The 56,265-nt window shown below is 60.4% G+C and carries 58 protein-coding genes and 1 pseudogene (2 of these 59 running past the window's edge); 48 read left to right on the top strand and 11 right to left on the bottom strand.

The features are described 5' to 3' along the window. The 9 genes from H5P29_RS02500 to H5P29_RS32895 form a co-directional block, all read left to right on the top strand. On the top strand, nt 1–728 hold the 3' portion of the coding sequence (locus H5P29_RS02500; protein ID WP_246340898.1) for a transporter substrate-binding domain-containing protein. The gene continues 64 nt to the left of window position 1, outside the view; 728 of the gene's 792 nt are visible here — the last part of the coding sequence; the start codon falls outside the window, past its left edge; it ends in the stop codon at nt 726–728. Nucleotides 729–787: 59 nt separating this feature from the next. Then, complete coding sequence (locus H5P29_RS02495) at nt 788–1,519, top strand: amino acid ABC transporter ATP-binding protein (RefSeq protein WP_154385771.1); 732 nt, start codon at nt 788–790, stop codon at nt 1,517–1,519. Between the two features lie 69 nt (nt 1,520–1,588). Next, nucleotides 1,589–2,536, top strand: coding sequence for a 2-hydroxyacid dehydrogenase (locus tag H5P29_RS02490; RefSeq protein ID WP_154385772.1), 948 nt, complete (start codon nt 1,589–1,591; stop codon nt 2,534–2,536). 10 nt (nt 2,537–2,546) lie between these two features. Next, nucleotides 2,547–3,578 carry an L-idonate 5-dehydrogenase gene (locus H5P29_RS02485; RefSeq protein WP_154385773.1) on the top strand — a complete coding sequence of 344 codons (1,032 nt, stop codon included), beginning with the start codon at nt 2,547–2,549 and terminating at the stop codon, nt 3,576–3,578. A 10-nt stretch (nt 3,579–3,588) separates the two neighbouring features. Further along, the gene (locus tag H5P29_RS02480) at nt 3,589–4,344 is read left to right on the top strand and encodes an SDR family oxidoreductase (protein ID WP_154385774.1); all 756 of its coding nucleotides are present in this window, start codon (nt 3,589–3,591) and stop codon (nt 4,342–4,344) included. Nucleotides 4,345–4,366: 22 nt separating this feature from the next. Further along, on the top strand, nt 4,367–4,849 hold the full coding sequence (locus H5P29_RS02475; RefSeq protein ID WP_154385775.1) for a gluconokinase: 483 nt from the start codon (nt 4,367–4,369) through the stop codon (nt 4,847–4,849). After that, entirely contained in the window at nt 4,846–5,733 is an 888-nt protein-coding gene (locus tag H5P29_RS02470; protein WP_154385776.1) for an NAD(P)-dependent oxidoreductase, read from the top strand. The genes H5P29_RS02475 and H5P29_RS02470 overlap by 4 nt, the downstream gene beginning before the upstream one ends. Continuing rightward, nucleotides 5,730–6,062 carry a hypothetical protein gene (locus H5P29_RS02465; protein WP_154385777.1) on the top strand — a complete coding sequence of 111 codons (333 nt, stop codon included), beginning with the start codon at nt 5,730–5,732 and terminating at the stop codon, nt 6,060–6,062. Before H5P29_RS02470 ends, H5P29_RS02465 begins: the two co-directional genes overlap by 4 nt. Nucleotides 6,063–6,326: 264 nt before the next feature. Further along, nucleotides 6,327–6,428, top strand: a complete 102-nt coding sequence (locus H5P29_RS32895) for a LysR family transcriptional regulator (protein ID WP_182575118.1) — start codon at nt 6,327–6,329, stop codon at nt 6,426–6,428. A 303-nt stretch (nt 6,429–6,731) separates the two neighbouring features. Here H5P29_RS32895 and H5P29_RS02455 read toward each other — a convergent pair whose 3' ends face one another. The 4 genes from H5P29_RS02455 to H5P29_RS02440 all read right to left on the bottom strand — a co-directional run bounded on the left by H5P29_RS02455 (nt 6,732) and on the right by H5P29_RS02440 (nt 11,853). Continuing rightward, nucleotides 6,732–7,313 (bottom strand): response regulator transcription factor, encoded by a 582-nt coding sequence (locus tag H5P29_RS02455; RefSeq protein ID WP_246787014.1) that lies wholly within the window; start codon nt 7,311–7,313, stop codon nt 6,732–6,734. A gap of 84 nt (nt 7,314–7,397) precedes the next feature. After that, nucleotides 7,398–8,303: a bifunctional methylenetetrahydrofolate dehydrogenase/methenyltetrahydrofolate cyclohydrolase FolD gene (folD, locus tag H5P29_RS02450; RefSeq protein ID WP_182575119.1), complete on the bottom strand. Its 906-nt coding sequence runs from the start codon at nt 8,301–8,303 to the stop codon at nt 7,398–7,400. A gap of 34 nt (nt 8,304–8,337) precedes the next feature. After that, nucleotides 8,338–10,017, bottom strand: a complete 1,680-nt coding sequence (locus tag H5P29_RS02445; protein ID WP_154385778.1) for a formate--tetrahydrofolate ligase — start codon at nt 10,015–10,017, stop codon at nt 8,338–8,340. 51 nt (nt 10,018–10,068) lie between these two features. Further along, nucleotides 10,069–11,853: a SulP family inorganic anion transporter gene (locus H5P29_RS02440; protein WP_182575120.1), complete on the bottom strand. Its 1,785-nt coding sequence runs from the start codon at nt 11,851–11,853 to the stop codon at nt 10,069–10,071. 426 nt (nt 11,854–12,279) lie between these two features. Here H5P29_RS02440 and H5P29_RS02435 point away from each other — a divergent pair, with 426 nt between their 5' ends. The 13 genes from H5P29_RS02435 (at nt 12,280) to H5P29_RS02380 (ending at nt 25,724) form a co-directional block, all read left to right on the top strand. After that, nucleotides 12,280–13,167, top strand: coding sequence for a 3-methyl-2-oxobutanoate hydroxymethyltransferase (locus H5P29_RS02435; protein ID WP_154385780.1), 888 nt, complete (start codon nt 12,280–12,282; stop codon nt 13,165–13,167). Nucleotides 13,168–13,190: 23 nt separating this feature from the next. Continuing rightward, on the top strand, nt 13,191–14,369 hold the full coding sequence (locus tag H5P29_RS02430) for an ABC transporter substrate-binding protein (protein WP_154385781.1): 1,179 nt from the start codon (nt 13,191–13,193) through the stop codon (nt 14,367–14,369). Between the two features lie 68 nt (nt 14,370–14,437). Then, the gene (locus H5P29_RS02425; RefSeq protein ID WP_154385782.1) at nt 14,438–15,388 is read left to right on the top strand and encodes an ABC transporter permease; all 951 of its coding nucleotides are present in this window, start codon (nt 14,438–14,440) and stop codon (nt 15,386–15,388) included. After that, on the top strand, nt 15,385–16,182 hold the full coding sequence (locus tag H5P29_RS02420) for an ABC transporter permease (RefSeq protein ID WP_154385783.1): 798 nt from the start codon (nt 15,385–15,387) through the stop codon (nt 16,180–16,182). The genes H5P29_RS02425 and H5P29_RS02420 overlap by 4 nt, the downstream gene beginning before the upstream one ends. 12 nt (nt 16,183–16,194) lie before the next feature. Beyond that, nucleotides 16,195–17,460, top strand: coding sequence for an ATP-binding cassette domain-containing protein (locus H5P29_RS02415; protein ID WP_154385784.1), 1,266 nt, complete (start codon nt 16,195–16,197; stop codon nt 17,458–17,460). Next, complete coding sequence (locus H5P29_RS02410; protein WP_154385785.1) at nt 17,460–18,278, top strand: ABC transporter ATP-binding protein; 819 nt, start codon at nt 17,460–17,462, stop codon at nt 18,276–18,278. Before H5P29_RS02415 ends, H5P29_RS02410 begins: the two co-directional genes overlap by 1 nt. A gap of 11 nt (nt 18,279–18,289) precedes the next feature. Further along, nucleotides 18,290–19,219: a methylenetetrahydrofolate reductase gene (locus H5P29_RS02405; protein ID WP_154385786.1), complete on the top strand. Its 930-nt coding sequence runs from the start codon at nt 18,290–18,292 to the stop codon at nt 19,217–19,219. Between the two features lie 86 nt (nt 19,220–19,305). Continuing rightward, nucleotides 19,306–20,040 (top strand): sulfite exporter TauE/SafE family protein, encoded by a 735-nt coding sequence (locus H5P29_RS02400; RefSeq protein WP_154385787.1) that lies wholly within the window; start codon nt 19,306–19,308, stop codon nt 20,038–20,040. 108 nt (nt 20,041–20,148) lie between these two features. After that, entirely contained in the window at nt 20,149–20,895 is a 747-nt protein-coding gene (locus tag H5P29_RS02395; protein ID WP_182575121.1) for a Crp/Fnr family transcriptional regulator, read from the top strand. A 472-nt stretch (nt 20,896–21,367) separates the two neighbouring features. Then, nucleotides 21,368–22,570, top strand: a complete 1,203-nt coding sequence (locus H5P29_RS02390; RefSeq protein WP_154385789.1) for an SIR2 family protein — start codon at nt 21,368–21,370, stop codon at nt 22,568–22,570. Continuing rightward, nucleotides 22,557–24,461: an ATP-binding protein gene (locus tag H5P29_RS02385; protein ID WP_246670801.1), complete on the top strand. Its 1,905-nt coding sequence runs from the start codon at nt 22,557–22,559 to the stop codon at nt 24,459–24,461. Before H5P29_RS02390 ends, H5P29_RS02385 begins: the two co-directional genes overlap by 14 nt. 5 nt (nt 24,462–24,466) lie before the next feature. Then, nucleotides 24,467–24,685, top strand: coding sequence for a KTSC domain-containing protein (locus tag H5P29_RS32405; protein WP_246340899.1), 219 nt, complete (start codon nt 24,467–24,469; stop codon nt 24,683–24,685). Between the two features lies 1 nt (nt 24,686). After that, complete coding sequence (locus H5P29_RS02380) at nt 24,687–25,724, top strand: hypothetical protein (RefSeq protein ID WP_154385790.1); 1,038 nt, start codon at nt 24,687–24,689, stop codon at nt 25,722–25,724. 153 nt (nt 25,725–25,877) lie between these two features. Here H5P29_RS02380 and H5P29_RS02375 read toward each other — a convergent pair whose 3' ends face one another. Continuing rightward, a complete protein-coding gene (locus tag H5P29_RS02375; protein ID WP_154385791.1) occupies nt 25,878–29,225 on the bottom strand; it encodes a DEAD/DEAH box helicase in 3,348 nt (1,115 codons plus the stop codon). Between the two features lie 567 nt (nt 29,226–29,792). Here H5P29_RS02375 and H5P29_RS02370 point away from each other — a divergent pair. Then, nucleotides 29,793–29,954: a hypothetical protein gene (locus tag H5P29_RS02370; protein ID WP_154385792.1), complete on the top strand. Its 162-nt coding sequence runs from the start codon at nt 29,793–29,795 to the stop codon at nt 29,952–29,954. A 226-nt stretch (nt 29,955–30,180) separates the two neighbouring features. On the opposite strand, the gene H5P29_RS02365 is transcribed toward H5P29_RS02370, so the two are convergent. Further along, the gene (locus H5P29_RS02365) at nt 30,181–30,525 is read right to left on the bottom strand and encodes an HU family DNA-binding protein (protein ID WP_348640620.1); all 345 of its coding nucleotides are present in this window, start codon (nt 30,523–30,525) and stop codon (nt 30,181–30,183) included. 807 nt (nt 30,526–31,332) lie between these two features. On the opposite strand from H5P29_RS02365, the pseudogene H5P29_RS02360 reads away from it, so the two are divergent. After that, nucleotides 31,333–31,643 (top strand): annotated as a pseudogene (locus H5P29_RS02360) (DUF736 domain-containing protein). An 84-nt stretch (nt 31,644–31,727) separates the two neighbouring features. On the opposite strand, the gene H5P29_RS02355 reads toward H5P29_RS02360, so the two are convergent. Beyond that, a complete protein-coding gene (locus H5P29_RS02355) occupies nt 31,728–32,261 on the bottom strand; it encodes a MucR family transcriptional regulator (protein WP_154385794.1) in 534 nt (177 codons plus the stop codon). Nucleotides 32,262–32,678: 417 nt separating this feature from the next. Between H5P29_RS02355 and H5P29_RS02350 the strand changes: the two genes are divergently transcribed. Beyond that, on the top strand, nt 32,679–33,890 hold the full coding sequence (locus tag H5P29_RS02350) for a DUF932 domain-containing protein (RefSeq protein WP_371818600.1): 1,212 nt from the start codon (nt 32,679–32,681) through the stop codon (nt 33,888–33,890). A 196-nt stretch (nt 33,891–34,086) separates the two neighbouring features. On the opposite strand, the gene H5P29_RS02345 is transcribed toward H5P29_RS02350, so the two are convergent. Then, nucleotides 34,087–34,347 (bottom strand): helix-turn-helix transcriptional regulator, encoded by a 261-nt coding sequence (locus H5P29_RS02345; RefSeq protein WP_154385795.1) that lies wholly within the window; start codon nt 34,345–34,347, stop codon nt 34,087–34,089. Nucleotides 34,348–34,462: 115 nt separating this feature from the next. On the opposite strand from H5P29_RS02345, the gene H5P29_RS02340 reads away from it, so the two are divergent. The 23 genes from H5P29_RS02340 (at nt 34,463) to H5P29_RS02230 (ending at nt 54,418) form a co-directional block, all read left to right on the top strand. Continuing rightward, a complete protein-coding gene (locus H5P29_RS02340) occupies nt 34,463–34,741 on the top strand; it encodes a DNA -binding domain-containing protein (RefSeq protein ID WP_182575122.1) in 279 nt (92 codons plus the stop codon). Between the two features lie 122 nt (nt 34,742–34,863). Continuing rightward, complete coding sequence (locus H5P29_RS02335) at nt 34,864–35,070, top strand: transcriptional regulator domain-containing protein (RefSeq protein WP_154385796.1); 207 nt, start codon at nt 34,864–34,866, stop codon at nt 35,068–35,070. 82 nt (nt 35,071–35,152) lie between these two features. Continuing rightward, entirely contained in the window at nt 35,153–35,659 is a 507-nt protein-coding gene (locus H5P29_RS02330) for a DUF2285 domain-containing protein (protein WP_185910230.1), read from the top strand. A gap of 135 nt (nt 35,660–35,794) precedes the next feature. Beyond that, entirely contained in the window at nt 35,795–36,085 is a 291-nt protein-coding gene (locus H5P29_RS02325; RefSeq protein ID WP_108605716.1) for an AlpA family transcriptional regulator, read from the top strand. Between the two features lie 18 nt (nt 36,086–36,103). Further along, complete coding sequence (locus H5P29_RS02320; protein ID WP_154385798.1) at nt 36,104–36,988, top strand: replication initiator protein A; 885 nt, start codon at nt 36,104–36,106, stop codon at nt 36,986–36,988. Nucleotides 36,989–37,304: 316 nt separating this feature from the next. Beyond that, complete coding sequence (locus H5P29_RS02315) at nt 37,305–37,769, top strand: DUF2840 domain-containing protein (RefSeq protein ID WP_154385799.1); 465 nt, start codon at nt 37,305–37,307, stop codon at nt 37,767–37,769. Continuing rightward, nucleotides 37,766–38,326, top strand: a complete 561-nt coding sequence (locus tag H5P29_RS02310; RefSeq protein WP_154385800.1) for a S26 family signal peptidase — start codon at nt 37,766–37,768, stop codon at nt 38,324–38,326. Before H5P29_RS02315 ends, H5P29_RS02310 begins: the two co-directional genes overlap by 4 nt. A 44-nt stretch (nt 38,327–38,370) precedes the next feature. Further along, nucleotides 38,371–38,697, top strand: coding sequence for a DUF736 domain-containing protein (locus tag H5P29_RS02305; protein ID WP_154385801.1), 327 nt, complete (start codon nt 38,371–38,373; stop codon nt 38,695–38,697). 280 nt (nt 38,698–38,977) lie between these two features. Further along, entirely contained in the window at nt 38,978–39,790 is an 813-nt protein-coding gene (locus H5P29_RS02300) for a lytic transglycosylase domain-containing protein (RefSeq protein ID WP_154385802.1), read from the top strand. A gap of 247 nt (nt 39,791–40,037) precedes the next feature. After that, nucleotides 40,038–41,777: a VirD2 family relaxase/mobilization nuclease gene (locus H5P29_RS02295; RefSeq protein WP_154385803.1), complete on the top strand. Its 1,740-nt coding sequence runs from the start codon at nt 40,038–40,040 to the stop codon at nt 41,775–41,777. Between the two features lie 171 nt (nt 41,778–41,948). Next, the gene (locus H5P29_RS02290; protein ID WP_154385804.1) at nt 41,949–43,946 is read left to right on the top strand and encodes a conjugal transfer protein TraG; all 1,998 of its coding nucleotides are present in this window, start codon (nt 41,949–41,951) and stop codon (nt 43,944–43,946) included. A 4-nt stretch (nt 43,947–43,950) separates the two neighbouring features. Then, a complete protein-coding gene (locus H5P29_RS02285) occupies nt 43,951–44,403 on the top strand; it encodes a CopG family transcriptional regulator (protein WP_154385805.1) in 453 nt (150 codons plus the stop codon). A 209-nt stretch (nt 44,404–44,612) separates the two neighbouring features. Continuing rightward, on the top strand, nt 44,613–45,569 hold the full coding sequence (gene trbB / locus H5P29_RS02280; protein WP_182575132.1) for a P-type conjugative transfer ATPase TrbB: 957 nt from the start codon (nt 44,613–44,615) through the stop codon (nt 45,567–45,569). 31 nt (nt 45,570–45,600) lie between these two features. Beyond that, nucleotides 45,601–45,921 (top strand): TrbC/VirB2 family protein, encoded by a 321-nt coding sequence (locus H5P29_RS02275; RefSeq protein ID WP_108605707.1) that lies wholly within the window; start codon nt 45,601–45,603, stop codon nt 45,919–45,921. Then, the gene (locus tag H5P29_RS02270) at nt 45,921–46,196 is read left to right on the top strand and encodes a VirB3 family type IV secretion system protein (protein WP_154385807.1); all 276 of its coding nucleotides are present in this window, start codon (nt 45,921–45,923) and stop codon (nt 46,194–46,196) included. The genes H5P29_RS02275 and H5P29_RS02270 overlap by 1 nt, the downstream gene beginning before the upstream one ends. 9 nt (nt 46,197–46,205) lie before the next feature. Next, nucleotides 46,206–48,755 (top strand): conjugal transfer protein TrbE, encoded by a 2,550-nt coding sequence (gene trbE / locus H5P29_RS02265; RefSeq protein ID WP_154385808.1) that lies wholly within the window; start codon nt 46,206–46,208, stop codon nt 48,753–48,755. After that, nucleotides 48,752–49,501: a P-type conjugative transfer protein TrbJ gene (gene trbJ / locus H5P29_RS02260; protein ID WP_154385809.1), complete on the top strand. Its 750-nt coding sequence runs from the start codon at nt 48,752–48,754 to the stop codon at nt 49,499–49,501. Before trbE ends, trbJ begins: the two co-directional genes overlap by 4 nt. Before the next feature lie 11 nt (nt 49,502–49,512). Further along, nucleotides 49,513–49,884, top strand: a complete 372-nt coding sequence (gene trbK-alt / locus H5P29_RS02255; RefSeq protein ID WP_154385810.1) for a putative entry exclusion protein TrbK-alt — start codon at nt 49,513–49,515, stop codon at nt 49,882–49,884. Beyond that, nucleotides 49,881–51,251 (top strand): P-type conjugative transfer protein TrbL, encoded by a 1,371-nt coding sequence (gene trbL, locus H5P29_RS02250; RefSeq protein WP_154385811.1) that lies wholly within the window; start codon nt 49,881–49,883, stop codon nt 51,249–51,251. The genes trbK-alt and trbL overlap by 4 nt, the downstream gene beginning before the upstream one ends. Continuing rightward, on the top strand, nt 51,248–51,934 hold the full coding sequence (gene trbF / locus H5P29_RS02245; protein ID WP_154385812.1) for a conjugal transfer protein TrbF: 687 nt from the start codon (nt 51,248–51,250) through the stop codon (nt 51,932–51,934). Before trbL ends, trbF begins: the two co-directional genes overlap by 4 nt. Nucleotides 51,935–51,981: 47 nt before the next feature. Further along, a complete protein-coding gene (gene trbG / locus H5P29_RS02240) occupies nt 51,982–52,992 on the top strand; it encodes a P-type conjugative transfer protein TrbG (protein WP_154385844.1) in 1,011 nt (336 codons plus the stop codon). Continuing rightward, nucleotides 52,989–54,194 carry a TrbI/VirB10 family protein gene (locus H5P29_RS02235; protein ID WP_182575123.1) on the top strand — a complete coding sequence of 402 codons (1,206 nt, stop codon included), beginning with the start codon at nt 52,989–52,991 and terminating at the stop codon, nt 54,192–54,194. The genes trbG and H5P29_RS02235 overlap by 4 nt, the downstream gene beginning before the upstream one ends. Further along, complete coding sequence (locus tag H5P29_RS02230) at nt 54,191–54,418, top strand: DUF2274 domain-containing protein (protein WP_154385813.1); 228 nt, start codon at nt 54,191–54,193, stop codon at nt 54,416–54,418. Before H5P29_RS02235 ends, H5P29_RS02230 begins: the two co-directional genes overlap by 4 nt. Here H5P29_RS02230 and H5P29_RS02225 read toward each other — a convergent pair. The 3 genes from H5P29_RS02225 to H5P29_RS02215 all read right to left on the bottom strand — a co-directional run. Beyond that, a complete protein-coding gene (locus tag H5P29_RS02225; protein ID WP_182575124.1) occupies nt 54,410–54,829 on the bottom strand; it encodes a LysR family transcriptional regulator in 420 nt (139 codons plus the stop codon). The two genes, H5P29_RS02230 and H5P29_RS02225, sit on opposite strands and share 9 nt — an antisense overlap. Before the next feature lie 112 nt (nt 54,830–54,941). Beyond that, the gene (locus H5P29_RS02220) at nt 54,942–55,550 is read right to left on the bottom strand and encodes an acyl-homoserine-lactone synthase (protein WP_154385815.1); all 609 of its coding nucleotides are present in this window, start codon (nt 55,548–55,550) and stop codon (nt 54,942–54,944) included. Between the two features lie 80 nt (nt 55,551–55,630). After that, nucleotides 55,631–56,265, bottom strand: partial view of a LuxR family transcriptional regulator gene (locus H5P29_RS02215; protein ID WP_154385816.1) — the 3' portion only. The gene runs 67 nt beyond the window's last position; only the last 635 of its 702 coding nucleotides appear in the window; its start codon lies beyond the right edge, outside the window; the stop codon is at nt 55,631–55,633.

Genomic DNA, 56,265 nt, shown 5'->3' with positions numbered 1-56,265 from the left:
CGGCGTCGGCTTCCTCCCTCGACGACATCATCGCCCGCAAGAAGGTCCTGATCGGTGTCGACCTGTCCGTCCCGCCCTTCGGCATCACCAATGAGGAGATGCAGCCGGACGGGCTGGATGTCGACGTCGCCGAGCTTCTGGCGAAGGACCTAGGCGTCGAGCTGGAACTGGTGCCCGTCACCGGCCAGAGCCGCATCCCGTCGCTTCAGACGGGCAAGGTCGATTTCGTCGTCGCGAGCTTCGGCATTTATGCCGAGCGCGCGCTGTCGGTCGCCTTCTCCAATCCCTATGGCGGCCACAAGTCGGTGATCATCGCGCCGAAGGGAACAGTGATCAAAAGCCTCGCCGACCTTGCAGGCAAGCGCGTCGGCGTCCCGCGAGGCACGGCACACGAAAAGATCCTTTCCGCTGCCAAGATCGAGGGCATGGAACTGGTGCGCTTCGACGACGACAGCACGACGTTGAACGCGCTCGTCTCCGGCCAGGTCGATGCCATCGGCACGGTGAACTACATCGCGGCGCAGCTTCAGGAACGCTATCCCGATAGCGGCTTCGAGGAGAAGACGACCTATCTCCAGAGCTTCTACGGGGTTGGCCTGCGCCGCAACGATCCCGACCTTCTGCACTGGGTGAACACAGTGCTCTTCGTCCACAAGCAGAGCGGCGAACTCTCCGCGATCTACGAGAAGTGGATGAAGACCCCGATCCCGGAACTGCCGTCGTTCTGATCCCAAAACAGCCAAGGGGCGCCCCTTTGGCGCCCCGACCACTGATCGAGAGGTCTATCATGTCCGTTGTCGTCGCAAAGAATATCCGCAAGAGTTTTGGCGCGCTGGAAGTGCTGAAGGGCGTGTCGCTGACCGTCGAAGGCGGCGAAGTCGTCGCCCTGATCGGCCGCAGCGGTTCCGGCAAGAGCACCTTCCTGCGCTGCCTGAACGGCCTCGAAAGCGTCGATTCAGGCGAGATCGAGGTGGCCGGCCACGGCATGTCGCGTAAGCCCGCCGAACTTCGCCAGCTCCGGCGCGACGTCGGCATCGTCTTCCAGAGCTACAACCTCTTCCCGCACTTGACTGCCGGCGAGAACATCATGCTCGCCCCGGTCCAGGTGAAGTGCATGGGCAAGGACGCCGCGCGCGCGGAGGCCAAGCGCTGCCTCGCGCTCGTCGGGCTCGGCGACCGCTTCGAGGCCTATCCGGACATGCTCTCGGGCGGCCAGCAGCAGCGCGTCGCCATCGCCCGCTCGCTGGCCATGCAGCCGAAGGTGATGCTGTTCGATGAAGTCACGTCGGCGCTTGACCCGGAACTCACCGGGGAGGTGCTCGCCGTCATCGAAAACCTCGCGCGTGACGGCATGACTATGCTCCTCGTGACGCACGAAATGGGCTTCGCCCGGCGCGTCGCCAACCGGACGATCTTCATGAAGGACGGCGTCATCCACGAGGAAGGTCCCTCCGCCGAATTCTTCTCCGCGCCGAAGACGCCGGAACTTCAGGCCTTTCTGCGTTCGGAAGTAGGCTGAGCCCGCGCAGCCGTTCGTCCACCCATTGTCTTACATAATCGGCAGAAACGCTCTGCCGGAGGAGTCCCCATGCCTAAGATCGAGGTATTACAGGTTGGCCCGTACCCTGAGTGGGACGAGGAGCGCCTGAACGCAGCCTTCACCATGCACCGCTATTTCGAGGCGGCCGACAAGGAGGCCTTCCTCGCGACGCACGGCCAAAACATCCGCGGCATCGCCACGCGTGGTGAGCTCGGTGCCAACCGTGCGATGATCGAAGCGCTGCCGAAGCTGGAAGTGATCTCCGTCTACGGCGTCGGCTATGACGCGGTGGACCTTGCCGCGGCGCGCGAGCGCGGCATCCGCGTCACCAACACGCCTGATGTGCTTACCAAGGACGTCGCCGACCTCGGGATTGCGATGATGCTCGCGCAGGCGCGCGGCGTAATAGGCGGCGAGACATGGGTCAAGAGCGGCGACTGGGCGAAGAAGGGTCTCTATCCGCTGAAGAGCCGTGTGCATGGCAAGCGCGCCGGCGTACTCGGCCTCGGCCGAATTGGCTACGAGGTGGCCAAGCGCCTCGCCGGCTTCGACATGGACATCGCCTACAGCGATATGGGGCCGAAGGATTTTGCCAGGGACTGGACCTTTGTCGCCGATCCGGTCGAACTTGCCGCACGCTCCGACTTCCTGTTCGTCACGCTCGCAGCGTCGGCCGAGACCCGTCATATCGTCGGCAGGAAGGTTATCGAAGCGCTCGGCCAAGAGGGCATGCTGATCAATATTTCCCGGGCCTCCAACATCGACGAGGAAGCGCTGCTCGACGCACTGGAGACGAAGGCGCTCGGTTCCGCCGCGCTCGATGTCTTCGACGGCGAGCCGAACCTCAACCCACGTTTTCTCGCCCTCGACAACGTGCTGCTCCAGCCGCACATGGCGTCGGGCACGATGGAGACCCGCAAAGCGATGGGCCAGCTCGTCTTCGACAACTTATCGGCCAATTTCGACGGCCGGCCGCTGCCGACCCCGGTTCTGTGAGGGCGACCCGATGAAAGCCATCGTCATCCACGCAGCAAAAGACCTGCGCCTCGAGGACAGCGCCGTCGAGGCGCCCGGTCCCGGCCAGGTGGAGATCCGCCTTGCGACGGGCGGCATCTGCGGTTCGGACCTGCATTACTACAACCACGGCGGTTTCGGTGCGGTGCGGCTGAAGGAGCCGATGATCCTCGGCCACGAGGTCTCCGGCCACGTCGCATCCCTGGGTGAAGGCGTGTCCGGGCTGGCCGTCGGCGATCTCGTCGCCGTCTCGCCCTCGCGGCCCTGCGGCGCCTGTGACTACTGCCTGAAGGGCCTGCCGAACCATTGCTTCAACATGCGCTTCTACGGATCGGCCATGCCATTCCCGCACATCCAGGGCGCCTTCCGTGAACGCCTTGTCGCCAAGGCCGCCCAGTGCGTGAAGGCGGACGGGCTTTCGGCCTGCGAAGCCGCCATGGCCGAACCGCTCGCCGTGACGCTGCACGCCACGCGCCGGGCCGGCGAGATGCTTGGCAAGCGCGTGCTCGTCACCGGCTGCGGGCCGATCGGCACGCTGTCGATCCTCGCCGCACGGCGGGCCGGCGCAGCCGAGATCGTCGCCGCCGACCTGTCCGAACGGGCGCTCGGCTTTGCTCGCGCCGTCGGCGCGGACCGCACGATCAACCTCTCGGAAGACCGCGACGGCCTCGTTCCGTTCAGCGCGAATAAGGGATACTTCGATGTCCTCTACGAATGCTCAGGCGCCCAGCCCGCACTCGTCGCCGGGATCCAGGCGTTGCGCCCGCGCGGCGACATCGTCCAGCTCGGGCTTGGCGGCGAGATGAGCCTTCCCATGATGGCGATCACTGCCAAGGAACTGGACCTGCGCGGTTCCTTCCGCTTCCATGAGGAATTCGCGATTGCGGTGAAACTGATGCAGGGCGGCTTCATCGACGTGAAGCCGCTGATCACCCATACGCTGCCGCTCGCCGATGCGCTCCAGGCCTTCGAGATCGCCTCGGACAAGAGCCAGTCGATGAAGACGCAGATCGCATTCTCTTGAGGACAAGCCCATGAGCACGCAACTTTTCGACCTGACGGGCAAGCGCGCCCTTGTTACTGGCTCCTCGCAGGGCATCGGCTATGCGCTGGCTAAGGGCCTTGCCGAGGCCGGCGCCGAGATCGTCCTCAACGGCCGCGACACAGCCAAGCTGAAGGCGGCCGCCGATAGTCTCGGCGCAAAGCACACGCTCGCCTTCGACGCCACCGACCATGAGGCCGTGCGCAAGACGATCGACGCCTTCGAGGCGGAAGTCGGGGCCATCGACATCCTCGTCAACAATGCCGGCATGCAGCACCGCACGCCGCTGGAGGATTTTCCGGCCGACGCGTTCGAGCGCCTGCTGAAGACCAATATCTCGACGGTCTTCAATGTTGGCCAGGCCGTCGCGCGCCACATGATCGCGCGCGGTGCAGGCAAGATCATCAACATGGCCAGCGTCCAGACCGCACTCGCCCGCCCGGGCATCGCGCCCTATACCGCCACCAAGGGCGCCGTCGGCAACCTCACCAAGGGCATGGCGACGGACTGGGCCAAGCATGGCCTGCAATGCAACGCGATTGCGCCCGGTTATTTCGACACGCCGCTCAACGCCGCGCTCGTCGCCGACGCCAACTTCTCCGAATGGCTGGAGAAGCGCACGCCAGCCGGCCGCTGGGGCAAGGTGGAGGAACTGGTCGGCGCCTGTATCTTCCTCTCTTGCGATGCTTCCTCCTTTGTGAACGGACACACGCTCTATGTCGACGGCGGCATCACGTCCTCGCTCTGAGGCAACCAGGCGTATCGTCCTGATGGGCGTCGCCGGCTGCGGCAAGTCCGCCGTTGGCTCGGCACTGGCCTCCCGCATCGGCGCGACCTATCTCGACGGCGACGATCTGCATCCGCCGGCAAACATCGCCAAGATGAGCCGCGGCGAACCGCTCGCCGACGACGACCGCTGGCCATGGCTGACGCTGGTCGGGCAAAAGCTCGCCGACCCGGACGGCATCATCATCCTCGGCTGCTCGGCGCTGAAACGCCGCTACCGCGACCATATCCGACAAGAGGCCAGCGCGCCCGTCGCCTTCGTGCACCTCGCCGGCAGCCGGGAGCTGATCACCTCGCGCATGGCCGCGCGGGCCGGACACTTCATGCCGACAAGCCTCATCGACAGCCAGTTCGCGGCACTGGAGCCGCCGGCGGCAGACGAAAACGCCATAACCGTCGATATCGACAAGCCGCTGGAGGCGATCGTCGCCGCCATCGCGGCCAGACTGGAGGAGATCCGGACATGACCAAAAGGGTAGCGCTGATCGGCGCAGGCGCCATGGGGGGCGCCATCGGCACGCGGCTGGCCGAGACCGGCAATCGCATCACCGTCTTCGACCCCGGGCCGGACAAGATGCAGGCACTGGTCGACAAGGGCGCCTTCGCCGCCGCGTCGGCCGCTGAGGCCGCCGCCGCCAGCGACTACGTGATCCTCAGCCTCAACGCCCCCGCCATCGTGCGCCGCGCGGTCTTCGGCGAGGCAGGCGTAGCGGCCGGCGCCAGGCCCGGCACGCTGATCATTGACATGTCCTCGATCGATCCGGACGCGACGAAAGAGCTGGCGGTGGCGGCGGCCGAAAAGGGTCTGCGCTGGGTTGACAGCCCGCTTTCCGGCGGCGCGCCGAAGGCGCTCGTCGGCGAGCTGACGCTGATGGCAGGCGGCGCGGCCAAGGATGTAGAGGACGCGTATGCGGTCCTCCAGCACGTCGCTAGCAACTATACCCATATGGGACCGGTCGGCGCGGGCCAGACGACCAAGCTGATCAACCAGGTGCTCTGCGGCCTCGGCTTCCTTGCCGTTGCGGAAGCCACCCAATTGGCGCTCGACGCCGACGTCGATGCAGCAAAGATCCCACAGGCCCTGAAGGGTGGGCGCGCCGACAGTGCCATCCTGCAGGAATACATGCCGCGCTTCGTGGCGAGGGATTACCGCCGCACTGGGCGCATCGACAACATGGTGAAAGACCTTTCCGGCGCGCAGGATCTTGCGCGGCGCACCAACACGGCCATGCCGCTGACGGCGGCCTGCGCCGAAATCCACCGTATGCTGACGGCCGCAGGCCTCGGCGGCGAGGACCAAGCCGCGCTGATGGAATTTTTCCGGGGACCGAACAAGGAGAATTTTGAATGATCACCCGTTACGCACTGTTTGAGGGCAAGGTGAAGCACGGCCAAACCGAAGCCTTCCGCAAGGCCGTCATCGAGCGCATCCTGCCGAAGTGGCGGGCCTTCCCGCGCGCGACCGGCGTGCGTGTCTCCTTTGCGGAAGCCCGCGACGAGGGCGCACCGGAACTGCCGATGATCCTCGCCATCGACTATCCGAGCCTGGAGGCCGTGGAAGAAGCTCTGGCGAGCCCCGTCCGCTCCGAAGCCCGCGCGGCGACCGAAGCAGTCCTTGCCGAATTCTTTGACGGCCGCATCCACCATCATGTGACACTCGCCAATGAATACAATCTTTGAGCATAAAAAGGTCGTCGGCTCGAGGTCCTTACAAGACCGCGGATAGCGGACGCCGGCGGTTGGTTCTCAGCGACCGGCCGCCGATGCCTACCGGCTGTTAGGGCGAGGCCAATTCGGTAGCCGATTCCCAACGCTGACGGGCCTACGGGGGAGGTCAACGCCTCCAAATCGTCAAAAAGCATTTGAAAGCGACATCTGTTGAGCAAAGGTAAGGGACCTCAGCGTTTCTAACGCGGCGGCGGAACTCTTCGTAACGCCAGGGCGGTGAGCAGACAGGTACGGGCACTCGAGAGCCATCGCGGGACGCTGCTGTTTCTCCGCGGTTCGGGGAAGCTCGAGCTTACGCCAGAGGGGCGCCGCTTCTAGTGCGATATTCATTCCGCCTTTGCCATTATTGGCCATGGTACCGCGCGCATCCGTGATGCGCATTCCAGCCAAGCACTAAACATACTGGTCAGTCGGTGTTTCCTACAGCAGTGGTTGTTGCCCAAGCTCAGTAGCTTCGAGGTGAGGGTCCAGGTGACCCTTGCCGCGACTTGCGAAGCGTGGCGCCGTCATCAACCGACTATTGTGGATGACGGTGACAAGTTTCGGGGTGTGTCGGTTCCGGGCAGACGGCGACCCAATCTCATCTTCTTGACGCGCTTTAACGTAATTCAAACAACGGAACTAGCGGTTGTATCGTCGCTCACTTGCATAGAGCGCAACCGCCATAGCGCGGTTGCGAACGTTCAGTTTGTCGTAGAGATTTTTCAGGTGGTACTTAACCGTGTTTTCCGAGATCCCGGTCCGCGTCGCGATCTGCAAATTTGTCCAACCATCCGCCAAGACGCCGAGCAGTTCGAGCTCGCGTGCGGTTAGGCACGACAGCGGCGTCTCGTTGATCTTGGCGACGTCTATGTAAGGGATGCAGATACGGCCGTTGGCGACTGCTAACAGCGTATCGAACAGGATGCAGGGATCGTCGAACTGGTAGCAGTAACCCTGCGCGCCGAGCCGCACGCACTGCTTCAGGATGCCAATATCATGGTCGTTGGAAAAAATGACCACGCGCGGCATCAATTGTCGGCGCTGAAGTTCAATCAACACCTCGCCCGCATCTATGTCGGACAGCTTCCAGGCGACGACGGCAACATCGAAGCTTGGGCTCTTCTCCTCAGCAGCCTTGATGAGCGCACGGCCGGTTTCCACGCTTCCGATTAATTCGAATCTTTCATCTCTAGTTGCGAGGTCGCTGAGCGCGGCGACCACGAGTGGGTTGCGCTCAGCGATTAGGAGTCGGGTCTGATCGTGTCGAGCACTCCGCTGTGATATGTTGGAGTCTTCTCGATACACCTACATTGAGCCCTTAATGGCATCGAGAGGTTGACCTGTCGCGCGGAGGGCCGAAACGACCGTGTTGGCCATCAAAAGTGCAATGGTCATCGGCCCGACGCCGCCGGGCACCGGCGTGATGGCGCCGGCCTGTTCGGCCGCACTGGCATAGTCGACGTCGCCGACAAGCCTAGACTTGCCGTTGGCGCCGCCTTTGAGGCGGTTGATACCAACGTCGATGACGGTGGCTCCCGGCTTGACCCAGTCGCCCTTGATCATTTCAGGACGCCCGACCGCGGCCACCAGGATGTCAGCGCTGCGGCAAAGGGCCGGCAGGTCCTTGGTGCGGCTGTGGGCGATGGTGACGGTGGCGTTGGCGTTGAGCAGAAGGTTGGCCATCGGCTTGCCGACGATGTTGGAGCGGCCGACGACAACCGCGTTGAGGCCCGACAGGTCGCGGCCAAGCGTGCGCTCGATCAACAACATCGAGCCGGCAGGCGTGCAGGGCACGAAGGCGGTGTCGAGTTCGCCGGTGCCGAGCTTGCCGACATTGGTGAAGTGGAAGCCGTCGACGTCCTTGTCGGCCGAGATCGTCTGAATGATCCTGCCGGCGTCGATATGGCCGGGCAGGGGCAACTGGACGAGGATGCCGTGGATCTTGGGGTCGGCGTTGAGCTTTTTCACCAGGGTGACGAGGTCGGCTTCGGAGGTGTCGGCCGAAAGCGCGTGCTCGATCGAATGGAAGCCGCATTCCTTGGCCTTCTTGCTCTTGGAAGCGACATAGACCTGGCTTGCCGGGTCGTGGCCAACGATGACCACAGCTATGCCGGGAACGATACCCGTCTCGGCGATCAGCTTTTCGGCTGCGATCCGAACTTTGGCGACTACATCGGCCGCCACCGCCTTCCCATCTATGATGATTGACACGTATTTCTAATCCTTATTTTAAGACGCGTTCGGCTCAGAACAGTCCTTCGATCTGGCCCTGTTCGTTGAGGAAGATCTTTTCCGACGAGGGTGCCCTGGGCAGGCCGGGCATGGTCATGATCTCACCGCAGATGGCGACGATGAAGCCGGCGCCTGCTGCAAGGCGGACCTCACGCACCGGCACGACATGGTCGACAGGCGCGCCGCGCAGGTTCGGGTCGGTCGAGAACGAGTATTGCGTCTTGGCCATGCACACCGGCAGATGACCGTAGCCCGCCTGTTCCCAGGCATGCAGCTGGTCGCGCACCGACTTGTCGGCGATCGCCTCCGAGCCGCGGTAGATGCGCTTGACGATGGTGTCGATCTTGTCGAACAGCTTCATCTCGTCGGGGTAGAGCGGCGAGAACTGCGAGGCGCCGCTTTCGGCGAGCTGCACCACCTTGTGGGCGAGTTCCTCGATGCCGGCCGAGCCCTTGGCCCAGTGCTTGCACAGGATCGCTTCGGCACCCATCGAGGCGACATAGTCCTTCATCGCCGCGATCTCGGCGTCGGTGTCGGAGACGAAGTGGTTCATCGCCACCACGACCGGCACGCCGAACTGCTTGACGTTCTCGATGTGGCGGCCAAGGTTGGCGCAGCCCTTCTTCACCGCCTCGACATTCTCCTTGCCGAGCTCTTCCTTCTTGACGCCGCCATTCATCTTCATCGCGCGCACGGTGGCGACGATGACGGCGGCTGCCGGCTTGAGGCCCGCCTTGCGGCACTTGATGTCGAAGAACTTCTCGGCACCGAGATCAGCGCCGAAACCGGCTTCGGTGACGACATAGTCGGCGAGCTTCAATGCGGTGGTGGTGGCGACCACCGAGTTGCAGCCATGGGCGATGTTGGCGAACGGGCCGCCATGGACGAAGGCCGGGTTGTTTTCCAGCGTCTGCACCAAATTGGGCTGGACCGCGTCCTTCAGCAGCACCGCCATGGCGCCATCGGCCTTGAGGTCGCGGGCATAGACGGCCGTCTTGTCGCGGCGATAGGCAACGATGATGTCGCCCAGGCGCTTCTCGAGATCTTTCAGATCGGTGGCCAGGCACAGGATCGCCATGACTTCGGAAGCAACCGTGATGTCGAAGCCGGCCTCACGCGGAAAACCGTTGGCGACGCCGCCGAGCGAGCAGTTGATCTGGCGCAGCGCCCGGTCGTTCATGTCCATCACCCGGCGCCACACCACGCGGCGGGTGTCGATGCCGAGCTCGTTGCCCCAGTAGATGTGGTTGTCGATCAGCGCCGACAAAAGATTGTGCGCGGTGGTGATGGCGTGGAAGTCGCCGGTGAAGTGGAGGTTCATGTCCTCCATCGGCACGACCTGGGCATAACCGCCACCCGCAGCACCGCCCTTGACGCCGAAATTCGGCCCGAGCGAGGCTTCACGGATGCAGACGATGGCCTTCTTGCCGATACGGTTCAAACCGTCACCGAGGCCGACAGTCGTCGTGGTCTTGCCTTCGCCGGCTGGCGTCGGGTTGATCGCGGTGACCAGGATCAGCTTGCCGTCCTTGTTCTTGCGTGCATTGGCAATGAACTCGGCCGAGATCTTCGCCTTGTCGTGGCCATAAGGCAAAAGATGCTCGGTCGGAATGCCGATCTTGGCGCCGACCTCCTGGATCGGCTTCTTCTTCGCCGCACGCGCGATCTCGATGTCGGTCTTAAACTCGGCCATGGTCCTGCCTAATCTGTTTTGGTTGGCGTGAAAGTTCGTTGCGAAGCGGGCTCATGCACTCACTGCGACTTCTGACAAAGGTTGGCTCGTTTGTTGGGTTATTGACGCTGGCACTTTCGGGCACTCAAGAAAAATCCGGTTCCTGCATGCAGCGCAAATGACTGGGTCGAGGTGGCGCACGACACCTGGAATAGCCTCACTCTTGCGGCGAAATACGTGCCCTCGACCAATTTCCTTCGCTACCCGATACGTGGAAAGCTGTTGACGCAACCGGGGATACTTGACGATGAGATAAAGGCCGCCGCCACGCGCTTTACGTCTTTTGGCCTCTTCGATGAGAAACTCCGCACCTGAAAGGTCCATACCGATGTTCCCGTCGATGCCCATCACCATATGAGTCTGATGAGGCCGGGTCTGTTCCAGGCGACGGAACTGTCGTTGTAGCCCCTCCAGTGCTCCGAAATAGAGCGGGCCTTGAAGACGTGAGAAGATTGCCTGCGGGCATTCCGGCAGCTTGGCTCTCTCGGCATTGGCGAAGCTCCGGTGTGGATTCTTCGGATTGGGAACCCATAACGGCACATCAGTTTGCATGGTCCTGCGCAGGAAGAAGCACAGCGACAGGATCACGCCCAAAAATATGGCGAATTCCATCTCCAGGAACAGAACCGCAAGAAAGGTACAGACAAGCACCATGGACTCGGGCGGGCTTGTGCGAAGTACATGGCTGATCTTTTCGAATTCAACCAGTCGCCATGCAATCAGGATGATGAGGCCGGACATTGCCGGGATAGGCAGGTAGTGCACCAGCGGTGCAATGAATGCTATCATCCCGAGCAAAAAAAGTGACGACAATATCGCCGAGAGCGGGGTCCTTGCTCCGCAATCATAATTCAAACCGCTTCGCGTTAGCGAACCAGATCCGGCATAAGAAGAAAAAAGCGAACCGACGAGATTTGATAGCCCCTGGCCGATGATCTCCCGGTTCGTGTCGATATGTTGACGCGAGCGTCCTGCAATGGCTCTTGAGATCGAGACAGTCTGCAGAAGGCCGATTAAAGCGATCGCGAATGACCCCGGCGCCAGCGATCGCAGCTCCTCAGCGGAAAATTCTGGGATGCGAAATGGTGGGAGGTGGAAGGTTATCGGTTCCACGAATTCAACGCCATGTGCTCGCGCATGCATGAGGTAGGCAACTGCGCCACCAAGTATCAGAGCAATCAGATGACTGGGCCACTTTGGCAACAGCCGCCGCAGCAATATCGATGAAACGAGCGTCACCAGAACGACCAAGATCAGGCTGTAGTTTGCCTTAGCGATAAAGACTAGGGAGTCGAGATTCGACAATCGGTCGTGCTCAAGATTTGTGGTTAGGCCTTCCATGATGGTGGCGATTTGGCTTTGTCCTATCAGGACCGCGGCGCCAGCGGTAAACCCCATCATCACCGACGGGGAAACAAAGTTCATCAACTGGCCGAGGCGCGCGATTCCAAGCAGGAACTGGAACGCGCCGACAAGAAGGCTGACGGTCATGGCGGCTGCTATGAATTCAGCACTTCCGGGCTGATATACAGGACTCAATGTTGCAAACACGACGAGTGAAATGGCTGTGGACGGCCCTGAAATCTGATGCCATGAGCTCCCATAGAGCGCAGCCACAATCGGAATCACGACGGCGGAGTAGAGCCCATATTCTGGTGGTAGGCCCGCAATTGCGGCGAACGCAATGGCCTGGGGCAAAACCACCGCCGCATTGGTGAAGCCTGCGAACGTATCAGCTTGCAGAGTGCGCTTATCGACAAGGCGCATCCAGTCCAGGAATGGAAAGAGCGACTTCATCCAGCGACGATCCGCAATATTTCGCATCATTCATCCATCGAGCCAAAGCTCAAGCGACCCTTTACCTTCCAAGATCTGGCGACGGGAAGGAAGGTGGTTCGCGGCAAGTAATGCCGCGGTGTTGCGGTTGAAGCCGACTGCCCGTTATGGGGTCAGACCAGCCTTTCAGTTAGGTTTAACGTTACGTGGCTCTGGGCACGTCCACTGTCGGCGAGCCGACAATCGCAATGATTTTGCCTGAAAGCTTCATGCGGCCGACCGTATGCTCCTGCTGGGGCCATGACGTTGCGGCGTAATATCTAATGAAAAATTGCAGTCGTATCGTGCTTTTGTCGGCGGGCCGACAGATGCAACCCGCAACCTGCGTCACCCTACCCCTCACTGAATTCAGCCAACCTTTGGTCAATCAAGAATGAGGAAGCGGATATGGATGTGCCTGTTACCAGAAAACGGGTGACCCTCAACAATTTGCACGACAAGAAAAAGCGCGGCGAGCGGATTACTTCGATCGGCGTCTACGATGCGCCACTCGCCGCCATCGCTGACAAAGTCGGCTTCGATCTACTTGTTATCGGAAACGCGGGTCCAATGTCGTTGTTTGGCCATGCCGATCCCACGACGGTCAAATTCGAAGAGCAGCTGTTTATGACCCAGGCGGTCAGCCGCGTCACGAAGTATGGCCTCATCGTCGCGCACATGCCTTATCTAACTTACCACTCTTCGAAGGAAGATGCGGTTCGTAACGCTGGTCGCCTCGTGGCCGAGGGTGGTGCTCATGCCGTAAAATGCGAGGGTAACCGTTATACTGCAGAGTATGTCGCTGAGATCGTGCGTGCTGGCATTCCAGTCATGGGTCATATCGGCATGCAGGCGTCGCGCCGCGTAGAACAAAGCGGTTTCGGTGTGAAAGGCCGGACTGCCGAGGATGCCCGCAAGATTCTCGATGATGCGGAAGCATTCGTTGAAGCTGGCGTATTCGCATTCATCTTGGAACAGGTGCCCGCCGAATTGGCCGAGTTCCTCGCCAGTCGCTTGGATGTTCCAGTGATCACGCTAGGCGGCGGCACAAACGCAGACGGCATATACCACATCGCAGGCGACGTGGTTGGATACAGTGCCTTCCCTATGCCAAAGAACAGGCGCAGCTTTACTAATGTCCAGCCGCTGCTTGAGGAAGGAATCACAAAATACAAGGCCGCCGTTGTCGACGGAAGTTATCCCGCAGAGGGCGACTCGTTTCGAATGAACGAGGGGGAGTTCGAGAAGTTCATGGAGTCGTACGGAAGAAAAACCAGTCTAAAATCCGTCATTTAGTTCTTGTCTTGGGAGGAGACAAAATGAAGAATATAGTTCGCACCTACATTGCTGCAGTCTTGCTGTCAGCCGGCATCGCTGGTTCTGAAGCGTTTGCCGGCGGCACGCAGCAATCAAGTTATGAGAAAATCGTTGCGCAGCAAACCCAAGTGGCCGGTGATGCAGTCAACTTGCGCTCAAACTACTGGCTAGCGTGGACCGGAGCCTGGGACACGGTCGTCATGAAGGAGACGCGTCTGTGGGAGAAGTGGCTGCCTGCCGGCAGCCAGGTCACTTGGCAGCGCAACTTGCAAGGCCCCCCGGTTATCACGGATCTCCTGAGCGGTAAGCAGCAGATCGGCTACATCGGTGACAACCCCGCTATTGTGTCGACCACCAAGCGCGACATCGCTCCTGTCAATCTGGTAGCCGTAAACACCATCTCGCCGGGGCGTATGTGTGGCCATCTTATTCTCGGAAAGGGCGCGCCTGAGTTCACCAACTACAAAGACGCCATCAAGTGGCTAGAGGGGAAGACTATCGGCGTGCCCCGGGGAAGCTGTGCTGACCGCCTAGCGCAAGTGATAGTAAAGCACGAAGGTATTAACGTGACCTGGCAGCAGATGCAGGCCGAAGTCGTGGTCACCAGCCTGCAAGCCGGAAAGATTGACGCCGCTGCCGTCTACGAGCCGCATTCGTCTAAGGCTGTTTTCGACGGCTATGCCAAGTATGCGATCTCGTCCAATCCGTATGGTGAACTAGATGCCAATGCCGTCGTAATGCGGCAGGACTTCATCGAATCCAATCGAGATGTCGCTAAAGCCTGGCTCAAGGCGAACATTGAAGCTCTGTATTTTCTCAAGGAACACCCAATCGAGACGATCGAGATGGTGAAGAAGGAGCTGCCTGGCTACACCAGAGAAAACCTCTGGCACGCGATCTACGGCAATCTGCCAAAGGAAACTGGCGCAAGCGACACCGTGCTCGTAGGCGCTATGAGTTTCACCAAGGATGTCAGAGACCTTCTGCAGCGCGGGCACGACTTCCTGCACGAAATCAAAGTCGTGGTCGAACCGCAATTCGATCCCAAGGCCATCCAAGATGATCTCGTTACCGAGGCATTCAAGGAACTTGGCCTCGACCCCAGCCAACCTCTCTTCGTCATCAAGGATGGTGACATGGGCACCAATCCTTTCAAGGGTGACGAGCTGGTCAAAAGCTAAGGCACCTGGCGGAAAATGGCGGCGAGATCAACTGTCGATCTCGCCAGCCTGAGATGGGAACAATCGAGATGCAAACGCAAACAGTTACTCAGCTCGCCGCGACTGGCGCGAGCCCCAGCAGTATCATCTTTTCTGTCGCCGGTGCGGACAACGGAAACCGCGAAGCAGCGCTGATTGAAGCCTTTCGACAGAAAAACGGAAGCAGTCAGGGCAAGGTTGGACGGCTTCTCAGAAGCTCTTCCCTGCGGTATGGCGCACTGGGCTTTGCAGTGTTCCTGGTCGCTTGGTATTTGGCTACGGATCTGCTGAAATTGCCTCGCTTCAACTTCCTGCCGTCACCGGTTCTGGTCTTTTCAGAGTGGATGAGTAGGGAACCGACGCATGGCGTATCGATATTCACGCCGATCTACTATGAGCACATCCTCGTCAGCATGCGCCGGGTTTTTCTGGCGTTCGCGATTGCGGTGCTTGCCGGCGTACCGCTCGGCATCCTCCTTGGTTGGAGCCGAGCGTTTCATAATTTCTTCTTTCCAATTGTCGAACTTCTACGCCCGATCCCGCCACTAGCCTGGGTGCCGTTCGCCGTACTCATCCTGCCCGGTGTTGAGACACCCGTCGTCTTCGTGACGCTGCTCGCAGCTTTCTTCGCGACGGTTCTGAACACTGTCCTCGGTGTCTGGTCCATCAATGACGACTATTTCCGAGCGGCAAGCTGTCTCGGCTACACTAGGTTGGACGTGCTCACCCGCGTCATTGTCCCGGGGTCGATGCCGTTCGTATTCACTGGCTTGCAGATTGCCATGGGCGTGTCCTGGTTCTCACTGGTTGGCGGCGAGATGATTGCCGGCAGATCCGGCTTGGGTTTTCTGATCTTCGACGCCTACATGCAGGTCGCATTGCCCAACATCGTCATCGGTATGATTACGCTCGGCATCCTCGGATACGCATCCAGCGCAGCGATCCGGCGCTTGGGCGACCGGCTGATGGCTTGGCAGTCCAAGGGAAGGAATTCACAATGACCAGGCTTTGGGACTCTAAACTTTTCAGTTTGGCGCACTGGTCACGGCGCTTGCGCTCACCGGTTCTGTGGCAAGGATTGGCCGGTATAGTCACCTTCTTTGCCGTCTGGCAGATCGCAAGATGGCTGGGGTGGATGGCGATTATCCCCTCTCCGATTGAGCTTGCGGAGGGTATTCCTGAGGAGATTGCACAGACAGGCTACTGGCAGAATTGGATCGACAGTAGCCGCAGGGTTTTCGTCGGCTTCGGCATAGCCGCGATTTCAGCCATCGTAATCGGCGTCCTCATGGGTATGAGCACCAGGCTGCGCGCTGCCATCTTCCCACTATTCGAGGTTATGCGCCCGGTCCCGCCTCTCGCCTGGCTCCCGCTCGCCATTCTCTTCTGGCCGAGCTCTGAGATGACGATGGCGTTCCTGACCTTCATCGGTGCCTTCTTTCCGATCCTCCTGAATGTGCTGGCAGGTATAGACAAGGTTGACCGTCGCTATGTCCAAGCAGCTTTATCGCTAGGGTCCAGCCGCGGCGCCTTGTTCCGGCGAATTCTGGTTCCAGGCGCGCTACCATCGCTATTCACGGGTCTCGCTATTGCCATCGGCATCACTTGGGAAGTGGTGATCGCGGCCGAGATGGCGTCGGGCACTAACGGTCTCGGCTACATGACGTGGGATTCGTATATGACGCATTCGATGATTGGAATTGTGCTCGGCATGCTGAGCATCGGACTGGCAGGCATGGCCTGCAGTTGGATGATGCGCTGGGTCGGCCAAATCGCCACCCCCTGGCAGAAATAAGGAGGCGGGAAGATGTTGAGCACTCATGAACGTGTCTCGCTGTTGCGCGCGAACATTCATCTCGGACGGGGGCCAGCCAAGTTGCTGGAAGAGCTTGCTGAAGCCGCCGAAGAACTGAGCTTTGCCAAAGGCGAGGTGGTCTTCAGCCGGCGTGATCCGTCAATCTACTTCTATGTTCTGGTCAACGGGCATGTGTCCCACCCGGAAGTTCAGGCGGCCGAGGAGCAGTTTGCCATCGCTAGGGAAACCACGGCACCAGGCCAGTTATTTGGCTGGGGTGCAGCGGTGGAAGGCATGCCGATCCGTATTATTTCGGCGCGATGCGACGAGCCGACCAGGGTTCTCGCGATCGACGGTAAGTGGTTCCAGGCACGCTGCCGGGCTCATGGCGAGCCCGGGTTGAACACGTTGCAGGGTCTGGTCCGTGCGTTTGCCGGCCATGAGCGCAATATCGTGGGGCGCCGTGGCTGGCTGTCCATCCGTAGCGTGCAGAAGGTCTACGATCCTTTCGGCAAGTCGGTGGTAGCTGTCGATAGTTGCTCGGTCGAGATTCGCCCGGGCGAATTCTGCGCCATTGTCGGCCCATCGGGTTGCGGCAAGTCAACATTGCTGAACGCTGTAGCCGGCTTTGACACGATTACCTCCGGAGAAATCTATCTGGATGGCCAATGCATCAACTCCGCCACTATGAAAGCCCAACCCGGCCCAGATCGCATCGTTGTTTTCCAACACGGAGCGCTGTTTCCGTGGGCGACAGTATTGGAGAACATGATCCGTGGGCCGATCGTACAAAAGAAGATGAACAAGCATCAGGCGATCCAGAAGGCGCGTGAACTGCTCGCTCGGGTCGGCCTGAGCAAAGTCGAAAACCTCTATCCCACGGATATGTCATCCGGCATGTGTCGTCGTGTCGAGATCGTGCGAGCGTTGATGAATGACCCGCGTGTCATCCTACTGGACGAGCCATTCCGGGGCCTCGACGCGCTAACCAAGACGGTTGTCCATAACGCGCTTCTGGAAATTTACGAGATGGAGAGGAAGACGATCCTCTTCATTACCCACGATCTTGAAGAGGCGATTTACCTCGCCGACCGTGTCTTGGTCATGACGACGAGACCCGGCAGCATTAAGCAAACGATTTTCGTTGATTTGCCCAGGCCGCGGCCGACTGAACTCTTGGGTCAGCCGGAATTCCTCCAGCTGAAGGAGAATGCGATCGGCGCTGTTCATGAAGAAGCGGTGAAAGCCTTCGAGGCTGGTGAAAGGGAGATGGCATAATGACAAAATCTTCAGCCACATCAGGTGGCCATTGTGTCGTTGATTCCGTTGGCAAGGTTTATTCGTCATCTGGGAACGATCTCGAAATCGTCCTCAAGGATTGCAGCTTCGAAGTCCCGGCCGGAAGTCTGACTGTTCTTCTCGGACCGTCGGGCTGCGGCAAGAGCACGATGGTAAAGCTAATCGCTGGGTACGAAACCCCGACGCTGGGGCAAGTCCGACTAGACGGCGTTCCGGTTAATGGTCCGAATGCCGATCGCATCGTCGTCTTCCAGGAAACGGCGCTGTTCCCCTGGATGACTTTGCAGGAAAATGTTGCTTACGGGCCGGTTCAAGCGGGCGAGGCCAAAGCTGCTGCCGAACGAGAAGCAGGCGCGTTATTGCGCACCGTCGGACTTGCCGGTTTCGAGCATCGCTACCCAACTCAGATCTCAGGCGGCATGCAGCGACGTGCAGAAGTTGCCCGTGCTCTGATCACCCGACCCAAATTGATGTTACTCGATGAGCCATTCCGCGGCCTAGATCATATGTCTCGCGGACTGATGCAGGAATACTACTTGAAGCTCTTCGATGAGCATCGCATGACGACCTTGTTTGTTACGTCGGAAATTGATGAAGCGATCTTCCTGGCGGATCGGCTAGTCGTTCTCAGCTACAAGCCGACAGTTGTGAAGACCGTGATCGATGTGGATTTGCCGCGACCGCGCAACTTCCAGATGCTGACCTCTGCCACCTATGGCCGGATCAAGGAACAGGCGCTCGATCTCCTCTACAACGAGGCCCTGAAAGCCTTTGATCAAACACCCGCTGCGGCTTAGGGGCAAGATACATGAAGATCATTAAAAGCTTGTTTGAACGGAAGTCTGCCGCCGAACCTACAGCGCCTGCCGACATTTCTGGACTCCTCAATGGGTTTTCGGTCGAGGTTCTGCCTAAGACAGTCGGTAGACTCCTGGAACGCTCAGAAGGGCTTCCTGCCCGCAGTCGAGTGTATATCGCTTACATCCAAGGGACTGATATTGTCGACATGGTAAGTACAGCTCGGCGCCTAACGGATGCCGGATTTGAGCCTATGCCGCATATTCCTGCACGGCTGGTGAAGGATCGGCAAACGCTTTCCGACTGGGTCGCCCGTTACAAGAATGAGGCAGGAGTTCATCAAGCCCTAGTGATTGGCGGCGGCGTTGATCATCCGGTGGGCGAATTCAGTTCCTCCATAGAGTTGATGGCGACTGGGGTGTTCCAAAAGGCAGGGTTCGATCGTCTGCATGTGGCAGGGCATCCCGAGGGCAATCGTGACATCGACCCAGATGGGACGGACAAAAATACGCTTGCTGCACTGAGATGGAAGCAGGAGTTTTCCGAACAGACTGGGGTGGATATGGCAATTGTCACACAATTCTCATTCGACAGCCAACCGGTGATCGAATGGGCACAACGATTGTCCGCGGAAGGCATCCGACTTCCGATCCACATTGGAGTGCCTGGACCTGCAAAGTTGCAGACCTTGATCCGCTACGCTCTCCATTGCGGTATCGGACCGAGCATTCGCGTGCTTCACCGGCGAGCTGCGGATGTGACGCGTATGATGTTACCCTTTACGCCGGAAGAGTTCCTGAATGGCATTGCTCATCACAAAGCTGCAAATCCAGGAAGCAAAATCGCCGTCTCACATTTCTTCCCACTTGGCGGCATTGATAAGGTCCTTGAATGGAACGCCCGCTTTACGCGGGAAGTGGGCCTCCCGGACGTTTGTTGAATCCCTGGCCTCAAGCTGGGCCAACGGCCAAGTAGTCGGACACGTTTATTTTAAAGCAGCAGTGAACCTACGGCGAAAATGTCATCTTGTTCCAGAATCTGATGAACTTGCCAATCGCAAGCGTGGTAGCCATCGTAGCGGTGGCCGGCCTAGTACGCGGCGTTACTGGTTTTGGCGGGGCGATGTTCATGGCCCCGCCACTCAGTTTGTTGGTCGGGCCCGTCCAAGCTGTCTTGTACGCCTTATTTCTGGAGTCGATCGCTGTACTGGCGATTATCCGTTCGATTTGGCCTCGGCTGAACCCTCGTACGCTTGCCTTCGTCGGAATCCCGGCCTTGTTGAGCGCCCCTGTCGGTGGTCTCCTGCTGACTATTCTCGACGCGAATATCATCAGATATTTGATCGCGACTACTGTGGTGATATTCAGCCTGCTCCTCATGGTCGGGTTTCGCTACGATGGGCCGCCTCGTGGCACGACTTCAGCGATTCTGGGAGGTTTCAGTGGAGTTTTGTTCGGCGCGACCAGCATGGGAGGCCCTCCCGTCATCCTGTATCTTCTCTCAGGCCCCGACCATCACGATGTAACCCGCGCCAATCTCGTTGCATATGTTAGCGCCGTCTCGGCGGCAGCACTTGTACTACCCTGGTATGGGGGTGCACTAACGGCAGCAGTCACCCTCAACGCGCTCGCATTGGCCGCGCCTTACCTGCTCGGAATATGGCTCGGCAGCCACTGCTTCTCGTTCTTGAGCGAAAAACTTTTCCGCCGCACAGTGCTAGGATTTATGCTATTGAGTGGATTGGTCGCGCTTTTAGGCTAGTAGAGCTTGCGTTCGTGGTTGTTATGCAGCGCGACTTGGATTGGATTGCATGAGATGCATTCGGAATGCTGTTGTCTGCAGCGTTCTAGTGAAGTTCGAGTGGCGTGGATGAGTCAAGCTGTTGTGCACTCGGATTTCGACAACGAAGCACCATGGTATTGGCGCCCGGTCAATCTTTTCGACGGCACGCCATCCGAGACGCGGCGAGAATTCTTTAATTGTGCGAAAATGCGCGGCTTCGCGCGAGGTGAGCATGTTTGCCTTGCCGACGAACTAGCTGACCATCTGTATTATGTTGTCGCCGGCTTAGTTAAAGTTGAGCACATCACAGCCACTGGAAATGTCACTATATTCTGGTTCTGCGTCCCCGGTGATCTATTCGGTGCGGGCGGCATTTCTGGCAGCCTTAGGCAGGGTGTCTATAGCAGGGCCGTGGAGGATTCTCAAATTGCGCTATTGCGACGCACGCAATTTGAAGAATTGGTCGGGAACCATCCGAGGCTGGCTCTCAATGTGATCAAACTCATGGGTGGTCGTCTAAGGCTGGCATGCGATGCGATGGCCGAGGTAACCCAACGAGCAAATCTGAGGGTGGGCCGTCTGCTCCTGCGTTTGGCAGAGAGTTGTGGACAGTGGACGAATAAGAATGAAGTGGCGATCAGGGCCCGCATTTCACAACAGGAAATGGCCGACATGGTCGGATGCACGCGTCAGACAGTTACCGAGGTCTTGCAGAGCTTGTCTCGGAGCGGAATCATTAGGATAGAGAAGAGAACCATTCACATCCCAAGCGTGGAGCGGCTGCGGACTTGCGTTGAAGATGCCGAAATGACTGACGGCGGTAGTATACTGTAGACTTTCTGCCATCGAACACGAGTCATTTTCCAACGCGCTGGTGTGGCGATTCGCGTTCTTCGTCTTCGGCGCAATGTCATTGCATAGCTCATTCGGCTGAGTTGGCGTTCTCAATCTCTGCCTTGCTAGTTCAATCTGCGCCCATTTCCGAGACGATGTAAATTCGACTTAGGGGCCGAGAGTGCTCTAGCGTAGAATTGCGTGCACAAAGGCGGGTCCGCTTTGCGCCTTCTACACGGTCGTTCGGCAGAGAGGCGCTGAACCCTAAAAGCGGCCACTAGATTTGGCAGCTCCCCGCAAGTTGCCGGCATCCCTTTGCGCATTGCGTAGCCGTATTCCTCGATGAGGAGCGGGTATGTAGGTCGTCTGGAACACCGGAAATTCGTACGTTTTAACTTCACAGGGTTGTTCGAGTAGATGATAAAGGCCAAATGATGCCGATCAGGACGAGAGCGTCTGTAAAGGGGGCAAGATGCATAAACATGATCCAGCTCGTCAAATCAGCTTTATTCAGCAAGCCCTTTCTCAGAACCGAAAGCCGATCGGCTTCTTCCTCGGCGCAGGCTGCCCCCTGTCGATCCGCGTCAATCACCGCGAGGAGGACGGGAAAACCGTTACCGACCCGCTGATCTGGGATGTTGCCGGATTGACGAAGGTAATCGCCAAGTCACTTTCGAGTGGAAAACCCGAAAATCCCAAAAGCTGGGACAAAATAGTTCAGATCGTTAAAGACGATGGCGGCGAAAGCGGCAATATTGAGCTCCTGCTCAGCCGCATTCGCGTATTCGCGAGCGTTGCCGGCAGCGGGAATGTGCGCGGTCTTACAAGGGCCGAACTCACCGCGCTCGATACTGAGGTCTGCAAGGTCATCTCACAAGAGGTCACTCGCTCGCTTCCGACCAGGGACACCCCCTATCATAATCTCGCGATCTGGAGCCGTTCGATCCGCCGAGAGCGGCCCGTTCATCTCTTTACTACTAACTATGACCTGCTGATGGAGCAGGCGCTTGAGGAAAGTTCGGCGCCCTATTTCGACGGTTTTATCGGTGCGCGAAAGGCGTTCTTCGATTTGGGCGCGGTCGAGGATGAGGGCCTGTTGCCTCCGCGGTGGACCCGGCTCTGGAAGATCCACGGCTCGCTCAACTGGCGCCTTGAAAATGAGACCGACGTTGTTCGAACCGACGAAAAGACCGACAAGCAGAGCTATCTGATCTACCCGTCGCACCTCAAATATGACCAGAGCCGCAAGATGCCCTATCTAGCGATGCTCGACCGTCTCAAGGCTTTCCTGCTCGCTCCATCCGCGCTGCTGTTCATTTGCGGCTATTCTTTCGCTGACGAGCATATCAACGACGTGATCTGCCGTAGCCTCGAGGCCAATCCGACCGCACATGTCTTTGCCTGCGTTTTCGGCGAACTAGAGTCAGATAACTACAAACTCGCCCGCCAGTGCGCGCTGTCGAATCCCAATCTCAGCTTGTTAGGTTTCGACAAAGCTATCATTGGTCGCACACCGGGCGATTGGACTGCCGACGGATCGGATGATCTTTTGCTTCCGCCCAGCATTCTCGTGAGAGATGGCGACAATGTTACCTTGCGGCTCGGAGATTTCGCAGCACTCGGCACTTTGTTGCGTGGCCTCTCCGGTGAAGGTGTGAGCGATGTTGCGGCCTGATCGCGCTGATCGGGCGACCGTCATCGGAACGGTTCAAGACGTCAGCGGCACGTCGGTCAGCGTGACCCTGACCTCGGACCGATTTTCGGGCCTGAGCTTTGTCCACGGCCAAGGTCATAAGATCGGTCAGATCGGCAGCTTCGTCAAAATCCCGATCGGCTATGTCGATCTCTATGGGATCGTCTCGCAGGTCGGTGCCAGTGCGGTGCCGGAAAAGGCGGCGCTCTCCATGCCCAATGGGCTGCGCTGGATGACAGTCCAGCTGATCGGCGAAGGCTATCGGACTGGCAGATTTCAACGCGGAATCTCGCAGTACCCAACCTTCGAGGATGAAGTTCATCTTGTCTCCGAGGCCGACCTCCAGGCGATCTATGGACGATCGGACAAGCAGAACCATCTGGTCCGCGTCGGCCATGTGGCGGGAAGCGAGTCGATCGACGCGCTGGTCGACGTGAACAAGCTCGTCACGCGCCACAGCGCTGTGGTGGGAACGACCGGCTCGGGCAAGTCGACGACGGTGGCCGGACTCCTCAACGTCCTGTCGGATGAGAGCCGCTTCCCCTCCGCGCGAATCGTCGTCCTTGACCTTCACGGAGAATATGCCAAGGCGCTTGGCGACCGTGCGAACATCTTTAAGATCAGCCCGGATGTCCGCAACATCAACGAGCACCGGCTGTGCATCCCATTCTGGGCGCTGAGCTTCGACGAACTCATGCGGGTGACCTTCGGAAGCCTTCCGCCCGATGGAAAAGCGCGCAACATCATCCTCGAGCAGATACTCGAAGCTAAGATCGCAAGCCTGACGGCGCAGCCGATCGCCGGTGTCGATCCCGCCAGCATCACCGCCGATAGCCCGGTGCCTTTCTCGCTGAACAAACTCTGGCATGACCTCTATTGCCGCGAGTTCGGAACCTATCTCAGCGCCAGCGGCGCGAACCCGTCAGATCAGGCGACCTGGGCCTATGAATGCGATCCTTTGGGCGCGAAGATCGTCGGGGATGCGCAGGCCGCGGTTCCACCGCGCTTTCGCAAGGTCAAGAATGTCGCCTCCGATCCGGAGAAGATAAATTGGCTCCCCGACGTCCTCAACATCCGGGGGCCGCTTGAGGCGCTCGGCGCCCGGCTTCGCGTCGCGCGCTACGACTTCCTGCTGAAGGCCGGCGATTGGCATCCCGAGCTCGACGGCACGACGACTAAGACGCTCGCCGAGCTCGTCGGGCAATGGCTCGGCAGTGACAAGCCGATCACGATCCTCGATCTGTCGGGCATTCCCTCGACGGTGACGAACGACATCATCGGCAGCATCTTGCGTGTCCTTTACGATGGTCTCTTTTGGGCGCGGAACCTCTCGGAAGGCGGGCGCGAACGCCCGCTGCTCGTCGTGATGGAGGAGGCGCACAGCTACCTTGGCGACGATGGCAGCAGCGCGGCCTCGATCGCGACCCAGCGCATTGTCAAGGAAGGGCGCAAATATGGGATCGGCGCGATGATCGTTAGCCAGCGCCCGGCCGAGATCAATCCCACGATCCTGTCACAATGCGGGACCTTCTTTGCGATGCGGTTGAGCAACGCCACCGACCGCTCACATGTGACCAGCGCTCTCTCCGACAACCTCGAAGGTTTGACGAGCATGTTGCCGGTGCTACGCACCGGCGAAGCCATCATCCTCGGCGAAGCGGTAAGGCTCCCCATGCGGACAATGATCCAGGCGCCACCTCGCGATCGTCGCCCCGACAGTCAGGATCCACTGATCTGTGACGAAGCCGCGCCCGAGGATTCGATGACGCCAGGCGGTTGGAACCTGCAAATGCACATCGCCGCGGACTATCGCTATTTTGTCGAGACTTGGCTCCAGCAGAACCCGGTCCCCACCCCGCCCAAGAAGGAGTAAAACATATGGCCTGGCAGGATTTCGCTCCCTTCACCTCATCGAACATCGCCGCAATCCGCTACGATGAAGATCGGCTGCTGCTCGAGATCGAGTTTCACAACAGCACCCGCTATCACTATTTTGAGGTGCCTCCGCAGATTGCCCAAGCCTTCGATCAAGCCGGATCGAAGGGAACTTTCCTTGCATCGACCATCAAGGGTCATTATCGCTACAGCCGGGTCTAATATGCCTCTTGTCAGCCTCGATCAGAAAAATACTCGCGTTCAGTTTGGTGCATTCGAGGTCGACAACAAGATCTTGTTCGAATTCTTCAACAAAGCTCCGGCTGCCGAGCGCGACGAGCAGCTTCACAAGGCGCTCTATATCGGCGTCCTAGCGTTGATGGAGGACCGGCTCTCGAGCTTCCTTTCGAGAACCGCGAACGAGCTCGGCACCGAGCTCGAAAGTCTTAAGCTTATCTTCGACATGAAGAAGGAGCTTTTCTATCGGTCCGCGGTCAAGGGTGTGCTCGCTGAAACCGACATCGCCGACTTCCTGTCCGAGTTTTTAGCTCGCCAGAAGATTGCTGACCGCATCGAGCTGACCGGCGACCGGGCCGGTGCGATCCGTAGGAATAAGACGGGCGACATCGTCTGCCATCTGGCCGGCGACAGCGGCAAACGGATCGCGATCGAGTGCAAGTTCGACAAGAGTATCCGTCTTGGCGACATCCGGACCAAGGACATCTTCACGAAGAAAGCGGATACGGCCTGGAGCCAACTCCTCGAAGCACAAGCGAATCGCGACGGCCAGGCTGGCATCATCGTGTTCGACGCATCGCTCGTCGATAGCAGCATCCTGGTTGCGGTTCAGGATCTGAAGTTCTTGCCCGGTATCGGCCTAATCGCGATCATCGATTCGCAGAAGGGTGATTATCGCAACCTTGCCATCGCCTACATGCTAGCGCGCGACATCGCTCTGAACGCAAAGACAATCGAGCTCGACACCGATGTCCTCAAGATCATCGTCAATCGGCTAATCAAGGATGCGCGCGACATGGCACTGGTGAAGCATCTCGTCACCGCCAATATCGACAATATGAAGCAGATCCTCGCGCAGATCGAGAAGGGCATCCTACTCGCCGAATTCAATCAGCGCTACCTCATCAAGTTCCTCGCCGAGGGTACCCTCACAAAGGAGGATATGCTTGCCTTCTACGCGGGCGAAGAGGTCAAGGAGCGCTTCCGTTTAGTCGAGCGGGAAATAGGAGATCTTTGCTCTTGACGTGGACAGCGCCCCTATCCGCTTGTCGCGACCGAGAGCTGACTGTCTGCAATCGGCCCCTTTTTCAGGCAATATTTGCCCGGCCGGCTTTGCGGCTCCATCGCCGCCGCTGGGGGCATCCTCGTCGCCCCCTACGACGTGATAGTATGCGGCTCAGGCGCTCGCCCACACTCGGAGAGGCATTCTCCAAGTCTCCATAAGATAGGCCTCTGTCGCAGACAGCAACTCCAGATGTTCTGCTGCGACCTTCCTGCGCGAGTAACCTGGCTGGACAAGTGTCACAGCGAACTCTGCATGCATGTCGTGGCTTTGCCCGATCATACCGAGTAGAACTGCCATTGTGCCTCTCTCAAAGCGCGACGGCTGGCCAGACGACACCCTCTCGAGCTCACGCTGACGGAGATGGTTCAGCATGTCTCTGAACCTTTCCGCCCAGCGGACGGACTTCTGCGCCTGACCGCAAACCTCATAGAGGTCCTCGACGCGGGCGCCCGGTGCGGTCCCGGCGGAATACTTGCAATGGAACAGGTCGATCAGCAGCGTCCGGCCGCTGCGTCGTATGGCCACGACGTCGGCGACCTCGCCGGTGCCATCGTCGTCGAAGATGATGTCGTAGGGTGTTGCGCTCGCGAGCAAGCGCTCGATCACATGGCGCTGAACGGTTCCGGCCTTCTTGGCAGATCCCTGCGATTCAGCTTTGATGTTGACACCGCTCCAGTCGATGGACTCGATCTTGCCGGTGTCGAATGCCGGACGCGACTCCCTCGGCAGCACTAGGATGTCCGGCGCGATGAGTACGTCGCCGTCGGCAAAATAAATGTGAGGCGGATCTTCGTGAAATACATCGACGAGCGGGCGCTCCTTGCGGGTCCTGCCGCGCCTGACGATTACCGTGCGCCCCTCGGTCTGGGTAAATACGGCACCACCGCTTCCGATCTTCAGTTCGTAGCTGGCCGACCTTGCCCCACCGAGCACGTTGAAGCGGATGGCGTCTCCAATGTCGTGTCCGGCAAGTTCGATCTCGCAGTTGAAGAACGGGTGCTCGCTGTCCTCTAGCACCAACTGAAGGTTCTCTTCCGACGTGTCGAGGAACTCCTCCGGCCAGGCGATCCCGATGGGGACTTTTTTGGCAGGGAGGGAGGTCAGGCGTTGCGGACGAACGACGTTGCGGAGAATGGTCTCAGGGGTAATCGAGGTATTCAGCAGCTTCCGGCCGAGGTCGTGGCACCAGTCGATCCACTCGGAGAAGCTGTTGGATGTCCGATAGGACCAGAACTTCCCTTTGCGCGAACAGCCGATCGTCTCCTTCGACGCGTGCCTGCCGATGACCTGGCCATCATCATCAATGGTCTCCAGGTCGATGTAGCCGAGCCCAAAGAGGTTGGTCTTGCTCCGCGAACGGTTGCCAGGAAGGGTATCCAACTGGTCGGCTATATCCGAACCCATGAACTGCGAGTATCGAACCGGCTTCCGCTGGGTCTCACTGAGGCCGAGGTTGGTCAGCATGAGGCGCCGGAACCCGTGTAGTACCCGGAATACGTCCTCACCCGTGATCCGCATCACACCGGGGCCGGCCAGCGCCTTTGCCAGGTCGGCATGCAAGTCGGCCAGATCAGATCCGTGGATGAAGAGCAGCTTCAGCTCCGGATCCCAGTGCGCCATCACTAGGTTATAATACACGTTGCGGACTGACTTTACGGTCGTCCAGCGTAAGCGCTCCTCATCCCGTCGGACATACAGCAGGAGCCTGTGTTCCGCGTTGAGGGCCGGTGTCTCGACGATCGTTGACCATTGGCTCGCAACCGTCTCGGCAGATTCCGGCGTCCACTCGATGCAGTCGGTCTGATAGACGACCGTACTGAACCGCGGTTCAATGCTCTCCAATGGAAACGTCTCGGCCGCAACGTCCGCGTCAGGGAAGCCTGCAAAAAGGTCCTCGCGGCTCTGTTCGCGTTTGGTGCGGTTATGCCCTATCACCGAAAGGATGCGGTTCCAGTCTGAATCCTCGGCAAAGAGTGCGTTGAGCGAGGAAGTCGCGTCGCCAGCCTCGATGTTGGCAATGACGGTTGCCGAGCCGAGGTCGCTGCGTATCCGTGTGAACCTGCCGACAAACTGCAAGGTTACGGCTTCGCTGCGGTGACGGTCGTGAAGCCCGGCGATCTTGAGATCCGGCAGGTCGAATCCTTCGCCCAGCATGTCCACGCACACGATGATACGAGAGGCGCCGGAACGTAGCTCGGATAGGGCCTTGGCCCGCAACGGCGCTGACATGTGACTGTGGATCAGAACAGGATTGTATTCCGGGAGAAGCCGCGCGTAGAGGCCGTGCAGAGCTTCCGCGCGCTCCACATTGCTGGTTCTTGCCATGGCAAGGTGCGCAAACCCAGCGGCCGCGTCTGCCTTCAGCTGCTCACCCACCTTTCGCGCGATCAGTCCGTCGGCCTGTTCTTTGCCCGAAGCGTGGACGGGTACGAAGTTGATCGAGGTGAATAGTCCGTCAGCTTGCGCGCGCCTGAGCGGGTAGACATATATGAACTTCCCGTCAACCCGCCGTCCGTCGTTCCGGAATGGCGTTGCGGTGAACTGCAGCACGATCTTGCCGGTGAACAGCGCCTTGAAGTCCCGCCAGGTGCTGGCGCCGATGTGGTGAGCCTCGTCCACAAAGAGATGCGTGACCCGCCCGGCAAGCTGGCCGCGCAAGTCGGCCGACATTGCAGTCAGCACACTCATCGTAGCGATGATGACCTGGGCTTGGTCGGTGAGGTCGTCAACGTCTTTTGCGGATTTCAGTGCCTTTGAGAGGACGGCAACGGTCGGATGCATCAGATCCGCTGGCACTATGCCGGCGGCCTTCAATACGTCTAGTCGCGCGAATTTTAGAGCGATCTGTCGGCGCAGCGCGTCCGACGGCACGATCACGAGGAGGCGCTCTATCTTCTCCGACACCAGCAGCGCAGCCATCGTGTCGGTTTTGCCTGTTCCGGTCGGCAGCACTAGGGTCGCCGCCTGCTTTGACACGCTCCAGTGCGCCTTGACGGCGAAGATAGCGCCCAACTGCGGTGGCCGGAATCCCGGCTGCAGCCGTTGCCCGGTGTGAACGACTTCTTCTTTCAACGCCAGCTTGCGAGACCACGAGTCCACGACGACCGATACGGCTGGACCGGGCGGTGCCTTCCGTGGATTGGGCAATATCCAGCGGGCTTCCTCTCCCGCCGCACCGAGCGCGACGTTGGCGGAACTGTTGATGTTAGGCACCCGCAGGACGGCGTCACAGCCAAGCAGCGAAGTCGTCGGCGTGTCTACGACCGCGATGACGCCCAAGCCAGGAGCGTCGACTTTCCAGAATCGCTGGCCCCGCGCTCCGGCAGATGAGAGCATCGAACACGAGATTTCCCGTTCGCCGTGAGCCAGCCTGTAGACGACGTTCCCGCCGATGCGCGTGATGCATGAAACTCGCTCGGGGAATTTGATGGTCTGCTGCTCGGCGAAAATATCGATCATGTGGCACACCGGTCATCCGCGACCAATACTATTAGCGTCTCGACCTATTTTAGTCCGCACCCGCCCACGAGTTACACAGTGATTTTTCGTCAGACATGCCGACAGCAGCCCTCGCTCAAATGATTATCCGAGAGGCCCCACGCTATCATTGTGTCCTAGACACCTCGCGTGCGACGGCGTGTCCCCGCTCGACATCCACACGTCGCCGTGGTGGCTAGAACAAGATCAGTCCAAGGGTGATCTTCAAAAGATGATCGGACGCGTTCTCGGGGGTAACGTCAGGACGAAACAAGGAACGGGCATACTAACGGCTTGGTCTTAGAGCGAGGCTGAAGTGGGCTGAGGCGCGGGAGCGTTCCGCACCTCTCCTTGGGGCGGTTGGGGCACCTGCCGGCAGGGTGCAGAAACAGACTAACCTCGAGTGGCAGGTTACTACTAGGTCCTTCCCAAATTCAGACTGTCCGCAATCGGCCCCTGATCGGAACTGCGCCTCACCTTAGCCGCCGAGCGGCTTCTTGCCGGAACGGAGGATGGCTTCCCGCCGTCATGCGGACCCAAAAACCGGCAGTGTTCGGCAAACTGCAGGACGAGCAAGGCGCAGACGCCAAATCGGCGAACGACGTTGAACTGGCACCGGAAGCCCCCGAGCCGGACGCGGAAAATGTTGCGCTGGCCGATGGTGGTGCCGGGGCCCCGGAGGGTGAGCCCTTCAACGTCGCCGCCGAGTGAGCCGCAATGGCCGGAGCAGCGACACGGTTCCGGTCAGCTTTCAGTCAGCCCCGTGAATTTTTCCGGCCGCGCCATTGGCGCGGCCGGGGACCTCGACAACATTACATTTGGAACGGCAGCAAGTGAGAGGCTATCGACAACACTTCGATAGTCGTAGCCTGGCGACCATCGTCCCGGATGACCCCGCCTCGCTACAGTCGAGGCGTATCATCGTTCATACGGACGATCAGCCGTTTACGGCATCCTTGAGCGCCTTTGCCGGCTGGAAGAACACCTTCTTCGAAGCCGCTATCTTGATCGTGGCGCCAGTTGACGGATTGCGTCCCTCACGTGCCGGTTTGTTCTGCACCTTGAACTTGCCGAACCCGTTGAGGCTGATTTCTTCGCCCTTGGCGGCGGCCTCTGCAATGCTTTTCAGCACATCCTCGACCACCGTCTTCGCTTGGGTTTTCGACATGCCATGCGCATCCGCAAGGCGTTCGGCAATATCGATCGTGTTTACAGCCATCGTTTCCATCCCTCTGTTTGCGTTGGTTCGACGGGGGGCCTTATGCCACAGGCGATTCCGCACTGTCATCGCCCCAAGACGCAATCCGCCGCAAACCTTCGTTCGAACTGGGTATTTCCACCCCCGCAATCAACAAAGTCATGCAGCGCATGTCTTAACCTTGGAATGGAACGCTTGCCGCGAGGGGCGCAGGCGGACCTTTCCCGGTTCTGCCTCACCGTGCGTGCGGACACGAGTAGACGGATCATCGGCAATGCTGCTGAGGATCCCATATGACCAAGTCATCTTCGCCAGCGCTATCGACCATTTCCGCATCGATCGAGCGGAGATAGGGAAGTCGTCATGGTACGTTGGCAAATTGGCAGCCGCTGGCCACAGCAAGTGCACTGTGGTCCTTTGCGCCACCGCAAAGTGACGGCGGTTCGGGCAAAGAGCTGGGAGAGTCCAACCTCTCATCGACACTCCCTTGCGCGGCGGCCGATAACGCCTCGCGGTTGAGAGGCAGGCTCACTGTCCTCGCGAAACGGAGAAGCGCTCACGGTGCGAAGCAGGCGACCGATCGTTGTCGCCACTATGGCGGTTCCGACCTGGCTGTTCGTTCCAAGCCACGCGCACGGCGTCCTCGAATGGATTGGGTCTGACCGAAGACCGACTTTGCTTCGCTCAGCCTCGATCGTCTTCCCGCAACGACGGCGCTGCGGTTTCTTCCCCTGGCCGCTGCGCGTCCATTCCTCGCGCCCCAAGAAAGCCTTGCACTGTCGTCCTCCACTTCGTTTCAGCCCTTCGGGTGCGGACCGATCGTCTCCGGTCTCACGACCACCATCGAGGCCGCGATGGGCACGGCCCGAGAAAACAGAAGGCACCACCAAAATGGCTACGATCGGCACTTTCTCCCGCACCGCGAACGGCTTCTCCGGCTCGGTCAAGACCCTCAACCTCAACGTCAAGACGGTGACATTCGCCCCGCTGGAGGCGACAATGAAAAGGGTCCCGACTTCCGCATCTTTGCCGGCGCTACCGATTTCGGGGCGGCATGGAAGAAGACCTCGCGCGAAGGCGGCGACTACCACTCCGTCAAGCTCGACGATCCGAGCTTCCCCGCTCCGATCTACGCGAGCCTGGTCGAGACCGACACTGAGGGCGAATTCTCGCTCATTTGGTCCCGCCGCACCGCCGAGTGATCCGACCCAAACTCAGAGCCCCGCCGCAAGGCGGGGCTTCATCCTGTCCAGGTCCGCGGTGATTTGGCTCTCCGATACGACAAGCTAGGCCTTAGCCGATGCCCTGTGCTGTTTCTTCACTGGTGACTTCACCGCCACTGCGGACGTGGTCGCTGGCGCTGCGCGAGTTGCCCGTTTTGGTTTTTCTGCAACGGCTGGTACCGGTGCTGCCACCTTGCGACCGAGCCCGGATGACTTGGCAAGGAGCGAGCGTGCCGCGGCATAGTTCGGCGCCACCATCGGATAGTCGGAGGGCAGGCTCCATTTCTGCCGGTATTCGTCAGGGCTCAGATTGTAATGGGTTCCGATATGGCGTTTCAGGGATTTGAACCTTTTTCCGTCTTCCAGGCAGATGATGTAATCCGGCGTCACCGATTTCTTGATCGACACTGCCGGTTCCAGCTTGACTGCGGCCGGGGCCACAGGCGTGCTGATCCCTTGCAAAGCTGCATAGGTATCTCCGATCAGCTGGGGCAGCTCGCCGACCGGCAGTGGATTGTTCGATACGTAGGCGGAGACGATGTCGGCGGCGACCGATACGAGATCCGTTTGATCGTCCGGTTCGGGGGAAAAGATCATCGAAATTTCCTTTTGTTCTCACGAGCACGCTGAAAACGTGTGCTTGTCGATTTCGCCAATCAGGCAAACAATTTGCTATCCTCGCAACAATCCTCATTCTTTGCCAATAACAAGCAGCTAAGCTTCGCTTCCATCATTCTAATCGGCTGCGGACGAGCCTTGCCGACCGTTTCAGGGAAGCGAGGGGACTTTCCCTCGCTTCCCCGCCAATGCCGCCTGTGCAGAGCAGGGCCGCCGGCTCGCAAAGCGGCCGACGCTTAGAAATTCCGCGCATCAATCTGCAACCGCTCCGCTCGACCGCGCAGCCCGGCTCCGCGCGCCGGCATTGGCCCCCATCACTCCCGCGCGCTCACGCGCCCCCGGAAGGCATGCCGAGGGCCATGCCTTCGGCACCCAACGGAAAGAGGAGTGATCGCAATGACCATGACCACCAGCATCAACGGCGAGAGCAACAGACAGACGCAGGCAGCTTGCGGCGGCTTCAGCGTAGACATCACACGCGGCGAGCGGATTGGGCGCGTTTCCTCGGAATGGTTTTCGCGTCCCGATGACGAGCGCTATCTGAGCCTCACCGAGCTTTATGATGCCGTGAAGCAGCGAGCGGACCGCGCCACCGCCCGCATCGTCGAGAGCCGCGCTGTGCGCGTAGAAGCTACCCGCGCCAATGCAGAGCGGCTTTCGCTAATCATCCCCGGACAGGACCAGCCAGTCGCGCCGACGCATTGGAGCTTCGGCCAGCTTTGCAGCCTTGTCGCCGCACCGGCCACCTACATGCGCCAGCTTCCTGCACCGCTTGCAGGCATCAATTTGCAGCACGGTCTTTTGAGCCATCGGGCGGAATTGATGAAGACCCTCGAGACGGAAGACGGACGCATTGAGCTTCGCGCCGTGACCGGCCCGGACTATGGCCGTATCTGGGATCACGAGCTTGTCGCGGCCGTCATGAACATAGCGGGTAACGGCACCGGCGACACCATGTGGAAGGTGCCGGGCGTTCTGGATTGGGCGACCATGACACACAATCCATTCGTCGATATCACCAAGGACACGACCACGCTCTACGCCAGCGACCGCGACGTGTTCCTGTTTCTGGTGGATGATACGCACCCGATCGAAGCCGGACGGCTCCCGAATGGCGAGCCGGATTTGTATTTCCGTGGCTTCTATTGCTGGAATTCGGAAGTCGGCAGCAAGACACTAGGCATTGCGAGCTTCTATCTTCGTGCCGTGTGCATGAACCGCAATCTGTGGGGCGTGGAAGGCTTCGAGGAAATTAGCATCCGGCATTCGAAGTTTGCAGCACTTCGTTTCGCTCACGAGGCAGCGCCCGCACTGACGAGCTTTGCGAACTCAAGCCCCGCGCCGTTCATCGCCGGCATCAAAGCCGCGCGAGAGAAGATCGTCGCCCGCACTGACGAGGACCGCGAGAACTTCCTGCGCAAGCGCGGTTTCTCCAAGGCCGAAACCGGGAAGATCATCGAGGCCGTGTTGCAGGAGGAAGGCCGCCCGCCCGAAAGCATCTTTGATTTCGTGCAAGGCATGACCGCGCATGCCCGTACCAAGGCGCATCAGGACAGCCGCCTTGAACTGGAAGGCAGGGCGAAGGCCCTGTTGGCAAGGGCGGCATGAGCAAACGAAAAGCCGCGTGGCGAAAGTCTCGCCGCGCGGCCTTTCAGGTCCGCGCGGTGCGGCCGTTTTTGAAACACGGCGGCCGCTCGCCGGGCTCTACCCGGCTCGCGATGCGACTGCTGCCATTTTGAGCACAGCCACAAGAAATTCGCTTGGATTTCAGAGGTCTGAATTCGCCCGTTGAGCAGATCAACTGCTAACGCTTTCTGGCGGGCATACTCGGAACTGTTGCCACCTCATTCAGAATATCATGGGGATCGAACCCGATCGTTTCAGCCAGATCGAGAAACTCGATCACATCCAGGCGCCGTCCTCCCGACTCGATGGCTGCGACTACTGATTGATATCGATCGATCGCGTTTGCCAAGTCGGCTTGGCTCAAGCCTGCAGCCTTGCGCCTGTCCACGATCAATTGGATAAGTCGCAAATGTCTTGGCGACCGAAGTGTCTTTTGCATTCGCTGCCGGTCCTTGACGAAACCGGCAGATCAATTAAATGGGAATCCAGATAATCAGAAAATCTGGTTATCTGGTGAATGTCGCCGCTTGTGCTTCGACGACTTTTGGTGGGCCGTGCTTAAACCACTCCTCGATCCTGATGTCGCCGACGTTGCGCCGGATGCCCCAGTCCTGACCGGCTATGACGAGGAGCGGCTGCTCACCTACATCCGCCTGCTCGACGCAGCGGCGGAGGATGCGGACTGGCGCGAGGTGGCCAGGATCGTCCTGCATATAGACCCTGAGGAGGAACCGGAGCGGGCGTTCCGGTCGTGGGAAACCCATCTTACCCGCGCGCGATGGATGACGACGAATGGCTATCGATATCTTCTGGCCGGCGGTGCGCCGCACTGAGCGTTCGCCACGCTTTGCTGAATCAGCAGAGCGGTTTGCCGACTCTCCAGCTACCCAGCCTGCGTATCGCGCCAGATGGTGTTTCCGAAGCCCGCAGCCAATGCGGACATCGGGAGAGCACATTGCAAGGCGATTGGACCGATCCGGCAGCCTATGCGCATATGCGCGGCTACGAAGCTGCAGAGTTCGCTGCCGAGTATCTGATCCGAAACGACGAGTTCGTCGCCGAATGCAGCCAGCTTACTTCGCAGAATTCGGGTTCCGGAGAACTTGTCGGTCCGCCCGACTTCGCCGCTCGTTGGGGCGCGCGATTTCTCAGTCACCGGTGACGGGCTTCCGTTAGCTAAGAACATCGTCTGGACGGAACAGGCCTCGCCGCGTGTGCTTCGGGCCACGCGGATGCCTGTCTCGATGAATCCTTCTCACCAGGCAGTCCATCTTCCCAGGCTCCCCAACGCCAGCGTTTGGAAGCAGAACGAAGATTTGCATGTTCTTTGGCCAGCTTCGCCACCAACGCATAGGCTGGTTGCCGAAAACTGCGGCGGTCCGCCCGACATCAATGCGATCCTTCTGCCGCTCGACGACGCCTTCGAAACACGGCTCGACGCAGCGCGTCGGTTCTGGCGCGTATTGAACGGCCGGCCGACCACTCCAGCCTATGGCGCGCTGCCGAAGCAAACGGAGGCGCGGCACACTCTCAATCTGCGCGCTCATGACGCCCGCCGCGCAGGCGCCGCCTACCGCGAGGTCGCGGAGGTACTGTTGTCACGAGAATCGATTGCGCCGCGAGACTGGCGTGATCATCATCTCCGGCACAAGGTTCGGGCGATCCTGCGGCGCGCGGACCATCTGGTCGCCGGCGGTTATCGCGATCTTCTCTTCTACCCACACAGCCGCAGCCGAAAATCCGATCGCTGAAGCCCTTCGTCGCAGGGGTAGCAAAAACACGTCCCCCGATCTTTACCCTCCCTCGCTTTTCCTCATTTCGACCATCGTCCGTTTCGCGCGTCCCGGCAGGCCAGGACGACAGCAGAACCGGATGGAGATCGAGCGATGTCGAAGGGTCCCGCGGACGCGCCCCCAAAATACCTGCGAACCAAGGAGGCAGCGCCCATCGTCGGCCTTTGCGCTCGCACGCTGGAAAAGCACCGGACTTATGGAACCGGCCCAAAATACCGCAAGGTGGGCGGGCGCGTTCTCTACGACATCGACGACCTGCACGCCTGGATCGAACTTGGCGCGCGCACCTCCACCAGCGATGCCAACGCAACTTATGTTCCGCCCGCCAAGCCGCATGCGGCGCGTGCGCCGGCCTATGCCGGCAGACGCGATCCCATTTCCTGACCTGCTGGGGTGGCGGCTATGCGGCATCGTTTGTCCGACCAGAGTCAGCTTGAGCTGTTCCATGCCCGCTCAGGCGCCATCGCGCCACGCGATGCCCAGGACCTCATGTCGTGGCCGTTCTTCTCACTCGCCAAATCCCGCCGCGTGACACCGATCGACTTTCGCATGGGCGAGGTGTCGATCCGCGTCGAGGCGACAGTCGAACACGGCATGGCGACGATCTGGGATGCCGATATCCTGATCTGGGCAGCCAGCCAGATCGTCGAAGCACGCGACAATGGCCTTCGCACATCACGCCTGATGTCGGCTACGCCCTACGAAATCCTTACCTTCATCGACCGTGGCGATTCCGCCCATAGCTACAGCAGATTGAAGGCAGCGCTCGACCGGCTGCAATCAACGACAGTCGCCACATCCATCCGCCAGTCGTCGGAGCGACGGCGCCATCGCTTCTCTTGGATCAACGAATGGAAGGAGCGAGTGGACGCTGTCGGACGGCCGCTTGGCATCGAACTCATCCTGCCGGACTGGTTTTATGCCGGCGTCATCGACGATGCTCTGGTCCTCACCATCGACCGCCAATATTTCGGGCTGACAGGTGGCCTCGAGCGCTGGCTTTACCGCCTAGTGCGCAAGCACGGCGGCCGTCAGACCCACGGCTGGAGTTTTGATCTCCGTCACCTGCATCTGAAGTCCGGCAGCCTGTCGCCGTTCAAACGCTTCACCTTCGACCTGCGCGAGATCGTCCGCCGTCAGCCGCTGCCCGGCTACCGACTGGTGCTCACCTTCGATCCCGACGGCCGATCACGCCTGACCTTCCAGCCCGACCCGGGCGACCCATTCGCCAACACCCTAACAACCCATCGCGCACCGAGCGGTCGCACAATCAAGGCTGCTAAATGACTGTGGACAGGCCCGTGCTATCAGGAACCGCAGCTCCCGTGCCATCGGGAACCGGATTCCCGTGCTATCAGGAACCGAAATCGGCCTTAAGTCCTTGTGGCGATTGCCGAACCGGCTCCTCTAACGTTTCTAACTGTGAATCCTTCGGATTCTCTCTAACGCAAAGTGCTGATCCACGCGGCTGTGGACGACGGCGGAGAGATGCCCCGTCGGTCCTGGCGAGCGACGAGATCTATTCTTACTCCCAGATCGCGGCCGATGTCTCCGACACCCGTTTCGCCTTCTCGGCCGCTGGCCTCCTGTCACGGAAGCCAGCATGAGCAATCTCACCCATGTCGAGCTTTTGTGGCTGAAGAAGCGGATCGAAAACTACATCCGGTTCGGCAAGGTTGCTGCAAACACGACTATCGATCGCAGTCGTCGTGTTGTCACCTTCGCGCCCGGCAGCATTTTCGCCTTCGTTCGCTGGACCGCCAACGATTTTGGCACCGTCGCCTCGCGCATCGATATCCTGCGCGCCGTTGCCGCCGGCGAACGCTGCGCGACCGTCGCCTATGTGCGTCCTGGCGCTGACATCCTGCTCACGGCTATCGGATGGCCAAATGTCGAAAGGGTGCTGAAGATCATCGACGCTGTCGAGGCGATCGACATCGATCCTGCTGACGCCTCGCCGGACTACTGGCGGCATGCCCACAGCCGGCTCGCAGCTAGAGAGGCGCCCAGGCCCTACACACGCCAGCGCCATGAGGCATGGCTCCTGCGCCGCAGGATTGAGCCATGAGCATGCGCGCAACGACCATTGCCATGATGCTCGGCAGTGCGGTCCTGGTCGCCGCGCCAGTGTGGGCGGGCCATCGACTGCAGTTCATTTGGAACGCATCAGCGAGCGTCCCCATGGGGCTCTACCGCGTCGAGCCGGTAGACAGGATAAATGTTGCCGATATCGCCGTCGTCATGCCGCCCGAGCCGTTGGCGGGCTTCCTTGCGGAGCGCGGTTATCTGCCGAACGGCGTGCCGCTTCTGAAGCGTGTGCTGGCACTCGGCGGACAGACCGTTTGCCGTCGCGGCACCGCGATCCTTGTCCGTGGCGTGACCCTTGGACATGCGCGCGAGCGTGACAGTCGTGGTCGGCCGCTGTTCGTCTGGCAGGGCTGTGGCGTCATTACCGATGGCGAAGTCTTCCTCATGAATTGGGATGCAGCCGACAGTTTTGACAGCCGCTATTTCGGGCCGCTGCCGCTCACTTCGATCATCGGCCGCGCGGTCCCGTTGTGGACCACCGGCCGCACTTCTCCGGCGCCGAATGGTTCTGGCGAAGCGGATCACCGCGAGCCGTGACGACTCGCCCAACCCCTATCAACGCCCATGAAAGGAGCATTGCTATGGCCCAGATCGGCACCTTCAGCCGCAACGATGACGGCTTCTTCGGCAACATCTCAACGCTGACGCTCGACGTGAAGCTTGCCATCCTGCCTGCCGAGAAATCGGATGCCGAAAACGCGCCGGATCACCGCGTCTTCTGCGAAGGCATGGAGATCGGCGCGGCATGGGAACGCACCGGCGAGAAGGCTGGTAGCTATCTTTCAGTCTCCATCGACGATCCGTCCTTTACGCAGCCGATCCGTGCCAACCTTTTTCAGTCAGATGCCGAGAAGAGCGTCTGGGGCTTGCACTGGAGCCGGCCGTCGAAAGGCGACGATCGAGGCTGATCGGATGCTCCGATTGCGCCTCAGCCAACTTTCTGCGTCAAACCCTTTGATCGATCGGGCGCCGGTCAAACCCTTCGACCCGATCGCCCGTCAGACGGCTGCCGCGCGTAGCGGAGGTCAAGGGCGACCGGACGCTTGCCAATCGCTACGGGCGCTCATCGCGCCGCAATTTGCGGCAAGCAAGTTCGGTCGGCGAAGCCGTGCCCTTGACGGAAGCGAGCACGGTGGCAGGCTGCCGACGCATCAGGATAGGGGTGCATGCGCCGTCATCCGCAGCAGTATGATGATGCTGTCCGCATGCGTCATACTCGCCCTTTCAGCGTCAGTTGTTTGCGCAGAACCTGCCGCGCATCATGAGCGGCCGGCGCACTCCAATACCAAAACTTCGTCCGCTGATCCCTGGTCGGCGCATATCCGGGAGGCTGCCAAACGTTTTGCCATGCCCGAGCGGCTGCTTCGCGCCGTGATGCATGTCGAGAGCGTTGGTGATGTTCATGCGGTGTCGAGCAAGGGCGCGATCGGATTGATGCAGATCATGCCACCGACGTGGCAAGAGCTGCGCACCAAGTACCGCCTCGGTGACGATCCTTATCAGCCGCGCGACAACATTCTTGCCGGCGCAGCGTATCTCCGCGAGATGCTCAACCGCTTCGGTCGTAACGGCTTCCTCGCCGCATACAATGCCGGTCCTGGGCGATACGAAGAGCACCTTGCGACCGGCCGGCCGCTGCCGCGCGAGACGATCGAATATGTCAGGAAACTTGCGCCGCTGATCAGTGGTACGATCCCCGTACCGCCGCGCGCACGGCAAACAGCGGGCAAGGCGAGTCCAGTCGGTTCGGCGGTTTTTGCGCACACCGGCGACATCCGAAATGTCGCCGCATCGCATGGCGATCGTGACGCGGATGTTGAGACTGAGGCCATGTTCACGGCGATCCATTCACCCAGAGTGCCGCCGCCCATTGGCGACGCCGTCACCGATCTGACGGCTTTCGAGCCGCTGTCGGGCAACGCCTTCCGTAGGGATGCAATCGCACCGAGACCGGCTGCGGATGGCCTGTTTGTTCAGCGTTCCTCAGCGGCATCACAATGATCGTCGCATTCCTGGTCAATCGCATTTTGGCCCGCTCCGTCGCAACAATTGCGGTGGGAGGGTTGGTCTCCCGGGAGCACGGGGAGGGATGGCAGGATAAAGGGCCGCGATGTGCGGCTCGGTCGGTTGTTTGTTTTTCTTACGATTTTCGCCTCGCTTTGCGACGTGTCCCCAAAAACGGCGATGTGCGCTCTCCCCATTTTCTCAATCTTCTCAATGGAAATCGCACCTCACGGGCTCTCAAGCCATGAATCGCGACGACAGCTTTCGTGTTCGTCCCGGCCGTATCCGCACGCGTGCCAGTCAGCGCGCGCGCCCTTTTATCTTTCAGGCACTCGCGGCCGCACAGCGAGCAGGCGGACATGTCTCGCGCAAGGGCCAGGTCATCTCTCCACGCGCCTCGACGTTCGGCCGAGGTAGGTCGGCAGGCATCCGTGCCAATCGCCTTATCACTGGCTGCTCACGCGGCGTGGTCGTCAAGGCGCGCGTTGTGCGTCAATTCAGGGCGGCCGCGCCTCTCACTGCCCATCTCAAGTACCTCCGTCGAGAGGGTGTGACGCGGGACGGCGAAAAGGCGAAGATGTTTGGGCCGGATACGGACGAGGCCGACCACGACGCCTTTGCTGCACGGTGCAAGGACGACCGGCATCATTTCCGTTTCATCGTCTCACCGGATGACGCCCACGAGTTGGGCGACCTCAGAGGCTTTGCCCGCAACCTGATCGTCGACATGGAGCGCGACCTCGGCACGAAACTCGACTGGGTTGGCGTCGATCACTGGAACACCGAACATCCGCATGTTCATATCCTCGTTCGCGGCGTGGCCGACGATGGCGAGAACCTCGTCATCTCGCGCGACTACATCCGCCAGGGCCTGCGCGACCGAGCGAGCGACATCCTCACCCAGACATTGGGGCTCCGCACCGATCACGACATCCGGCGGGTCATTGAACAGCAGGTCGACACCGAGCGCTGGACACAGCTCGACCGCCAGCTTGTTCGCGACGCTGATCGCCATGGCATGATCGATCTCGCGCCGCGTCCCGATCGACAACCAGACGAGTTCCAGACTCAGAAGGTTGCACGGCTCCGTAGGCTTGAAAGCCTAGGCCTCGCCAACGAGGTCGGTGCTGGCCAATGGATCATCGCCGAAGAAGCCGAGCCCACGTTGCGTGCGCTCGGCGAGCGCGGCGACATCATCAAGCGAATGCATCGCAGTCTCGCTGGCCATGGCATCGACAGGGCAGCGGCTGGCTATGTCCTGGCTGCCGAAGAAATCGACACGCCCGTCATCGGCCGGCTGCTGGAGCGCGGCCTGGATGACGAACTGCGTGGCTCGGCCTATGCCATTGTCGACGGTATCGACGGACTTACGCATCATATCCGCTTCCGCGATCTCGACGCCGCCGGAGATTCAGTGCCGGGCTCCATCGTCGAGCTTCGCCGCTACAACGATGCGAAAGGTCGCGAACGTCTCGCACTCGCCGTTCGCTCCGACCTCTCGATTGGGGAGCAGATCCAGGCTTCCGGCGCCACCTGGCTCGACCGACAGCTTATTGCGTGCGAGGAGCGGGGACTTGGAGAGGGCGGGTTCGGTCAAAAGGTCAGACAGGCGCTTGAGGATCGCACCAATCAATTGGTGGAGCACGGGCTTGCACGGTGTGAAGGGCGACGTGTCATTCTCTCGCGCAACTTGATCGACACGCTGCGCAGCCGGGAAGTCGAGGCGCTTGGCTCTCACCTTTCCGCCGAGACCGGCTTGTCATTCGTGAAGGCCGCCGATGGCGATCATGTGGCCGGCATCTACAGGCAACGTTTCTCACTCGCCTCCGGCCGCTTCGCCATGATCGAAGACGGGCTGGGTTTCCGGCTTGTGCCGTGGTCTCCGTCGCTCGATAGGCAGGTCGGCCGTCACGTGGATGGCGTTGCACACGCCAGCGGGGGAGTGGATTGGAATTTCGGAAGGAAGCGAGGAATCGGGCTTTGAGCGATCCCAAGTGTAGGTATGGTAGAGCTACCGAATCTGCACCGCCTACCTTAGGCAAGTCTTTGCACGTCAGCACACGACCAGTTGCCCTGATCGCCCATTTCTTCTTGCATGCGCGAGGTCCCGACATTCTCTATCCGCTCCTGACTGTCCAGCCCGGGAGACGAAAACATGCCGGCGACCAGAATTTTGTGGGGTCAAGTCGTCACCGTCCTTCTGCTCGTGCTCTTCACCACTTGGTGCGCGACACAATGGACGGCTTTACGGCTCGGCTTCCAGTCGCAACTCGGTTCGCCTTGGTTCGAACTGGCCGGCCAGTCCGTCTATCCACCACCTGCATTTTTCTGGTGGTGGTTTTTCTACGATGCTTATGCCCCTGAGGTTTTTCTCGAGGGGGCTCTGATTACGGCGAGCGGCGGCTTCGTCGCAATTGCGGCCGCTATCGGCATGTCGGTGTCGCGGGCGCGGGAGGCAAAGAACGCCGACACTTATGGCTCGGCGCGCTGGGCAACGCGCGGCGAAATAGCGGCAGAGGGCATTCTCGGCCTCGATGGCGTGGTGCTCGGCAAGCTCGACCGAGACTATTTGCGCCACGACGGTCCGGAACATGTGCTGTGCTTCGCACCAACCAGAAGCGGCAAAGGTGTTGGCCTGGTGGTGCCGTCGCTGCTTACATGGCCAGGAAGCGCAATTGTACACGACATCAAGGGTGAGAACTGGGAACTAACGGCCGGATGGCGGGCGCGTTTCGGCCGCGTGCTCCTGTTCGATCCGACCAACGCAGCCTCGGCCGCCTACAATCCTCTGCTTGAGGTGCGACGTGGCGAATGGGAAGTCCGTGACGTCCAGAATGTCGCCGATGTGCTGGTCGATCCGGAAGGGTCGTTGGAACGTCGCAATCACTGGGAGAAGACCAGCCACGCGCTGCTGGTCGGTGCCATTTTGCATGTGCTTTATGCCGAAAACGACAAGACGCTTGCTGGCGTCGCCAGCTTTCTGTCCGATCCGCAACGGCCGATTGAAGCAACGCTGCGCACAATGATGCTAACGCGGCATCTGGGCGACGCCGGTCCGCATCCAGTCGTGGCATCGGCAGCGCGCGAACTACTAAACAAGTCGGAGAATGAGCGATCAGGCGTGCTCTCGACCGCCATGAGCTTTCTGGGGCTTTATCGCGATCCGGTCGTGGCGAAAGTGACATCACGTTGCGACTGGCGGATCGCGGATCTTGTCGAGGGCAAGCGGCCGACGACGCTCTATCTGGTCGTGCCGCCGTCTGACATAAGCCGTACCAAGCCACTGATCCGGCTCGTGCTCAACCAGATCGGCCGCAGGCTGACCGAGGATCTGCATGCGAAGGAACGACGACAGCGCCTGTTGATGATGCTGGACGAGTTCCCGGCTCTCGGCCGGCTCGATTTCTTCGAGTCGGCGCTCGCCTTCATGGCGGGCTACGGCATCAAGGCTTTCCTGATTGCGCAGTCGCTCAACCAGATCGAAAAGGCCTATGGGCCGAATAACTCCATCCTCGACAACTGCCATGTTCGTGTGAGCTTCGCCACCAATGACGAGCGGACGGCCAAGCGCGTTTCGGACTCTCTGGGAACGGGAACTGAGATGCGAGCCATGAAGAACTATGCCGGCCACAGATTATCGCCCTGGCTCGGACACCTGATGGTCTCGCGGCAGGAAACGGCGCGTGCGCTGATGACGCCCGGCGAGATCATGCAACTTCCGCCGACCGATGCCATTGTAATGGTGTCGGGCCTGTTCCCGATCCGGGCGAAGAAGGCACGCTACTTCGTCGATCCACGCCTTGCCAAGCGTGTCGTGGCGCCACCGAAGCCTGCAACGACCGAAAGAACGTCGCGACCCGACGACTGGACTAGCGCAACAGTCGCCGCGGCGTCGGAAGGCAATGCTCTCCAATCGCAGATCTTGACGGATACGCATGACGAGGACCCTGCAAATGGCGGCATTCGCCGCCAGCCCGAACTCCCCGAACACGAGGACATCGCGCCTCGGCGCACGGCTCATCTCGATGACGAGTTCGACCTCGACCGGGACGAGCCCGACGATGATGCCATCCGTCGGCGTGCGGTCGATCAGATAATGCGGCGCACCGCACGGCAGGCCGCCCTCGATCCCAATGATGGCATTGAGCTTTGAGCCCATGAAGAACACGAAGAAAAAACAGCTCTCAGCCTATCTCGATCCGGACGTGATGAACGCGCTTGCCGATTATTCTGCTCGGCGCGATGTGTCGCTATCATTAATCGCCGAGGCAGCGATCGCCTCGTTCCTGTCCCCGGATGCTGAGGAACGCAAGGAGGCGGCAATCGCCCGCCGCCTCGACCAAATCGACCGGCGCGTACAGCGCGTCGAGCGCGATGTCGGCATCGCCATCGAGACAATGGCGCTGTTCGTGCGCTTCTGGCTGAACTCGACCCCGGCTTTGCCGGAATCTGCGCAGGCCGAAGCCCGTGCAAAAGGACTGCAGCGCTATGACGGGTTTATTGACGCGCTCGGCCGCAGATTGAGCAAAGGGCCAAAACTCAGGCAGGAAATCGCCGAGGACGTCCCGCCAGCCTCACCAACCGGCAAGGATGATTTGCCAGCGGGATAGGCACGGCCAAGCGCGAGATCGCCGCACCGCATTTTGCAAGTCTCTGCAGGTCGCATCACGACATCCCTTTTTGCTTGTTGCAAGGTCGATATTCCTGCCTCTTCTAATCATCCCCGACAGCGGCACGAACCAATTCGCCGCGAAGAATGGGGATCATCGTGGCAATCAATCATCAAGCCGGCAGGGAAGCGGTGTCGCGCGGTGCACGCATGCTGCGCACGGCGCTTGGGCCCGCCATTGCCGGCTTTCTTGAGGATCCTGATATCGTCGAGGTCATGCTCAACCCGGACGGGCGGCTCTGGGTCGACAGGCTGAAGGAAGGGCTCTCCGCCACCGATGAACTCTTGATCCCGGCTGATGGCGAACGGATCATCCGGCTGGTGGCGCATCATGTCGGTGCCGAGGTACATCCCGACAGCCCTCGCGTTTCGGCCGAACTGCCGGAAACAGGCGAGCGCTTCGAGGGCCTGCTGCCGCCTGTCGTGGCAGCACCCACCTTCGCCATCCGCAAGCCCGCCGTCGCCGTATTCACCCTCCAAGATTACGTCGCCGCCGGCATCGTGACCGAAGCCCAGGCTGACGTGCTGCGGCTTGCCGTCGAAAAACGAAAAAACATTCTGGTCGCCGGTGGCACGTCCACGGGCAAGACCACGCTGGTCAATGCGCTGCTGGCGGAGGTCGCCAAAACCGCCGACCGCGTCGTGTTGATCGAAGACACGCGTGAACTGCAGTGCGCGGCGCCTAACCTAGTGGCGCTGCGGACGAAAGACGGCATCGCCTCGCTTTCCGATCTGGTGAAGTCGTCGCTGCGGCTTCGCCCCGATCGTATTCCGATTGGCGAGGTACGCGGCGCGGAAGCGCTCGACCTGTTGAAGGCCTGGGGCACCGGCCATCCCGGCGGCATCGGTACCATCCATGCAGGTTCCGCCCTTGGCGCATTGCGCCGTCTCGAGCAGTTGGTGCAGGAGGCCGTCGTCACGGTCCCACGCGCGCTCATGGCGGAGACGGTCGACATTGTTGCTGTGCTCGCCGGTCGCGGCTCGTCCCGCCGGCTCGTTGAGATCGCGCTGGTCAACGGGCTCGACACAGTCACCGGCGACTACCGCATGCTCAAGGCCATCGAGACCCAACCAGACATGGAACCACAATCCCCCATGGAGCTCTAAAATGAATCCGATCCGCTCTACTTCATCGTCTATGCCCAGGGTTGCGGCACTGCTTTCCACGGCTGCGGCGACTACAGCCGGTATGACTATCATGATCGCGCCGGCTTTTGCCGCCGGGTCTTCCATGCCGTGGGAAGAGCCGCTTCAACAGATTCTCGAATCCGTTGAGGGGCCGGTCGCCAAGATCGTGGCGGTGATCATCATCATCGTTACCGGGTTGTCGCTCGCCTTCGGCGACACCTCGGGCGGATTCCGTCGGCTGATCCAGGTCGTTTTTGGGCTCTCGATCGCCTTCGCGGCGAGCTCGTTTTTCCTGTCGTTTTTCTCCTTCGGCGGCGGGGCGCTCGTCTGATGGCCATGCTGGAAGACGAAGAAGTTCGCGGCTTTTTCGCGCCGGTGCATCGCGCGCTCACCGAGCCGATCCTGCTCGGCGGCGCGCCGCGCGCCGTCGCCATCGCCAACGGCACGCTCGCCGGGGCCGTTGGGCTAGGCCTCCGCCTCTGGATCGCTGGTCTCGTCATCTGGGCGATCGGCCACTTCGCCGCCGTCTGGGCCGCGAAGCGCGACGCGCAATTCGTCGACGTGGTTCGCCGGCATCTGCGCTACCCCGCGCATTTCGCTTGCTGAGGTTTTGCTATGATGAACCTAGCCGAATACCGCAAGAAGAGCACCAGTCTTGCCGACTATTTGCCTTGGGCAGCACTGGTCGCGCCGGGCGTGGTGCTCAATAAGGATGGCTCGTTCCAGCGAACCGCGCGTTTTCGCGGTCCCGATCTCGACAGTGCGACGCCGGCCGAACTGGTCGGTACTACTGCACGGTTGAACAGCGCGCTGCGCCGTCTCGGGTCCGGCTGGGCGATATTTGTGGAAGCGCAACGCAACCCAACCACCGACTATCCTGACGACCGGTTCCCAGATTCCGCATCGGCGCTGCTCGATATCGAACGGCGAGAGCAATTCGAGGATGCGCCCGACCAGGGATCGCCACGCTTGCGCGATCATCGGCCGCGCGGGGACCTATTCGAGAGCAGCTATTTCCTCACCTTCGTCTGGCTGCCACCGACCGAGGAAGCGTCGCGGATGGAGGGCTGGCTTTACGAAGGTCGGGAAAAGACCGGCGCCGATCCGTGGGAACATTTGAAGAGTTTTGTCGACCGCACCGACCGTGTGCTGAAGCTGGTCGAAGGCTTTGTCCCGGAAGCCTTCTGGCTCGATGACTGGGAGACACTGACCTACCTGCACTCTTGCGTTTCCACCAGACGCCATCGCGTTCGCGTGCCAGAAACCCCGATGCATCTCGATGCGCTGCTGGTCGATCAGCCGCTCGCCGGCGGATTGGAACCGAGGCTCGGCGATGCCCATCTGCGCACGCTCACCATCATCGGTTTCCCCAGCGCAACCTTTCCGGGGATCCTCGACGAACTCAATCGGCTTGCCTTCGCCTACCGCTGGTCAACGCGAGCGATCATGCTCGACAAGACTGACGCCACCAAACTGCTGACGAAGATTCGCCGCCAGTGGTTCGCCAAACGCAAGTCAGTGGCTGCCATCCTGAAGGAGGTGATGACCAGTGAGGCATCAGTCCTCGTCGACACGGACGCCGCCAACAAGGCGGCCGATGCCGACGCGGCTCTGCAGGATCTCGGTTCCGACCAGATCGGTCAGGCCTATGTCACCGCAACCCTGACGGTTTGGGATGGCGATCCGTCGATCGCCGACGAGAAACTTCGGCTCCTCGAGACGGTCATTCAGGGTCGGGACTTCACCTGCATCGTCGAACGCGTCAACGCGATCGAGGCATGGCTAGGCAGCATTCCCGGCCACGTGTATGCGAATGTCCGCCAGCCACCGCTGTCGACACTGAACCTGGCCCATATGATCCCGCTCTCGGCGGTCTGGGCAGGCCCTGAAACAGACGAGCATTTCGGTGCTCCGCCGCTGTTCTTCGCCAGGACAGAAGGCGCAACGCCCTTCCGGTTCAGCCTGCATGTCGGCGATGTCGGCCACACCCTGGTGATCGGACCGACGGGTGCGGGCAAGTCAGTCTTGTTGGCACTCATGGCACTTCAGTTCCGGCGATACGAGAACAACCAGATCTTTGCCTTCGACTTTGGCGGATCGATCCGCGCTGCGATACTTGCCATGGGTGGCGACTGGCACAATCTGGGAAGCAATACGTCGAGCGGGCAGGGAGCGGACGATCCGCTTGCTCTGCTTTCCCTGGCGGATCTGTCGGACGACATCGACGCCGTTTCGCTACAGCCGCTTGCCCGTATCCATCACACGCCGGAGCGGGCCTGGGCAGCCGACTGGCTCGTCGACATTCTGCTGCGCGAAGGCGTGCCTGTCACGCCGGAGGTTAGGGAATATCTCTGGTCAGCGCTGACGTCACTGGCCAGCGCGCCGGTTCAGGAACGGACGCTGACCGGCCTGACTGTGCTGCTGCAGTCATCGTCACTCAAGCAGGCACTGCGGCCCTATTGCATTGGCGGCCCCTATGGCCGGCTGCTCGATGCCGAGCACGAACGTCTCGGCGAGGCACCCGTTCAGGCCTTCGAGACCGAGGGTCTGATCGGCACAGGTGCAGCTCCGGCCGTGCTTGCCTATCTCTTCCATCGCATCGAGCAAAGGATGGACGGCAGGCCGACGCTGCTGATGATCGACGAGGGCTGGCTGGCGCTCGACGATGGCGGCTTCGCCGATCAACTGCGCGAATGGCTAAAAACCCTTCGCAAGAAGAATGCTTCCGTCATCTTCGCCAGTCAGTCGCTCTCCGACATCGATGGCAGCAGGATTGCGCCGGCCATCGTCGAAAGCTGTCCAACGCGGCTGTTCCTGCCGAACGAGCGCGCCATCGAGCCGCAAATTACCCAGATCTACCGGCGCTTCGGCCTCAATGACCGCCAGATTGAGATCGTAGCCCGGGCGACGCCGAAGCGCGACTACTACTGCCAATCGCGCCGCGGCAACCGGCTGTTCGAACTCGGCCTTGGTCCGATAGCGCTGTCGCTGTGCGCCGCATCGTCCAAGTCCGATCAGGCGGCGGTGGAGCGGATCATCGCTGAGGACGGCCGGCAACAGTTCCTCGAGGCTTGGCTTGCCGATCGCGGTCTCTCCTGGGCAGCCGACCTCGTTCCCGGACTCACCAACGTCATCGACCAATCCACAAAGGAGTTTTCCTCATGAAGTCCGTTCTTGCACGTCGCCATATCCGTCGCATGGCGGCAGTTGGCGCACTCGCTGCTGCTGTTGGGCTGTCGTCGTGGCCGGCGTCGGCGCTGATCGTGTTCGATCCCAGGAACTATGCCGAAAACCTGCTTTCGGCCTCTCGCGCACTGGAGCAGATCCAGAACCAGATCACCTCGCTTCAAAACGAAGCTCAGATGCTGATCAACCAGGCGAAAAACCTCACCTCGTTGCCGACCACGCTGCTTAGCCAGATCGAGGGCAATTTATCCAAGATGAAGAGCCTGCTCGGTGAGGCCGACAGGCTTGCCTACAGCGTCCAGGGTATCGAGAGCCAGTTCGCTTCCACCTACGAAAAATTCGGTTCGGAGCTTTCCAGCCAGCAGCTTGTCGATAGCGCACGCGAGCGCTGGCAGACCTCGGTATCTGCCTTTGAACATTCATTGATGGCCGGAGCCGTCGCCGTCGACAATATCGAGGGGACCAAGGAACAGACCAGCGCATTGGTCGGCGCCAGCCAGTCGGCTGTAGGCGTGTTGCAGGCGACACAAGCCGGCAACCAGTTGCTTGCCGTGCAGGCGAAGCAAATGGCCGACCTCACGGCAATGCTCGCCGCGCAAGGAAGGGCGGCAGCACTCGAAGAAGCGAGGACGGCTGCAGCGCAGGAGCAGGCGCGAGAACAGTTCAGCCGCTTCATGACGGGAAGCGGCTACAGCCCGTCATCCGTGAAGATGTTCCACGACTGAGGCTGGTCACCATGAACATCAAGATCGCCGCCCGGATGACAGCCGTTTTTGCCCTTGGCGCCGCCATGACCGCCGCTTTCATGGCGTTGCGCGGCAACGGCTCGCAGGACGCGTCCTCCCCGCGCTCCGCACATCCGGGCGGCGAGCCGGCAAAGGTCGAACTTGCGCGATGCCGGGACATCGGCATGGCAGCAATCGTTGACGAGGCCTGCAGAAAGACCTGGGCCGAGAAGCGGAGGCGATTCCTGCGGCCATCCGGTTCCGTGGCGCCAAATTCGGTTCCGTCCGTTGACAAGGACCATAGCCGGCTCATGCCACTTCAGTCACCGATGCCGCCGCGGAATCTGGAAGATCAATCCCGCCCGAACACGGTGGCGCCATGAACGACGCCGGCGTCATCGATCGTTTCCTCGAGACTTTCACCCGCTACATCGATTCCGGCTTTGGCTTGCTTGGCGGGGAAGTTGCGTTTCTTACCTCTACCTTGATCGTCATCGATATCACGCTCGCCGGCTTGTTCTGGGCCTGGGGTACTGACGAGGACGTGCTGCACCGGCTGGTTAAGAAGACGCTCTATATCGGCTTCTTCGCTTTCATCATCGGCAACTTCAATCGTCTCGCCGGAATCGTCTTCGACAGTTTTTCGGGGCTCGGTCTGGAGGCCGGAGGATCCGCACTTTCCGGCTCTGCGCTCCTGCAGCCGGGCCGCGTCGCGCAAGTCGGCATCGACGCCGGCAATCCGATTCTTGAAGCTGCCAGCCAGTTGATGGGCTACGTCTCGTTCTTCGAGAATTTTGTCCAAATCGCGGTGCTGATGATCGCTTGGGCGATCGTGCTGATCGCCTTTTTCATTCTCGCCGTCCAGATCTTCGTCACCCTGATTGAATTCAAGCTGACGACGCTTGCCGCCTTTGTGCTGATCCCATTCGCGCTGTTCAACAGGACCGCCTTCCTCGCCGAGAAGGTGCTCGGCAATATCGTAGCCTCGGGCGTGAAGATCCTCGTGCTCGCCGTCATCGTCGGTATCGGCTCGGGCCTCTTCGGCGAGTTCACGCAAGGCTTTGGCGCGGAGCAACCGACGATAACGGATGCGCTGTCGCTCGTGCTCGGCGCCTTGTCGCTGATGGGGCTTTCGATCTTTGGTCCTGGCATCGCAACTGGTCTGGTTTCCGGCGCCCCACAACTTGGCGCGGGCGCGGCTGTCGGCACAAGCCTCGCCGCCGCCGGACTTGGTGCTGCCGGCACCATGGGCGCTCGCGCTGGATTGAGCGGCGCGGCAAGTGCTGCAGGAGTCGGAGCACGCATGTCGGCGGCTGCAGCGCGTGGCGGCGCCCATCTGGCGGGCAGCACTACAGCTGCCTGGGGACTAGCCGCGGCAACATCTGGACAGAGCGGTGCAGGTTCCATCGCTGCCGGCACAGCAGGTGTCGCCAAGGCTGGTGCTGGCGCCACCGCTCAACCGGTGAAGCAGGCGATCTCGCGCGCGGCTTCAGCCCTGTCGGCCAGTCATGAGGCTGGCCGCTCGGCCGCGTGGACTGCAACCGGTGGAGAGCGGCCATCAGGAACCACCCCTTCAGGGTCTAGGACGACCACCGCACCGGGTGCGGGATCGCCGCCGGAATGGGCGAGCCGCATGAAGCGCGGCCAGGCCATGAGCCATGGCGCCAGCATGGCCGCGCACTCCGTCCGCTCCGGCGATCACGGCGGCGGCTCAATGAATGTTTCCCTCAATCAGGACGACCGCCGATGAACTTCTTCAAACGACCTTCTGTTCGATACGGCAAGACGCCTCAGTCGGAGACGCCATACCAACGTGCTGCGCAGGTCTGGGATGAACGCATCGGATCGGCCCGTGTGCAAGCGAAGAACTGGCGGCTGATGGCCTTCGGCTCGCTCTTCATGGCCGGCGGGTTCGCTTCCGCTTTGGTCTGGCAGTCGACGCGTGGCACCGTGGTTTCCTGGGTCGTACAGGTCGACAAATTCGGCGAGGCGCAAGCGGTCGCCCCGGCCGTCGCCGACTATCGGCCGACCGATCCGCAGATCGCATGGCATCTCGCCCGCTTCATAGAGCAGGTGAGAAGCATCGCGGCCGATCCGGTCATTGTCCGCCAGAGTTGGTTGCGCGCCTATGACTACACGACCGATCGCGGCGCCGTTTCTCTGAACGATTATGCCCGCCTGAACGACCCCTTCACCAAGGTCGGCAAAATCCAGATTGCTATCGAGATCTCCAGCGTCATCCGAGCGTCGCCGGACTCGTTCCGCGTCACCTGGATCGAGCGCCGCTATGAGAATGGCAGCCTGGCCAGCACCGAGCGCTGGGCCGCCATCCTCACCATCGTCACTCAACAACCCCGCGACGCCGACCGGCTGAAGGCCAATCCGCTCGGCATCTATGTCAACGCCATCAACTGGTCGAAGGAGCTTTCATGATGTGGGCGGTACGAACACGCAAGACGACAGGACAGACCGCGCGCGACATGACGAAAGCACGTGTGTTTGCCCTGGCACTGCTGTCGGCAACGGAGCTGACCGGCTGCGCCTCACAAAAATACATTCCGCCGGAGATCCAATATGACGATGCGGTGCCTGCAGTCCGGAAGTTCGATCCGCCTGGTCCGGTCAAGGTGGTGGAGCTGCCGAAACCACTACCGCTTCCCGGCCAGCTGAAGCCGGTCGAGACCAGCAAAGCAAAGGCGGAACCGGCCGATCCCAAACAGCGGATCACCCAGGCGAACGAGGCGGCGCGAATGCAGCCGGTTCGCGACGGCTTCGTCAACGCGATCCAGCTCTATCCCTGGAGCGAGGGCGCGCTCTATCAGATCTATGCCGCGCCGGGCCAGGTCACCGACATTGCGCTGCAACCCGGCGAGCAACTTGTCGGTCCAGGCCCCGTCGCTGCCGGCGACACCGTGCGCTGGATCATCGGCGACACGCAAAGTGGGGCAGGGGACCGGCTGCAAGTCCATATTCTCGTCAAGCCGACGAGGCCCGATCTCCAGACCAATCTTGTCATCAACAGCGACCGCCGTACCTATCATCTCGAGCTGCGATCTACGGCCTCGACCTACATGGCCTCAGTCTCCTGGCAATATCCGCACGACCAGTTGATCGCGCTGCGGCGCCAGAACGCCCAGGCTTCCGCCGCGCAGCCGGTCGCGTCCGGCGTCGACATCCAGAAACTCAACTTCCGCTACCGCGTCGAGGGCGACGCCGCACCCTGGAAGCCGCTACGCGCCTTCGACGACGGCGCAAAAGTCTATATCGAGTTTCCGTCGGGTATCGGGCAAGGCGAGATGCCGCCGCTGTTCGTCATCGGCCCGTCTGGCGGCTCGGAGCTGGTCAACTATCGTGCCCGCCAAAACTACTATGTTGTCGACCGCCTCTTTGCCGCCGCCGAATTGAGGCTCGGCGACAAGGCGAGTGAGAAACGGGTCCGGATCGTGCGCACCGACGGGAGGCCACGGCGCAGTGTGGGGCTGTTCCGGTGAGCGACATTGTAAATGCCCCCGCCCAGGACCTCAGGGCCGAACTACGCTTGCGACCCGCACCCGCTAGGGTCACGAGGCTGTCGCGCAAAGTGCTGATCGGTCTTGGTGGGGTCGCCAGTGTCGTTATCCTCGGCGCACTCATCTGGGCGCTCGATAGCAGAAGGCGCGACGAACAGCCGTCCGAGCTCTTCACTACAGAAAACCGTACCACTGCCGACGGGCTGCAGGCCCTTCCGAAGGATTATTCCGGCGTTCCGAAACTTGGTCCCGCGCTGCCCGGCGATCTCGGGCGGCCGATCCTGCGCGCGAAGGAGCGGGGGCAGCCGATCGAGGCGCCGAACATCAGTACGCCGCGCGCCGATCCGGACGAACAGCGTCGCCTGGCGGAGGTCGAGGCCGCGCGGGTTGCCAAGCTCTTTACCGATACCAATGTGCGGGAGCGGCCTCTCCCAGTAACGCCGCCCTTGTCGGCGGCGGAACCGGCGAGTGGTCTGACGCTGGCTACCACTACGCCACCGCCCGATCTGGGCTCCGCTCAAAACATCCAGGATCGCAAGCTCGCCTTCGTCAACGCAGCACCGGATCGACGCACCGTCAGTCCGGATCGGCTCGCGGGGAAGGTGTCGCCCTATGTCGTGCAGGCCGGTTCGGTCATTCCGGCAGCCCTCATCACCGGCATCCGATCCGACCTTCCCGGTGAGATCACCGCTCAGGTCACCGAAAATGTCTACGACAGCTCAACAGGATCGTATCTGCTCATCCCGCAGGGTGCAAAACTGATCGGCCAGTACGACAGCCAGGTCGCCTTCGGCCAGTCGCGTGTGTTGCTGGTCTGGGATCGTCTCATCATGCCCGACGGAAGTTCAATTGTGTTGGAGCGCCAGCAGGGCGCGGATGCAGAAGGGTTTTCCGGGCTGGAGGACGAGGTCGACCATCACTGGGGGAAGTTGTTTCGGGCCACAGCGCTTTCGACGTTGTTGGGCGTCGGCGCCAGCCTCGGTTCCAAAAACAACGAGAGCGACATCGCCAAGGCGATCCGTGAAAGCACGCAGAATTGGATGAGCAATATCGGTCAACAGATCGTGGGCCGCCAACTCGACGTCCAGCCAACGCTGACAGTTCGACCGGGTTTCCCGGTTCGCGTTATCGTCAATCGCGATCTTGCGTTGGCGCCGTACGGCACACTGAAGGATCCGTTATGACCAAGCTGAAACTCTCCGCCATACCCGATGATAAGCCGGTCAAGATCACGATCGAGCTGCCCGCCGCTGTTCATCGTGATCTTGTCGCCTATGCCGAGGTCCTCGGTCGGGAGACCGGCCAGACGATCGCCGATGCAGCAAAGCTCATCGCGCCGATGCTGGCACGGTTCATGACGACGGATCGGGCGTTCAGCCGCACTCGGCGCAACCCAAAGTCAGGATGAGCGGAACGAAGCGCGTTTCGTTTCCATGAAGTAGATGGCAACATCCGGCCTGCTCCGAATGAAGTCGGTGACTGCATCCAGAAACTCGGCTGCGTGCAGAAACGGATCGAAGTCGATTGACAGGCTGCCGGCTTGCCCTCTTCGGTCCGTTTCGACCCCGGCAAGTGCGCCGTCGAGTTCCGTGAGGACACGGCGAAGGTTGCCGAGCAGTCTCGATCCTGCCAAGGTTGGCCGGACTCCGCCTGCATGACGTTCGAACAGCACCGTTCCAAGTGAGTGCTCAAGGTCACGGATACGCCTGCTCAGAGCGGAATGATGGACTCCCATACGTCGAGAGGCGCCGAGGAAGCTGCCTTCCTCGGCGACGACGAGTGCGTAATCGAGTGTAATGAGTTGGACGCGTCGCCGCATCGCGCTTCCTTTGTTTAGAGACGATCCGGTCACCAGCTCACGGTTCGAGTGATGAGGTTCCTCTGGTGAAATACCCTGGGCGGCGCACCCTTCTCCGGCCCGTTTGCAAACCTCAACCGTCGACTGTGCCAGCCGGCGTGCTCGCCTTCCGCATTTCGTGCAATCTAGCGAGTGTCCGCTCATCAAAGCTCGCGGTCACGGCCACTGTTTCCTCGTTGCCGATAACCCTTGGCAGGCCGAGCGGCGTGACCCTGAAATGCAGTTGCACCAGTCGCAGAAGCCAGAGGGGGTTCATCTCGATGATGATCGTATCCACATCTGTTTTGAGACCCCATTCGACGATGCCAGAAAGCAGCGCGTTCGCGACCGGGCTGAGCATCCTGCCGCGCTCGCGATATTGCGGCTCAACGCAGTAGCGCGTCCATTCCCAGACATTTTCTCCAGCCGGCCGCTCGCCTTCGCATAGGTCCGATAGAACCTCCGACAAAAGGTGAGGCCGCGTCGAAGGCAGCATGCGTTGATAGCCAATGACGCGGCTGTCCACGATGAACAGCATATGGACGGCGTGTTCGTCGTCGAAGCGGTCCGTCTCGCGACCGTTCTCACGCGCAAGGTCGGTCCAGTTCTTTTCTTCGACAAAAACCTTATGGCGAAGTTGGAAGGCTTGATCCAATTCCGCGCGATAGCAGTCGACATTCTTGTTTGTCACGATGTGCAGCATCCAGCTTGTCCTCAGTTTCGAGATCAACGCATGGTGCTTCGTCCAAGCAGCTCGCAGCATCACGCGATCCCGTGAGATGTTCAACTGATCAGGCCAAGTCGTAAGGCTTCAGCGACGGCGTGAATGGTGCTCGACACCCTTAGTCGCTCTCGGACTGCGCGCAGATGGGTGTCCGCGGTGTTGCTGCTGATGTTCAGGCGCTCAGCGATGTCGTGGACAGTGAGGCCTTCTGACGCCCAATGAAGCACATCACGCTGTCTTGGTGAGAGATGGACAGACTTACGATGGTTCACGCCTCCAATGAGAGCGGACGCGCAACCAAAGGCGTAGGCCATAATGAGCTGGAGGGCCAATCTCTCCAACGGATCGGGGTTCAGTTTCTCACCGGCGATCGAAAAGCCAACTGGATGTCGTTCGATGGTCGAGAACGCTATTGTCAGACCCTCAGCCAGGCGAAAATCCTTTGCCTCATCCATGATGCGGCGCCCGAACGGGCAGACCTTGCATAGATCGCTAACTTCGCTCCAATGAAACGGCGCGCTGGCCTGTCTCACAAGCCGGATCGTCGGATCGCGGGAAAGATAGCCGTTCGAGAAGTAGCGTTTTGTCCATTCCTCAGGCCAAGCGGCTAACACCACGTGCGCTAGTTGCTCACGTTGAGACGCATAGGGCGGCGGAATTGCGCCAGCAAGCAAGTTCGTGGCACCAAAGCGTC

It is taken from the genome of Aminobacter sp. MDW-2 (assembly GCF_014250155.1).
Classification (GTDB): domain Bacteria; phylum Pseudomonadota; class Alphaproteobacteria; order Rhizobiales; family Rhizobiaceae; genus Aminobacter; species Aminobacter ciceronei.
Note: the sequence above shows the minus strand (reverse complement) of the source record. Positions and strands in the feature narration are given on the sequence as shown.

Bases quoted from the DNA above. Each gene is read 5' to 3' on its own strand.
- H5P29_RS02495 (WP_154385771.1), top strand. From the start codon at position 788: ATGTCCGTTGTCGTCGCAAAGAATATCCGCAAGAGTTTTGGCGCGCTG.
- H5P29_RS02490 (WP_154385772.1), top strand. From the start codon at position 1,589: ATGCCTAAGATCGAGGTATTACAGGTTGGCCCGTACCCTGAGTGGGAC.
- H5P29_RS02485 (WP_154385773.1), top strand. From the start codon at position 2,547: ATGAAAGCCATCGTCATCCACGCAGCAAAAGACCTGCGCCTCGAGGAC.
- H5P29_RS02480 (WP_154385774.1), top strand. From the start codon at position 3,589: ATGAGCACGCAACTTTTCGACCTGACGGGCAAGCGCGCCCTTGTTACT.
- H5P29_RS02475 (WP_154385775.1), top strand. From the start codon at position 4,367: ATGGGCGTCGCCGGCTGCGGCAAGTCCGCCGTTGGCTCGGCACTGGCC.
- H5P29_RS02470 (WP_154385776.1), top strand. From the start codon at position 4,846: ATGACCAAAAGGGTAGCGCTGATCGGCGCAGGCGCCATGGGGGGCGCC.
- H5P29_RS02465 (WP_154385777.1), top strand. From the start codon at position 5,730: ATGATCACCCGTTACGCACTGTTTGAGGGCAAGGTGAAGCACGGCCAA.
- H5P29_RS02445 (WP_154385778.1), bottom strand. From the start codon at position 10,017: ATGGCCGAGTTTAAGACCGACATCGAGATCGCGCGTGCGGCGAAGAAG.
- H5P29_RS02440 (WP_182575120.1), bottom strand. From the start codon at position 11,853: ATGAAGTCGCTCTTTCCATTCCTGGACTGGATGCGCCTTGTCGATAAG.
- H5P29_RS02435 (WP_154385780.1), top strand. From the start codon at position 12,280: ATGGATGTGCCTGTTACCAGAAAACGGGTGACCCTCAACAATTTGCAC.
- H5P29_RS02430 (WP_154385781.1), top strand. From the start codon at position 13,191: ATGAAGAATATAGTTCGCACCTACATTGCTGCAGTCTTGCTGTCAGCC.
- H5P29_RS02425 (WP_154385782.1), top strand. From the start codon at position 14,438: ATGCAAACGCAAACAGTTACTCAGCTCGCCGCGACTGGCGCGAGCCCC.
- H5P29_RS02420 (WP_154385783.1), top strand. From the start codon at position 15,385: ATGACCAGGCTTTGGGACTCTAAACTTTTCAGTTTGGCGCACTGGTCA.
- H5P29_RS02415 (WP_154385784.1), top strand. From the start codon at position 16,195: ATGTTGAGCACTCATGAACGTGTCTCGCTGTTGCGCGCGAACATTCAT.
- H5P29_RS02410 (WP_154385785.1), top strand. From the start codon at position 17,460: ATGACAAAATCTTCAGCCACATCAGGTGGCCATTGTGTCGTTGATTCC.
- H5P29_RS02405 (WP_154385786.1), top strand. From the start codon at position 18,290: ATGAAGATCATTAAAAGCTTGTTTGAACGGAAGTCTGCCGCCGAACCT.
- H5P29_RS02395 (WP_182575121.1), top strand. From the start codon at position 20,149: ATGAGTCAAGCTGTTGTGCACTCGGATTTCGACAACGAAGCACCATGG.
- H5P29_RS02390 (WP_154385789.1), top strand. From the start codon at position 21,368: ATGCATAAACATGATCCAGCTCGTCAAATCAGCTTTATTCAGCAAGCC.
- H5P29_RS02385 (WP_246670801.1), top strand. From the start codon at position 22,557: ATGTTGCGGCCTGATCGCGCTGATCGGGCGACCGTCATCGGAACGGTT.
- H5P29_RS32405 (WP_246340899.1), top strand. From the start codon at position 24,467: ATGGCCTGGCAGGATTTCGCTCCCTTCACCTCATCGAACATCGCCGCA.
- H5P29_RS02380 (WP_154385790.1), top strand. From the start codon at position 24,687: ATGCCTCTTGTCAGCCTCGATCAGAAAAATACTCGCGTTCAGTTTGGT.
- H5P29_RS02375 (WP_154385791.1), bottom strand. From the start codon at position 29,225: ATGATCGATATTTTCGCCGAGCAGCAGACCATCAAATTCCCCGAGCGA.
- H5P29_RS02355 (WP_154385794.1), bottom strand. From the start codon at position 32,261: ATGATCTTTTCCCCCGAACCGGACGATCAAACGGATCTCGTATCGGTC.
- H5P29_RS02350 (WP_371818600.1), top strand. From the start codon at position 32,679: ATGACCATGACCACCAGCATCAACGGCGAGAGCAACAGACAGACGCAG.
- H5P29_RS02345 (WP_154385795.1), bottom strand. From the start codon at position 34,347: ATGCAAAAGACACTTCGGTCGCCAAGACATTTGCGACTTATCCAATTG.
- H5P29_RS02330 (WP_185910230.1), top strand. From the start codon at position 35,153: ATGAATCCTTCTCACCAGGCAGTCCATCTTCCCAGGCTCCCCAACGCC.
- H5P29_RS02325 (WP_108605716.1), top strand. From the start codon at position 35,795: ATGTCGAAGGGTCCCGCGGACGCGCCCCCAAAATACCTGCGAACCAAG.
- H5P29_RS02320 (WP_154385798.1), top strand. From the start codon at position 36,104: ATGCGGCATCGTTTGTCCGACCAGAGTCAGCTTGAGCTGTTCCATGCC.
- H5P29_RS02315 (WP_154385799.1), top strand. From the start codon at position 37,305: ATGAGCAATCTCACCCATGTCGAGCTTTTGTGGCTGAAGAAGCGGATC.
- H5P29_RS02310 (WP_154385800.1), top strand. From the start codon at position 37,766: ATGAGCATGCGCGCAACGACCATTGCCATGATGCTCGGCAGTGCGGTC.
- H5P29_RS02305 (WP_154385801.1), top strand. From the start codon at position 38,371: ATGGCCCAGATCGGCACCTTCAGCCGCAACGATGACGGCTTCTTCGGC.
- H5P29_RS02300 (WP_154385802.1), top strand. From the start codon at position 38,978: ATGATGATGCTGTCCGCATGCGTCATACTCGCCCTTTCAGCGTCAGTT.
- H5P29_RS02295 (WP_154385803.1), top strand. From the start codon at position 40,038: ATGAATCGCGACGACAGCTTTCGTGTTCGTCCCGGCCGTATCCGCACG.
- H5P29_RS02290 (WP_154385804.1), top strand. From the start codon at position 41,949: ATGCCGGCGACCAGAATTTTGTGGGGTCAAGTCGTCACCGTCCTTCTG.
- H5P29_RS02285 (WP_154385805.1), top strand. From the start codon at position 43,951: ATGAAGAACACGAAGAAAAAACAGCTCTCAGCCTATCTCGATCCGGAC.
- trbB (WP_182575132.1), top strand. From the start codon at position 44,613: ATGCTGCGCACGGCGCTTGGGCCCGCCATTGCCGGCTTTCTTGAGGAT.
- H5P29_RS02275 (WP_108605707.1), top strand. From the start codon at position 45,601: ATGCCCAGGGTTGCGGCACTGCTTTCCACGGCTGCGGCGACTACAGCC.
- H5P29_RS02270 (WP_154385807.1), top strand. From the start codon at position 45,921: ATGGCCATGCTGGAAGACGAAGAAGTTCGCGGCTTTTTCGCGCCGGTG.
- trbE (WP_154385808.1), top strand. From the start codon at position 46,206: ATGATGAACCTAGCCGAATACCGCAAGAAGAGCACCAGTCTTGCCGAC.
- trbJ (WP_154385809.1), top strand. From the start codon at position 48,752: ATGAAGTCCGTTCTTGCACGTCGCCATATCCGTCGCATGGCGGCAGTT.
- trbK-alt (WP_154385810.1), top strand. From the start codon at position 49,513: ATGAACATCAAGATCGCCGCCCGGATGACAGCCGTTTTTGCCCTTGGC.
- trbL (WP_154385811.1), top strand. From the start codon at position 49,881: ATGAACGACGCCGGCGTCATCGATCGTTTCCTCGAGACTTTCACCCGC.
- trbF (WP_154385812.1), top strand. From the start codon at position 51,248: ATGAACTTCTTCAAACGACCTTCTGTTCGATACGGCAAGACGCCTCAG.
- trbG (WP_154385844.1), top strand. From the start codon at position 51,982: ATGACGAAAGCACGTGTGTTTGCCCTGGCACTGCTGTCGGCAACGGAG.
- H5P29_RS02230 (WP_154385813.1), top strand. From the start codon at position 54,191: ATGACCAAGCTGAAACTCTCCGCCATACCCGATGATAAGCCGGTCAAG.
- H5P29_RS02225 (WP_182575124.1), bottom strand. From the start codon at position 54,829: ATGCGGCGACGCGTCCAACTCATTACACTCGATTACGCACTCGTCGTC.
- H5P29_RS02220 (WP_154385815.1), bottom strand. From the start codon at position 55,550: ATGCTGCACATCGTGACAAACAAGAATGTCGACTGCTATCGCGCGGAA.